Here is a 56,890-nt window from a genome sequence, read left to right as displayed (position 1 = left end):
TGCCTCTGTCTTGTACTCAGCCAATGCTATCTACGTCCTTACAAGTCATTATCAGTACATCTCATCAAGCTCTTCTTCAGTACATCCTAATTCATGTGGTCTAACCCCAAAACTTAGAGCATCCTTTAGCGCATTAGATAATAAGTAAGTATCAACTGGTTTCAAGGCATCATCTTCTTTCTCCAAAAGAATAAGCAACCTAGAAAGGTTGCTCAATGTTTTATTCTTCTTTGACCTTATTTCTAATTGTATCAGTAATATTTGCCAATAAATCTAAACTATTATCTATATTTATCATAAACTCTTTTGAAGTTGTATAATTACCGACAGACATCTTCATCACTTGTGTTCCATCAGGTTTAGTCTCTTTTGAGAAACCCGAATCGATTTGGTTTGGCCTATAATTATGGATAAGATTATTTCGAAACTCATTTACTTTTATATATACCTCATTGTTAGGTAAATCATTCAAAAAGTCATAAAGAACTCTATCCTCAACTTTAAGTTTTGTTAGAACTTTTTTTATAAAACCTAATTTATGTTCAATCTCGAATTTATATTTTGTATTTATTAAATGATATACAGAATCTATTAAGCCTGAAAATCGAGAATAATAACCATCCATATAAAAACCGAACCAGTATAAATTTGCATGATGTTCTTCCTCAAAATGTGGGAAGTATTGAACCATATATCCATTTTCACCAGGAGATTTATACCATTCATCATCAGGGATGCCTGCCAAATAATATGACTTTAACATAGTGTAATTTACTATCAAGTCAAAAGATCTATTATTAAATTCTTGTAACCAATAATTGAGCTTCATCCCGTGATATGCCTCATTAAACTTAAGAATATTAAACTTTTTCTTATCTATATTGAGGTGAAGCTTATCTAATGCATCTGCCTTATCCTTACAAATTTCAAGCCAATCTTCTTTTGCTGGGTATTTAGCATAATCATATATATCCATAAGAATACTCCTTACTCAACCAATATTTATATAAACAATTTCAACAAAGACATTTTCCTCTTTTAAATTCAGAGGGTTTTCTTTATATATTTTCTTTAAAGATTTTCTTTAGGAATTTCGCTCTAATGAAGGAAAAAATTTCAGCGTACTGCAATTGGAGTACTCTAGCCCGTACTGTAATTGGAGTACGGAACATTCATTTGGATATTTGAGGACATTAAAAAGCACTCAATGAGCGAGTGCCTCCAAATTCTTATTCAGTATCCAACTGTACCTGGATCTAAGTGTTTACTTGTAACTACTCCTGGATCTAACATATCATATCTCCTTTTTCAATAAAGTTATCAACCACTAATCAATTCTGCTATAGTCTTAGCTATTATATTTTCAATCCTGTCAAAGCCACTATCCTTAAATCGTTTAAGAATATTCCTTGATTTTTCTTCTGGATTACTAACACTTTCCAATTCTAAATCCAATTTTTCTTCAAGGTACTTAACTGTCTGTGCTGTCAATAAAGCATTCTCCAGCCGTACAGCTTGGATACCATACGCCTTACGTCCCCCGCGTATAAAATGTACACTATGAATGAATCCTTCGTTTTCTAGCTTCAATATCGCTATATTAAAAGTATCAATATCCATTCCTTCTTCTAAAAACTTAACTTTAACTTTATTCAAATCAGGAATATCTTTTTGATATTCTAAAAATAAAGCAGTCAGTATCTCTCTTTTAGCATCAATAATCATTTTTTACCTCCTTTTGTCCTATACATTCTACAAAAGGATATGATTACCTTCTTTATTCACAAAAAGACGACACCATTTTGAGTGCCGTCTTGCTTTATTCTCGATGATATAAATTTATCACATATAAACCCAAATGCTCTGCCGTCTTTCTGTCAATAATCTGCATGCTTTCTGACATTAGTACTACTTCACTTCATAGCTGCAATTTTTTCTTCCTGACCATATTCAATTTCAATTATTTCTCTTAATAATCCCGTGTGGTTAAAGAAAACACCTTTTTTTGCTCGCTCTATATCCCCTTCTTCGTGTTCCCAATAAGGCTCTTCTAAAAAACCTCGGACAATAACTTTGTCATTTTTTAATGCTTTACTTTTGTGTTTATCAATTAAATTCTCAAGTTCGGCAACATCATTTATACTAAAATAAGACAGTTCACTAATTAGAGAAGAATAGTTTTCATTTTTATGTTTATTAGCTACAGGTAATTTCTCATCTAAAATTTTCTCTAAAATATCTGTATTTAAGTTATCATCAATTTTAATAGGTTGTTTGTTGAACTCCATTCTTTCTTCAAGAACTCTACCAAATTCTAAATCTACTACTTCTAATAGAGCTGCCACTCTATTTATTGATCTTATAATAGACTTCGGGACATCGGATTCTTTCTTATAATTTAATACATGGGATGCAGCAGCCCATGTATGCTGTGAGATTGTTCTTAATTGAACTTCAACTTTAAGTCCTTCTAATTCTCTCAACGAAGGTAATTTTGTCCAATCATCTGGTATATATATTTCATAATGAATTGAACCATACCCAAATTGGTTATCAGATAACCTTGAGGCAGTATCTTCTTCTCTAGTTATAGAAAATATTGAATTTATTATTTCTTGAACTTTTTTAATATCTTTCTCGAATAATGTAATTATCCTTATACCTGCTAAATCATTTATTTCGGTAATATCATTTGGTTCCATAGAATATCGTTTGCATTTATCTAAAAGAGAAGACCACTCTTTAACTCTATAGTTAATTGGAACCGCAAGCTTAACATCATTTTCTTTTAATAAAATTTCTAATTGCTTAATAATTTCTTTACATAATGTTCGATATTTTGGTATTTCAAAATCGTATTGTGTCTTTAAATGATTAGTTTCCATTGCATATTCCTTCCAGACTTAATAAAACCATTTAATTAATAATTCGACAAAAAATAAGTGGTTCCTTCTATATTTTTTAATATTTTTCTTTATATACTTCAATTTTTAAAAGAAATGCTAGTTTATAAAATAGCCTAGCTTTCAACCTATAATATTTCCTTTCTCCATAACCAATTTCATTATAAATTTCATAATCAAATACTTCATCATCACCATCTAAGTATCTTTTAATGATTATTTCTCTTTCCTTGAAGTTCAACCGATTTACTGCTTTTCTTATTCTCTCTATATATTCATCACGCTCACGTTCATAATCAACTTTATAAATGACTGCTGTTTCTGTAGAGGAATGAAATTGATTAGATGGAGCCGAAGCAGCAAGAGAATAAGAAGCAGTAACCTTAGGTAATCTTTCTTCAGGAATAGTTAATAGGTAAAAGCGATATTTCTCCAATGCAGATCCAACAGCATCCCTTGTTTTTTCCCTGTCGATTTCAGGTAGCATGAATAACTGGCCCACCTTACATTCCCCCTATGATATAATATTTCAACCAAAAACATACACCCAGGAGAAATCCTGGTTTTTTTATTTCCAATTATGTTAATTATTAAAACGGTGCATCATCTTTCACTAATTCAAGCTGACCTGGCGCCACACTGGCCGAACCATCTTTATCAATCGTGTACTCAACCCCCTCATGTGGTTCTTCATAATCGTCTGTGCTCATATGTCCTTCTGGTGCATTATCATTTTGTGGGTGACTCTCCATTACTTCTTTAGGAATTTGATAAGCATAAGTTAAATCAATTAAGAAATACTGACCGTACTTGTTATATTTCTCTGTGATTTTGTGCATTTGAAGGTTGTCATTTTCTTTAGCAGCTGAAACAATTTCCTCCGCCTGTTCACGTGTATCTGCATAATGTTGTTCCTTTTGATTAAGTTGTACTTTTGCCATTGATTAATCCTCCTATTAATAACCGTTGTTTTTATTTAAATGTATAAGTAGACTAATTGCTCCTATAAAGAGAGTTAATAAAAGTTTTCCTTTATTTATAAAGCGTTTCTAGCCTTAGAAAGCCTTTCAGCAGCTCTTTCCCTTTGTTCATCTGTATAGACCCGTTCCTTTTTCATACTGACTTGTTTTTCTGTCAAAGTTCCCCTAACAGCTATCGGTCTATCATCCTCGGATTCTAAGACGAATAACTCTGTTAAATTAGAGAGTTTTCGAATATGTTTGGGCACAGTAGAGTAAACGGTCCACTCGCCAGTACTATTGTCAAAAACCAATGAAGTTTCTTGTTCATCTCGGGAATAACCCATATCGATGATTCCTCCTTTATCTAGCATTGTTATTGTATTTAAATTGGTGAAGCTCTTTCATGGCTTCTTTATGTTTAGCCTTTAACTCCGAATGGGCCTTTTTAAGTTCCTCATGAGTCTGGACATGTACCGATAACCTAGCCGCCTTTGAATTTGCCACACTGTAATTTGAATTGATTTTCTTTATCGTTTCTTTCTGACTTTTAACCTTATTAGCCGTTTGAATGTATGACTTTTGTATTTCATCCAGCAATGGCTTTATCCGTTTAGTCGTCACTGTCTTTTGGCTGTCCACAATTCTTCTAAGCTCGGCTAGTTCTTTCATGCCTCGGCCCCTAACATCCCTTTTTTCCTCATATGAAATACCTTGCATCTAACCTGATTAATGTTGCGCCCCAGCAGATTTGTTAAGTCTTTATAGTAACCTGGTTTAGTTCCATGCTCATCCAGATAATCACGAATGGTTTGCTCTTCTTTAATGGTCCAAGCGCCTTCATATATACGGGACTCATTGTTCTTTATACGTTGTATTTGACGTTTAACGGACTTGGAAGACCTGCCTATTTTGTGCGCAACTGCATAAATCTGAAATTCGCCTTTTATGCAGCGATCCAACAATTCCATTTCCTCTTGCGACCATCCTCGCCGGATTGCGCCTTTTAAAGGTGTAGTGTAATTTACCGTAGCCACATTATCTCCACAGTTAGGACAATGAGCTATTTTACGCGGTGCCAGCTTCCCATGAGTTTCAAAAACTAACACGCAATCATTGCAAATGTATTTCAATTAAGCACCCTCCTTAACTGCCTAGTGCATGGTTTAGTCGAACTGTTCATCAACTTCTTAATTTTTCGAAACTTTACATAACTAAAAAACGTAAATGAAAGATATAATAAGGAGGTTATTGTTTTGTACGAACATAAATTCGTGAAAATTCAATTATCAGCATTCAAACTAACTCCCGAGGAAGATTACCATCAAGTTGTTTATAATCATGAAAAAGAAGGGTGGGAGTTAGTACAAATCTTTGCACCAGGATTAAAAGGTTACGGTGCTCCTAGTTTTTTTGAATTAATATTTAAACGTAAGAAAGATTAGGGGGAATGAGATTTCATTCCCTTTTTCCTTTGTCTACTCAACGATTCTTCTTAACTTAGCAATCCAAGGAGAAGAAAAATCTTCTACAGGGAATCGCCTTTGCTCGAATGTAAGATTATGAAGCACTTCAGATTGAGGTTTTTCTTGTTTAAGAGGGGAAACAATCTCAAATCCCCTCGCTAATAAATCCTTGATAGCTTGTTCAGCTTCATGCTTCCTTTGGCGGCGGATAATAACCGGCTGTATTTGCTTGGCCATTACTCATTTCCCTCTTTAACCTGCTCTGCAATAGCAACAGCAACTGCAGCAACATGTATTAGTTCAGTGTACAAATTAGAGGCATCAGAATCTTTTCCCCATCCCTGATCCTTTTGCATGGCTTGGGCAACTTCTCCGACTTCTTCAATAAGGATTTTTAACCAATCACCATATGAATGGCGTTGTCTTCCCCACATTGAATTTTGTCTAAACCGTTCCATCTCCACTGCAAGTAATACTTCATTTTTCAATTGATCATCAACTGTATTCATTTAACACGACTCCCATCCTTAAATCCTTTTTCATAAGCACCGGCAGAAAACAATGACATGAAGAACATTCCGACCCAAGCTCCAATGATGAAAGCCGCGATAATGAACATCTGTCCACCCCTTATCATTTTCTTTCTTCAAGATAACCGGACTTAACAAAGATGTTTCTAAATGCACGATTTAAGCGATCCTTTCTTCTTTTGGCCAGAGACTTCCTCAACCTACGTTTGCCTTTATCCGTCATGTCTTCCCCTCGCTTTTTCAGCTTTGTAGATATCCTCCAATTCGCTCAACGTTAATTCATACAGCTGTAATCCCTCTGGCGTTTTGAAATATCCCATATTTAGTAGTTCATTTTTATAAAAATCTTTTTCAAGTTCGACTCTTTGACGTAAGAACATAGTTCAATCCTTTCACCGTTTAGATAAATCCTTTTTTCAATAATTCACGAGTCATATAGTAAAAGTGATGGTAAATGTAGTTGCCTGTTGCTCCAGGAGCTAAGAAAACAGTAGAGAAGTTATATCGGACCTCGAATGTTTTCAAGCTTCCTAACAGCGACTTAGGTTTATATTTACTTCTGTACATTCCGTTTAAAATTTTTGTATATCCTTCTAGGTCCTCACAAATCAGGACAAAAGGATTTTTTGAAGCACGAATCAACTCATTTTCAAACCGGTTACGGTCCTTAATAGATTCCACCAGCTCATCTACTCCGTTTTTCCGTTCAATACCTGCAGTAAGGTAAATATCTCGAGTAATCCCCATTTCCAAATTCTTTGGAATCATGGCCGAGTAATCAGCGGTCTTCATGGTCCTTAATTTGAAATGAACATTTTTATTTCTAAAATAATCAAGTACATGTTGGTTTTTCTGCTCTCTGGTGTCCACAATAATTTCAAGTGTGCCAAGGATCTGTTCTAATTCCTTGTCGGAATATCTATAATGAATGACCGACATTTATTTCCTCCTAAAGTAAGTCATCGCTCTATCAAATATTTCTTTTGATAATTTATCTGTCCTATCATTTTCAAAATTGGATATAGACTCTTTTAGATTCATCCAACCGTTCTCTCTTAACTCCACAAATAGAGTTAAAATCAATTCCACAGAACCAGGATCATCGCCAATCCAATTCTCGATTTTTTGGTTTACCTCTTCGTCTGTTCTTAAAAAACAATTAATGATTTTATCTATGGTTTGCTTTACGGCATGATCCTGGTCTGAATAATTACCTTTCATGAAAGCAACGATTCTAGCTTTATATGATTTGGCTAACTCCTCTAGTTCTGGATAGATATTTTCTGGGTTGTCTATGTACAATTCGTCATTATCCAGTACGAAGGTGGCTCCCATCGTTTTGAAATCACTTATTATCTGCTTTGGATGCATAAAACACCTCTTTTTAATAAAGGGTTACTAAAGGGTTACCGAACTAAAATTTCAGTAACCCATCAAAAGTCAGTCATATCAAGGGTTTAACCCCTTTTGGGGTTACTGGGTTATCGAGGGTTACCCATTTTCGTAAAAGAGCCCTATATATATATTATTTTTTTATTTATTTATTTTTCGTGGGAATGGAACAGGGAAATTCAGTAACCCTCAGTAACCCTACTAAAAAATAATAGAATATAGCAATCTCAGAAACCCATATATACCAACGGTTTATAGCCTCTTCCGATTGATAGGAGTTACCTTTTCCGGGTTACTTTTTGAAGAAAGTTCAGTAACCCTTTTAGCATTTTCAGTAACCCCTGTTGGGTCATCTTGGAAAAATCCTGCTCCTGCATATTGATTTAATGTCATTCCAAGAAGAAAGGTTTTATTTTTGGCTCCTTTTTCTTTTTTAAATCCTCGAATCTCCATTTGCCGATAAAATGCACGATTCTTTAATTCCATTTCATTGTTTGAGTAACACCATTTTGTATAATTCTCATATAGAGTTTTTGCTTCAATCTTGGCATTTGGATGTACAGTACAATTTTCGTCAATAAATGGCCCTAATATATCCATGTCTTGCCTATAGTCCTCAGTTGCTTCCTTCACGGCTTTCGGCTCGCCCAATCCATCAGCCTGCCATTTCAGGCAGCCTTCCACAGCCCAACGAAGAATGCCGGGCATTTCCTTGGCTAACTTATCCGGAAGATCGTAATCGATTTTGTCTTTTGGTATCGTTACAGTGAAAGGAATTAACTTTATCCGTCTCCAGATACCTTCATCCGACCCTTTGATAATTGGCTTATGGTTTGTGGTAAAGAAAACTTTAAACTCAGGTGTAAACTCAAAATATTCTTGTCTAAGGAAACGGGCGGACATTTTCTCTCCACCGGTGATTTGTTTAACCAATGATTCGGACAGCTGCTGCCCTTCCTCACTCTCTACGGCTGATACAAACCTGGCCCCGTCTAGCCTGGCCACATCATTATTGATTCCACTGTCATTTTTCTTTTTTAAAAAGGTGTCACTGTTTGTCTGCCGGCCGTAATCCCCAAGAAGATCCTGGATAGTGTTTATGAATGTTGATTTACCATTCCGGCCATTACCGAAAAGGAAAAACATGATCTGTTCTTTTGTTACACCAGTAAATGAATAACCAATGGCTTTCTGCAAAAATTCTATAAGCTCATGATCCGGTTTTCCCTCTGGTGTAAGAAAAATACTTTCTAGGAACGCAATCCAGTTGGGACATTTAGCATTCTTTTTATACTCAATTGGAGAAATCTTAGTAAAGAGCAGATCCCTATCATGCGGGCTTAATTCTCCTGTCTTCAGGTCAATCACACCGTTATCACAATTAAAAAGAAATTTATGAGCGTCCAGGTCTTTCTTTTTGATAGAAACCATTGGCCTTACATCCAATATGCTATTTATTCTAATTGCACGCTTTTCACATTTCTTCGCCCAATCATTAAGCTGTTTTGCACGATATCGATCTTCTTCCGTCTTTGACTCCTGGTAGAGTCCTCTAAGCGTTTTTGCAGCAAGGGCCTCGATATTTCGTTTGCTATCCTCCTGCCATTGCTTTCCGTTCCATATAAGCCATTCCAGTTCGTTACAGTACCGGATATTATCTCCGTGGTAATACACAATTCGTTCTGCATTCCCTAGCTCGGTTAAATGAAAATTAGGGACTTTATCAATGATTTCCTCAGTATCTTCAATTTCATTTGGTTCATCTGAAATGTATATTTCATATTTCTTTTCTTCTGGTGGTTCAAAATCAGATATGGTTGAGGGAGTCGCAAGAATGGCCGTTTCAATTGTCATTTGCCCATATGTACGACCATCCCCTGAATGCTGCTTATCCCACTTTTCACGAAGTAGACTCGATTCCCGGAACATGGAATCCATTTTCGATGCACCCTTATCTGTCCAGAAGGCCAAGTGATTGCACAAAGCCATATCTGTGGAAGAATGATCCCCATTTATCAAAAGCCCTTGAAATAGGTCCTTTATATTCCCACCGTTCTTGCTGCTGAACATCCTTTCCCATAACTCAGAGTTTGGGAGGCTTTGTATATCCTCACTTTCAGAAAAATTATTACTGACCTTCGCTTCAGGCTTTGGCTTTTCTTCTAAATACTTTTTAAAAAGAACTTTAAATTGTTCTGTACCGTCCTGGACTGGCGTTTCACCTAAGCTGTTTCCTGTGAAAGTGAAGTACCGTCCATGCCTGTATATTTCTAATCCAAGCTTAGGATTCTTCCTCCCTGTACCTGGTCCTTTGAGTGGTAAAGTACCCTTTGCAATGATGTGGATGCCTTCGCCACTTGGAGAATATTCTGTATAGCTTTGGACTATCTCAATAACATCCTCAGCCAGTTCAGTAAGGGCTCCTTCATTCACACAATGGTCAATGTCGATACCTATAAAAGGATCATCTTTGGAGAACATAAAGCCAATTCCGTCATATCCGCCCTTTTCAAAAAACTTGATTGCCGTTGGGAAGGTTGACCAGCTGCGTTTATTATTTGATTGAGCCATCTCTCCATTAATCTGATATGGAACCTTCGTTTTTTTTCCTTCACGTAGTTCAGAACGCCATAGGATCCAATGAGGAGTGTTTTTAAGCTCTACAGGTATATTGTTAAATTGATGTGTCATTTGATTACTCCCTTTTGAAAAGGGAGCCTATCAAGCTCCCCTCTATTCATTGAATCTATTAATCTGTTGCTTAAAATGGAACATCATCATCAGAAATCGTAATTGTTGTATTTGGTGCGCTTACTTCAGAAACTTTAAGCGCCTTTACTTCAGCGTATTTTTTACCGTTATATTCTCTTTCTCCGACTACTAAACGGACAGGTTTATTTAAGAAAGCATCCGCCCATTCTTTGTAGTTCGCGAACTCCATACCATTAGGGAACTGTGCTGCTACCGAAGCCTGTTGGAATCTCCACAAAGTTGTATCAGAAACGATGAAGTTATCGAAAAGAATTTTTTGTCCTTGGCACAGTTGTTCTACATCTGAACGAATTTCATAATCTACAACCACCATGTTCTTCTTAGTGGATGATTCCTTTTGTTCGTAATTAATAACGATTGCTTCATACTCACCTGGCTTGATTTGTTCGAATGTTGATTCACCTTTTGTATGGTCTACTTTAAACATTTATAATTCCTCCTATTATTTAAATTCTGCTAATCTATCGAGTGCTGTACTTGCAAGTTTGATAGAAAAATCATCAAGCTTTGTATTTGCCTTAAACTCAAATTCTTCTACTTTCTTTTGAGCTTCAGCATTACTGGATGCAATAGCTTTCACCTGTTCAATCAGGCTAATCCTTTGGCCTTCTTCCTCGGCTTTTACATCAATGCCAAGCTCGAGCCATTTGTATAGTTTTCGACCAACATCAACAGTTATTTTCTGCGGCTTGCCTTCAAACATCTGTGTATTATCCTTGGATATATCAGCAACATGATCAATATCAATTACAAAGTTGAGCATGAACTCATATTCCATTTCTTCCTTTTGAACAGGCTTGGTGCCAACTTTTCTTGGTGCCATCTTACCTTCACTGTTCGGCTCCACGACATATTCTGTTTTGGTCCGGAAGGTTGCCAAGATATGAACATTATTCTGAGTAAGAGTTTTAATTAACTTTGTTGTTTCCGGTGTAAGCTTGCCCCAGTTTTGAAATGAGTTTCCGGACATTTGTCCATGGGTTTCTACAATGCCGCCTTCACCCATCCAATTATGAGAAATGGAGTCTACTATAACTACCTCAGCCCCGGCTGCCTTTATTGTTTGAACAGCCATTTGATATCGTTCCGTTGTGAAAGGTGGTGTAAAATCTATGTGCCTGAACTTGCCGATGCTAATATCTCCAATTTGCAAATTGGCATATAATTTTGATCTTCTGTGCTCGGTATCAACTACGCCAATCTTCAACCATATTTCTGACTCACTGGCATCCGGATATGCTTCTTTCATCATTCCGTATGCAACGACAAGTGCACTTACTGTTTTGCCAGATCCACTGCAGCCGATAAATCCAACAACTGCCTTTTCCTTTTCGCGTTCAGCTTCTGTGACTTGAAACATGGAATCATTCCCCTCCTTCCACAATCTTAATGATTTCGTTATATTCCTTCACCAATTTCTCATGACGATCAATCGCCTGTGAAAGGGATTCATTGGACTGAGTATTAACTTCGATTTTTATCTTGGCTTCCGATATCTCCCGGAGAAGATGGTCGCGGTCTTTCTTGATTCGCTTCAATGCATCCATTTGGTTTTTCACCTTCCTTTAACATCGAATCAAGGAATTCATAGTTTTCTATTAAATCTTCAAATAAGTGGCTACCACCTATCGAAGGTTCATATTGTTCTAGTAATTTATAAAGAGGTTTCAATAGGTCGGTTTCTGGACTGAAAACTGTACGTCCTTTAGAATCGAAATACATTTTTCCATCCTCCTGTTGCAAATTTGATAAAAACATGTATAGAATATTTATAAGTTGTACATTTTTCAGGACTCCTGTCTGCAAACAGGGGTCTTTTCTATTCATTGCCATTTCTACAAAGTGATCTATCAGCAACATATTGGAGACAGCATTCTGAGCTTGAATGGATGAAAACCGTTTCTTCCTGGTCCTGCATATCGTAAAAATCTTCGAAAGAGTAAATACTTTGACCACATCCTCCACATTCTCCAACTACTTTCGGCTCTTTCCTCCAAAGTGAATCTATTACCTTAGGATTCTCTACATCCACAATTTTTGAACCTCCTTGGTATCGTCAGCCTGCAGCTAAGGCATACTCATATTTCACACATACAACAGGTAGATTAATTTCTGTGATAAGCTCGTCCTTACGATTAAACAATTTGAATACCCCATCACGTTCGATAATGTCATACACAACTGACCCACCAAATTCCTTACCAATCTCAAAGGTATAGATAAAAGGATTAGTTGCTTCAGCAATTACCTCAAAAGACTTAATCGTTTTTTCCAATTATTTCACCTCCTTTCAATCGCCCTTCAGTCAATGAGCTACCGCACATACAGCCACCTAGAAACACTAACAGAGTAAATAATCCGTATACCATTAATTCGCCCAATTAAATAGCCTCCTTTTAAGATGATTTACGCTCAATCCATTCTAATAAGAACACTCTTGTTTCCTTAGCTGGAAAATACCATTTGCCCCCAACCTTCCTTTTAGGAAAGTCAGGGTCGAAGAAGAACTCTTTCTGAATTGTGTTCCATGACATACAAGTTCTTCTTTCAAGTTCCCTTGCGTCCCAAAAAACCAGTTCAACATCAATCTCTTTCATTTTTTCTTTAATTTCGTCGAGATAGATTTTTTTGAATTTAACTTCATCGATTTGAACATTAAAAATGTGATTACCTCATCCCATTCGTTCCTTTATAGGAACGATTACTTCAAAAAAAAATGCACTTGGAATGCCTAATTTTTCAGACATTATTCTTGCTTCCTGTAAAGAAAAATCTCCTCCCGTCCCATTTAGCTTTTGATTAACTGCACTTTGGCTCTTTTCAAGTAAGACACCAAGATCTTTTTGAGAAATATCGTTTTCTACCAAGTAAGCTTTAATTTTCCTGTAAGGTTGATGTCTACGAGAGGTGCTTTGATTGATGTTTGCCATTTTTTCACCTCACTCTCATTTCGTTCCTTTTTAGGAACATTTTTAGTATAGGTTAATAAATTTTATATGTCAACGAATAATATTCCTTTTAAGGAACGTTTTTTATACAATGCATTGCATTATAGGAACGAACAAGTTAGAATATTAGATATGAATAATATAGAAGAAGGAGAATCTAGTTTATGTACTCATTTGGATCCATTCTTAAAAATTTGCGAACTTCAAAAAGAATTAGTATTGAACAATTAGCAAAACAGATTAATGAGAAATATGAAACAAAAATTAGTAAAAGTATGATTTCAAGATATGAAAATAATTTAGCAGAACCAAAAATGGATATAATTAGAATTTTCGCTGACTTTTTCGATGCATCACCAGAATATATAATGGGCATAACCGAAGATGAATCTTCTATAGAAAACAAAAAAAATAGCAAAGCAATTGAAACTATAGCAGCTCACTTGAATGGAAAAGAAGTTACTGAAGAAAAGATGAAAGATGTTTTAAAATACATTGATTTTATCTTCCAAGACGATAACAAATAAGGGCGTGTACTCCCAGATGCATTATAATAAATTGCTTTTCGAATATGAAGAAATACCTGTGAGAGAAAAAGAACTTAAATATGGTTTTAAAGGATTATACAGGAACGGACACATCATAATAGAAAGACGGCAAACAAAAGTAGAAAAAGAATGCATTTTAGCAGAAGAATTGGGTCACCACTTCAAAACTGTAGGAAATATTATTGATCAAACTAATCTAAATAACGTTAAACAAGAAAAAATTGCAAGGCGCTGGGCATACAACGAGATATTACCATTATCTTGCTTTGTGGATGCCTTCGAATATGGATGCACAAATCGATTTGAAGTTGCTGATTTTTTAAACGTTACTGAGGAGTTCTTACAAGAAGCATTAGACAGGTATATAGAAATATACGGAGACTCTATCTATCATCACGATTTAACCATTAGACTTAATCCACTCGATATTATTGGGAAGGAGAGAAAATATGGCTAAATATTATAAATACAAAAAGAAGGGCTTAAACAAGGATTTTTGGGAGTATCGAATCTATTATCAGGATCCAATAACACGAAAGACTAGAGAAAAATCTAAAAAAGGATTTGAAAGTAAAAAAGAAGCCCAATTAGCAGCTGAGGAAGTAGAAAAAATGATTCGCGAAGGATTCGAAATAACTGCTGAATCATTAAATACGTACCTGAACATGTGGTTAAATGAACATAAAAAGGGTGCAGTAGCTAAAAATACATTTGAATTACACAAGCGTAATATCGAGAATCACATCATTCCATATTTCAAAAATATATTACTTAAAGATGTAAAACCCTTAATGTATCAGAAATTCATTAACCAACTAACTGAAAAAAAATATAGCAGAAGAACAATAGAAATCATACACGGTACAATGTACAATGCCTTTGAAAAGGCCTTGATCTTGGGTAAAACCAATATGAATCCATGTACTGGAGTTACTATAAAAGGTGAACATAATAACAAAGGAATAAAGTTCATCGAATCAGAACAGATTGGTAATTTTTTAAAATCAGCCTATGAGTATGGATATATTTACTGGATATTTTATAAAATGCTTATTGAAACCGGTATGCGTAAGGGTGAAGCAGCTGCCTTGCAATGGACAGACATTGATTTAAAAGAAAAGACAATTACTATTAATAAATCCCTTGATTTTCAAGAAGCTAGTAAAGATAAAAGTAAAATGTTCGGTGATGTAAAAACCTATAATTCAAAACGTGTTATCACAATAAGCCAAACCCTTACAAACGATTTACTTTTTCACAAGAAGTTTCAAAACCAAAACAAGTTGGCTTTACAAGATGATTTCCACCATGACCTAAATTTAGTTCTTTGCCGAAATGACGGAAACTATATGCCTAAAACAAGCCTTTTTAATTCATTTGCTCGTATCTTAAAAAAAGCTGGAATTCCACCTTTACCAATTCACTCTACACGTCATACTCATGCAGTATTGCAGTTAGAAGCAGGAGCAAGCATGAAATATATACAAGAGCGTTTAGGACATGGCAGTATGCAAATTACAGCGGACGTATACTCTCATATTAGTAAAAAAATAGATAAGGACACTATGGGTAAATTTGAGGAGCATATGAAAAATGTCCTTGAATAATTTTTTCGGATTTTTTTCGGGCAAATATCGGGCAGTTGGTAAATCCATTAGAATTAATGAAAAGATGCCCGAAAAACAAAGAACCCTCAACACCAATGGCATCAAGGGTTTCAAAGCTTATTTTGATATTAATAAGTAGACATATATTGTTCGCGTTCCCAAGGGTGAACTTGTGTGCGGAACATATCCCATTCAATTTCTTTTGCTTCGATAAAGTGTTCAAGCAGGTGATCACCAAGAGCTTCTTTAATGATTTCATTGGATTTTAATGTTTCCAATGCAGCATATAAAGTAGCTGGTAAATCTACGATTCCTACTTCTTCACGTTCTTCTTTATTCATTACATAAATGTTACGGTCAACTGGTGCAGGAGGAGTTAGGTCGTTTTGGATACCGTCAAGACCCGCTTTCAATATTACAGCAAGTGCCAAGTATGGATTGGCTGCTGGATCGACACTACGTACCTCAACACGAGTACTAACACCGCGTGAAGCTGGGATACGAATTAATGGGCTACGGTTTTTCGCAGACCAAGCAACATAACAAGGAGCTTCGTAACCAGGCACTAGACGTTTGTATGAGTTAACAGTTGGGTTTGTTACCGCTGTGAAGCTAGGAGCATGCTTAATGATACCTGCGATAAATTGCTCTGCTGTTTTACTTAGTTCTAATTTTCCTTCTGTATCGTAAAAAGCATTTTGGCTTCCTTTGAATAAAGAAACGTTACAGTGCATACCTGATCCATTAACACCGAACAATGGTTTAGGCATAAATGTTGCGTGTAAACCATGCTTGCGGGCAATCGTTTTAACAACCAATTTGAAAGTTTGGATGTTATCACATGCTGAAATTGCATCTGCATACTTAAAGTCAATTTCATGTTGTCCTGGAGCTACTTCATGGTGAGATGCTTCAATTTCAAATCCCATTTCTTCAAGTTCAAGAACGATATCGCGACGGCAGTTTTCTCCTAGGTCAGTAGGTGCAAGGTCAAAGTATCCGCCTTTATCATTCAATTCCAAAGTCGGCTCTCCAGCTGCATCTAGTTTGAATAAGAAGAATTCTGGTTCAGGTCCAAGATTAAAATCAGTGAAGCCCATTTCTCTTGCTTCTGCAAGGACACGTTTTAAGTTAGTACGAGGGTCTCCATCAAAAGGAACTCCATCTGTATTATAAATATCACAAATCAGACGAGCAACTTTACCTTTTTCAGAAGTCCAAGGGAAGATAACCCATGTATTTAAATCAGGATATAGGTACATATCAGATTCTTCGATACGTACGAACCCTTCAATGGAAGATCCGTCAAACATCATTTTGTTATCAAGAGCTTTTTCTAATTGACTAACTGGGATTTCAACGTTTTTAATCGTCCCTAAAATGTCAGTAAACTGTAAACGGATGTACTTAACATTTTCTTCTTTTGCTAAACGAGTGATGTCTTCACGTGTGAACTTTGCCAATTTTAATTCCCCCTAAATAATAATTCATAAATCATATTTTTATTGAAAAAAACGGGACATATCCCCTTGTCGAAGAGATGTTCGATGCTTACTGGCTTGTAAAAGCTCAGCACGCAGAAGCTTACGAAGCTCCTCGTCACTAAGGTCCTGTCTTATCTTTTCCGCTTGTTCTATATCTTGAGTCTTAGGTAAGTTCTGTTCCTTTACAGTGAAAATTTTTTTTATGCCGGCCAGATTGACTCCTTGTTCGATTAAGTCTTTAATCTCAAGTAGTCGATCAATATCGTTTAAAGAAAAAACCCGACGATTTCCATCTGTTCTCATAGGAGTAATTAGTTGATGCTCTTCGTAATATCGAATTTGGCGCGCAGATAATTCAGTTAGCTGCATTACAATTCCGATGGAAAAAAGAGGCATCGAACGCCGAATGTTGTTGCCACTCATTCTTAGCATCCTCCTTTTTTTATCTGATATAATCATATAATATGTTATTAAACTTGTCAATTCGATGTTACATTTTATGACATGATTTTTTTAGAAAAGTTAAGTGATTTGTAACTTATCAAATATTATGACTATTATTTCTTCTGTGAATCCAGTTGAACTGGATTCTGAAACGAAAACTGGTAAAATTCCAGCTAGCATTCCTATTACAATTGGATCAGTTTTTTATCCATTAAAGCATTCACAGCAGTCAACACGGCGATTTTAACATGAGCATATGTTAATCCACCTTGAACATAGGCAACATACGGAGCTCTTGTCGGACCATCTGCTGTCAGTTCAATGCTTGCCCCCTGAATAAAGGTGCCTGCTGCCATGATTACATCGTCTTCATAACCAGGCATATATGCAGGATATGGTGTCACATGCGAATTGATTGGTGACGCATATTGAATGGCCTGACAAAAGGCAACCATTTTATCCCGGTCATCAAATTGGACAGATTGAATTAAATCGGTGCGTTTCGCATCCCATCTAGGATACGTATTCATACCGATTTTTTCCAAAAAGGCTGCAGTGAACATGGCGCCTTTAACCGCTTGTCCAACGACGTGGGGCGCAAGAAAGAATCCTTGATACATTTCCTGTAAACTATAAAGAGAAGCACCAGCTTCCGCACCAATTCCTGGTGAAGTTAATCGATAAGAGCAAGCTTCGACCAATTCTTTTTTACCGACAATGTATCCACCTGTTTTTACAATTCCACCACCGGGGTTTTTAATGAGAGAACCAGCCATTAAATCTGCCCCTACATGACACGGCTCTTGAGTTTCAACAAACTCCCCATAACAATTGTCCACGAACACGACGATTTCTGGGTTTATCTCTTTAACGAAAGAAATCATCTCTTTAATTTCATCAATCGTAAAGGAAGGACGTGTAGCATACCCTTTTGAGCGTTGGATTCCAACCATTTTCGTATTCGGTTGAATTGCCTGTTTTACGGCTTCAAAATCAACGGTTCCGTATTCCGATAACGGAACAGCCTTATAACTAATTTGAAAATCACGCAAAGATCCGATACCCGAGCCTCGGATACCGACAATCTCTTCCAATGTATCATATGGCTTTCCAGTTATGTACAGCAATTCATCCCCTGGACGTAATATACCGAACAGAGCCGTTGAAATCGCATGTGTACCCGAAATTATTTGAGAACGCACCAATCCCGCTTCCGCGCCAAAGACATCGGCATAAATCAATTCTAGAGTGTCGCGTCCGATATCATCATATCCGTACCCTGTCGTAGGGATGAAATGAGAATCACTCACTCTATGTGCTTGATAACTTTGTAACACACGAAATTGATTTTCTTCAATTCGTTCATCGACTTGCTTATGTAACGGAGAAATCATTGCTTCTACTTCCTGGGCAATGTTTTTTAACACTTCTCCATGTGTTAAATGCTGATACATCTAAATTCCCCTTTATAATGAATATTTCTCTAGCTGGCCGGTTAATGGATGATCAGCTAGACAAAAACCTTTGCATTCATATCTTTCCGATTCTTCATTAAAGGAGAGAGTGCGCAATATGGTTTCATTTTTCAGCTGTGATAATAGTTTACCCTCACTTGAAGGCAGGAAAACATAATACGGGATCATTTCATCAATCACGTACTTTTCAATTTCTTCCATGATTTGATTCAGGTCTGAATGATCATAGGCACTGATTAATAAAGAATCACTACTAGATGACCTTACAAAGTCAGTGTGAACCCTATCTTTCTTATTATACAACGTTAGTTGTGGAATGGAAGGGACTTCTAAGTCATTTAGCAAATCGTGAACCGTTTTCTCGTGATTAAAGTAATCCGAACTTGAGGAATCGACAACGTGGAGCAATAAATCAGCTTCCTTCACTTCTTCAAGAGTCGAGCGAAATGCTGCGATTAAAGATGTCGGCAAATCTTGTATAAAGCCAACAGTATCCGTCAGTAGCACTGTAAATCCGCTAGGAAGAATAGCTTTTCGAGTCATCGGATCAAGTGTAGCAAATAACTGGTTCTCCTCGAAAGAATCTGCCTCAGTCAAACGGTTGAACAGCGTTGATTTACCCGCATTCGTGTATCCGACCAGGGCAATTTGAAAGGTTTTATTTCGTTTCCTTCTATCGCGATACCGTTCACGATGCTTAACTATCCCGCTTAGTTGTTGCTTGATTTCATCAATTTTCCCACGAATGTGGCGGCGATCGCTTTCCAACTTCGTTTCTCCAGGTCCTCTGGTGCCGATTCCGCCTCCAAGCCTAGACATTGCCGTACCCTGCCCGACCAATCGCGGCAATAAATATTGAAGCTGAGCCAGTTCAACCTGCAGCTTCCCTTCTCTTGAGCGCGCACGCTGAGCAAAAATATCTAAAATAAGCTGTGTCCGATCTATAATCCTTGCTTGCAAATGTTTAGAAAGATTACGAATCTGACTCGGAGATAATTCATCATTAAAGATAAATAGATCCGGCTCCAACTCTTCTTCTAAATTCTGAAGTTCCTCCACTTTACCTTTACCTATATATGTAGACGGATCAACCCTTTCCCTTTTCTGAGTAATTGTCATTAGCACCTCGCCATTCGCTGTCTTCGCTAACGAAGCCAGCTCATCCAACGAATATTCAAAACGCTCGTCAGCTTCTGTTGTTTGGCATCCTATTAATACAGCCGTTTCCTTTATTGATTCATCCAAATCGTGCACCACCTTTTATGAAAGATTTCATTTAATCATAACAAAAAAAATTAAACATATAAAACTTTAATAAAAACAAAGATTTTAACGATTTTAACCATTTTAAATTATTCGATAACATGCTAAAATCAAATTTGACTTTAACATCAAATTGAAAAGACATAGAGGGAAAAACATATGACATGGGAAGTTTTAAGCTTCATAGGTACAATTGCATTTGCCATAAGCGGGACCATTATTGCCATGGAAGAAGAGTATGATATTTTAGGAGTTTATATTTTAGGAATCGTAACCGCTTTTGGTGGAGGAGCAATCCGAAATTTATTGATTGGTGTACCTGTATCAACATTGTGGGATCAAAGTTTCTATTTTATCATTGCATTAATATCTATCACCATCGTTTTTGTTTTTCCTACCAATCTATCAAAGCATTGGGACAGATGGGGTAACTTAAGTGATGCGATTGGTCTTTCTGCCTTTGCTATACAAGGGGCCATGTATGCGGTGGATCTGAATCATCCCATAAGCGCCATTATTGTTTCAGCTGCGTTAACCGGATGCGGCGGCGGAATAGTCCGTGACGTTCTGGCCGGTAGAAAACCATTAGTCTTTAGAAAAGAAATCTACGCAGTCTGGGCCATCATTGCAGGCTTAGCGTTAGGCAGCGGAGTCTTATCTCAGTCATGGCAGCTGTATACCCTCTTTACCGCCATCACTTTATTACGCGTCCTTTCCTACACATATAATTGGCACCTTCCTAATAAAAAATGGGTACCTAAAACATAAATCTGAAAGCCCGCCATTTTTGGCGGGCTTTCGTTTTTCATTCTTTCTCATCATCCTCAAAAATTAAATCTTGGCTGGTCAGAGTGAGTAAATCGATTTTTTCAAATGAATCTTCTATTAATAGCCGCATTGCCTGCGCCCTAATCGACTTTTCAAGAACATTTCGGATATAGCGACCGTTTGAAAACGATATAGGTCCACGAAATGAACGTAATATGATTAAATGATCTTTTAATTTCCTCTCAGCATCCCGGTTCATTATATATTCCCGTTCCTGTAACATTCGATCGGCTATTTCCATCAACTGATCGATCGTATAATCTGGAAAATCAACAACAAGCGGGAACCTGGAATGAAGGCCAGGATTTAAGCTGAGGAAATAATCCATTTCTCGTGAGTAGCCAGCAAGAATTAAGATGAACTCGTGTTGTCGATCCTCCATATGTTTCACGAGCGTATCTATGGCTTCTTTGCCAAAGTCCTTTTCGCCGCCTCTCCCCAAGGAATAGGCTTCATCAATAAATAATATCCCACCAATGGCCTTTTTAATTAAATCACGCGTTTTTTGGGCCGTATGACCAATATATTCTCCGACCAAATCTGCCCTCTCCGCTTCAATTAAATGCCCTTTCGTGAGTACATTCATTTTTTGAAACAACTTTCCGATTAAACGTGCAACCGTGGTCTTCCCTGTTCCAGGATTTCCTTTAAACATCATATGAAGCGCTTGCCGGCCAGTCTTCAACCCTCTTGACTCACGCTGCTTGTTGATATAGATCCAAGCATATATTTCTTTTATCATCCGTTTCATTTCTTCCATTCCGACTAGCGATTTTAATTCATCTTCAATTTCCTTTAATGCTACATGCTGTTGGGGAATTTCTTGCACCAAAATTTCTTTTTCTTTTATCGGCAGATCCTTTTGCAGCGCTTTTCTATTTTCCGCATTAAACACAATGTTGATTTGCCCGTTATTTTTCATACGGATCGGTTGTTCCAATGCATTCACCTCTCCATCTTGGACCCCTAACGCCACGATTTTCATTCGATTTATGATGGCCATAGGCCGTTATTAGCACAGCCTTTAAACTAAATCAATCGGGAAATTCCCATATAACTTTTTATGATTTCCTAAGATTTCAGTATAATTAGCCACTTTTCCCTTCAAACTGCGACTTAATTAGACAGGATTCTTGCCTCTAGAAAATAATTACGACAAGTTTATCTCCATTTCATCAATTCTTCTTTTGAAAATGTCATTTCCTGCGCTTTCCCGAGAAATAATCCGTCCCTTAATATATATTCAAAACGGGTGCGTAAAATAATCGAATCCTTGAAAAAGTTACAAGAGTAGGCACAAAAAAAACAGGTCGCTATAAGCGAAGCCTGTCTTTTTCTATCCATTTATATGATTATTCCTTCACTTCGTAATCAATCTGGACATTACGTTGTGGAGCGAATGTAGAAATCGCATGTTTATAGACTAATTGCTGCTTGCCCTCTGATTCAAATAAAACAGTAAAATTATCAAACCCTTTAACCTGTCCTCTAATTTGGAAACCGTTTAATAAAAATACTGTCACATACGTACCATCTTTTCGTAATTGATTAAGAAACTGATCTTGAATATTTACTGATTGTTTCATGTATTAGTCCTCCTCTTTTCTCTCTAAATTTATGTATTCGCCTTTATTGAAAAGCTTTCCTGCTATAAACCCAGATATTTCATGTATTTTTTTTGAAAAACCTTCTAGATTGGTCATATCAAACCAAATTACATCCATTTTATTCCGGAACCAAGTCAATTGCCTTTTTGCATATCGACGAGAATTTTGCTTTAAAGCTCCTATCGCTTCCTCTAATGATGCTCTTTCATCAAAAAAGTCATAGATCTCTTTATAGCCAATAGCCTGTATTGATTGGCAATCCCTCAAGCCTTGGTCATAAAATGACTGAACCTCTTGAATCAGCCCTTCTTCTACCATCACGTCGACACGGTGATCAATACGTTGGTATAATTTTTCCCGATCCATTGTCAAACCAATGATGCACGTATCGTATTTCATTTCAGTCGGCTGTTCATCCAACTGCTCACTCATCGTTTTTCCAGTACAATGAAAAATCTCAAGTGCTCTGATTACCCTTCTTACATTATTAGGATGAATACGTTTTGCACTTACCGGGTCAACACTTCGTAATTGTTCAAAAACAGGATCAATTCCTAATTCCTTTACCTGCTTTTCTAACGTATCCCTATAAGCGGGATCAGATGGTGCTTCAGAAAATTGATAATCATAAATGACCGATTGTATGTATAAACCTGTTCCACCGACAATAATAGGGAGTTTTCCTCTGTTTTGGATATCCTCGATACATGCATTAGCGCGCTCCTGGAACTCAGCCGCGCTAAATGGTTCATCCGGTTCCTTAATATCAAGCAAATAATGAGGAATTCCCTCTGTTTCTTCTCTCTTGATTTTCGCAGTCCCAATATCCATCCCTTTATAAACCTGCATGGAATCTCCGCTGATAATTTCACCATTAAATTGTTTAGCCATCTCAATGCTCATTTTCGTCTTACCAACAGCAGTCGGTCCGATGATAACGAGAAGTTTTCCTTTTAGTTGTTTCAACATTCTCACTGCCTTATATGATTTTTCCCTATCTTATCATAATCTCGGCGAAAGCAGCCAAACATCTATCCATTATGTCCAAAAGCTATTAGTTTATTCACATCCCCTTTAGGAACACCCTGAATAATATTCATTAAAACAAGGCGATCAATAATTATTTTTTAAGTGGTGCTACTTTTTTCGTAAAAAAAAGTATATATAGACGGTGAAGGTGTTTTTTCTCTCTAGAGAAAAGATGACTACGCACTCCTAAAAGAAGTAGAGAAAGAAAGAAACAAACCATTCTCTATTACGTAATGTATCCTCTACTGAATTCGATACTTACTTATATTCGCTATTACATATCGACTGGTAGGAAGTTGTTCAGCGTTCTTTATGGCTCAACAAGAAAAAAATTTATAGCAAACACTTAAAAAACTTTCAATCAAACAACATAAGATTTTCATTCCCGTTGAAAGTCATGCTGTAATGAAATATTAATTCAAACTTGGCTTGCCCGGCCACCTTGGCTTCAATAGTAAAACGACCGCTATTGTATAAAAATATAGTTTCTTCTATAGTAAAGCGTTTCGAAATTTACCAATCCATTCGAAAAGGTTATTGTTGATGTCCGCTTATCGAATGTCTGTATTAAAAACGGAAGAATTCAGTTTTCAAGGGTACTAGTAAAAAAGTAGTTATTAAAGGTACTTAAAGAAGGTTCTGAATGAATGAACTGAAAAAGAAACTGATAATTAATTATGAATAAGGGGGAGATTTCATAAACGTTAAACCATATTATTAACCACCTAAATCCGTAAGTAATGCATTCAATTATTAAAAAAGAAAAATAGCACCTCCGTTTGTTAGATGTTTTCTAACAATCGGGGTGCAGTTCACAATCGGTTTATCTGCTTTCCTATCATTAAATTTTCTAATATAAAAGGAACTAGCTTGTTCTTCCATTTACAGGTATCATCATCGTAACGGTGGTCCCTTTTTCATTAGACTTTATGAAAATATCCCCATCATACCTGTTAACTAAGTCTTTAACGATAAACAAGCCTTGTCCTCTTACCTTTCCCTTTTGTGCCTTTTTGGTAGAAAAGCCGCTAGCAAAAATATTTTCCATATCTATAGTAGAAATCATTGGTCCGGTATTGGTAACCTCAAACGTATACTTTTCTTCGTTGGCTTTACAGATTATATTCATCCGGCGTTCTTGCTCAGGTAATTCAGTCGTTGCCTCAATAGCATTGTCGATTACATTCGATAACAATTTAATTAAATCAATTGTTTTAACCCTGTTGAAAGAGTTGGGAGAAACATCAAGCGCAATATCGATGTTATAATTCTGGGCTGAGAGCCTTTTCGTCTCTAAAAGAACGGATAAGCCAGGATGATTCACATCCAATTTCATCGATTCTATCGAATGCACTTCTTTAGAGAGACCAGTTAAATAATCTAATGCTTTAGCATTTTCCCCAAGCTTAAGAAGTCCATGTATAACTTGAATATGATTGGAAAAATCATGCCTTAAAGAGCGTACAGAAGCTATTAGTGATTGAAATTCCGATTGATACGTATCCTCCGTATCACCCACTTCGCGTGTCAATTCTTTTTGATACCATTTTTGAATCACAAAAAAGGTAACTAACAGCATAATAACAAAGCCCCCATTATAAACGATGATGGCAATACTGCTTTTCATTACTTTTCCGTTAATGGTATTAATATCCTCTGCACTTACATCAATACCTAAAAAACCAATAATGGCACCTTCTTGATCTTTTATTGGCACTCCTACAGTCAAATATTCGCCATACACTGGATCCTCCAGGATTCCAGTAATAAAGCTTTTTCCGTCATAGGCTTGTTTGACCTGCTCTTTTGGAACCGTACACACACCACCAATAGGAAATTCCCCTCTAAAATCTTTAGAAAATCCTGTAATCATAGCTCTGGATTCTCTCGGATTGTCCACCATCAAGGTATATACATACAAAGCCCCAACTTTTTCCCGTGCATCTTCTAAGTAGGCTTCTATATCCCTATATTCCTGGTTATTTACTTGGTTATTGAGGAAACGTTTATATGCCTCTATATCCATTGAGTCGGCAATAGACTTAGCAGCTACCAAGCTTTGGTTTGCAACCGATTTCTGAACAGAATTTTTAATACTTAAATATGTAGAAAACATGTTTAGAAGAATAAATACAATTAATAAAATAATGGTTAAATAAAGTAATGCCCTTAACTTTTTATTTTTCATAGCATTAAATTTACCTCATCCCTAGCAGCTAAAAGTTAACGAACCCATTCTGAGTTTACTATATAAAAAGGGACAAAGAAATAGATAAAAATCAAATCACCTCTATAATAGTAGGTTTATAAGACTATATTTAATCAAAAAAATACCAGATAACCCACTTCATCCTTTGGAATTTTCCTCTTCTTGCTATAATCCTGAAACTCTTAAAATTTCAAACCACTCTACATCCAATTTTTATAAATTTTAAAAAACATTTCACTTCCTTATATTTTACAGAAAATCCAAAAAGCCACTATACTTTCCCCCACCTAAACTGCTAACATTTAAAAAGCCAATAATTACTATTGCCTCTTGAAATAAATAATTTTACCCTTTATATGAAAATATTTCAAGAACGAATAGGTTTTGCATGTACAAACACACCAATTTTTACATTATTTTATTCACATTTTTTTTATTAACATATTATCCAGCTCAAAAAAAAGACTGTTTCACTTTTTCTGGCACTATTGAACTACTTATAAATTTTCATAGGGGAATTATTCCCCATTCAAAATCGTAAACACACACCAGAAAAAACATCTGGATTCAATATCTTAATATCAAACAAGAAGGAATCAGAGAATAAGCGTCTGATTCCTTCTTGATTGGCACTTTATTCTACTTAATCGTACTAATAACTGCCCGCTCATACATTATCTTTGTTACTTGGTAATATAGTAGCTGAAGAAGAAAATAGGTTCCGATAACTATAGCCGAATAGCCGAGCAAATTAGAGCCCAATAAATTACTTAATGCGACGAAAGCAACGATCGCATGAATCATCCCAATTACAAAAGGTACAAAAAATAGAGTGCGTATCTCAGCGCTTAGGATTTTGCGAATTTCTTTTCGTGTTAACCCCATTCGATTAAGAGCGTTAATTTGGATTTTTTTATCTTCCAAATTCGTAAATACACGAAGATACATCATGCTTCCTTGGACGATAAAGAATAATAAACTGACAAACAGGCCGATAAAGAGTGTTAACATACTTCCTTGCCTCACTTTCTCATAAATCGGTGCTCTTGTTTGCACTTTATTCTGTTCAGGGTTAATAGCTATTTTTTCGATTTTCTTAGATGATTCTATTGCATCCTCCCAATCTTTAACTTCGTACCCGCGCACCCTTACCTTTTGTTTAAGAGGCACATCATCAGTAATATTAGTATACATCTTATCATCGACAACCATCAGAGTAGTTGCTAATCCGATAGGTGCTATTACGGTTTGATTCCGCTGCCCTAACATAGTTACCTGTATGATATTTTTGCCATAATGAAGTTCCTTTTGTTCACCTCGTTGTACGAATTGAGAATCTAGTGTTGCATAAGGAAAAATAAATAACGCTTCATCTCCCGACAACTCGACAGGGTCTAGCTTTCGAAATGCTGCGACTTTGTTATAGTCTCTTTCCGAGATTAATAATGACTGATTTTCACTAGGTTCTCCCGTACCTATTTGGGGAATCATAGTTGTAACTGGCACACCTGTCACATTGACTTTGTAGGAGACCTTAAATCCATCTTTCTTTAAGGTTTTCTCTACTTCTGAAGGCTCAATCACGGAATTAACAGAAGCATCATTTTCTATCCAGCCGATTGCTTGTGGAATGTTATCCATCCCCTGCTTCTTTAAATCTGCAGTGAACATAAAAAGCGTTCCAGCTGCTGTCAAAATGACAGCAGTAATAATCGAAGTCAAAAAGAATAATCTCGAATAATTCTTAATATCAAAAATAAGGTTAGTTTGAGTAATTAAATTCGTCCCATTATATAAGCTTTTCTTCTTCCTATACAGCCTTCTGCACATAGCAACAATACTTTGGCTGAATAAAAAATAAGTACCAATCAGCACGAAAAATAAAATCGGCAATACTCGTAGTAATGAATTGTTTAGTGTCATAGTAGCTGCCAAATAATAAGAAATACATAAACAAATTACGGATAATGCAATTAACCACTTGGATACGAATGGCATCTTTTTTGGTTTTTGTTTATCTTTTAGTAAATCGACTACCTCTAAATTTTCGATTTGTAACAAAGATAGGAGTGATAATAACTGAAATAATAAAAAGAAACCAACAATCGTATAAACAAAAGCTTTAGGGACCAAGACAAATGCTAATGGTTCATCGACCGCTAATAAAGACGAAACAATCATTAGGAACAACTTTGAGAATAAAAATCCCAAACCTACCCCAATCGCAATCGATACAAGAGACACAATCGTTTGCTCCATATAAATTAGTTTTCTAAGTTGAGATTTAGACATTCCAAATAGTGTGAGTAAACCAAACTCTTTTTTTCGCGGCTGTATAAAAGCAGCATTAGAATAAGAGATAAAGAAAACGGAAAAAACAATGATTACTATTTCAGCCGCAATAAGCGCAACACGCACAATCTGCCCACCACTAATATTTGCATTGACTATGTCAGGATGAAAGATAAAGGATGCATAGATAAAAAAGATTGAAACGGAAAAGACAATGCTGAAAAAATAAGCAAGATAACGTTGGGTATTTCCTTGGATATTTCTCTTAGCGAGATGTCGAAGGTTCATGGTAGCCACCTCCCAGCACACTCAACGTATCTAAAATTCGTTGATAGAAGCTCTGTCTTTCGCCTCCATTGTGAACCTCTGAAAAGAACTTACCATCTTTAATAAATAGAATCCGATCACAAAAACTAGCCGCAGTTGGGTCATGGGTGACCATTAGAATGGATGCTCCTTTTTCCTTTTGAAGTGTTGTGAAGGTATCCATTACCTGCTTGGCGGATTTGGAATCTAAATTACCTGTCGGTTCGTCGGCTAAAACAATGGATGGCTCGTGAATCATCGCTCTTGCACAAGAGGTTCGTTGCTGTTGACCCCCAGAAATTTCAAAAGTCCGTTTATCTAAAATCCCCTCTATACTAAGAAGACGTGCCAACTGATTTACTCGATCTTCCATTTCATGCTGTTTAAAATGATCTAACGCTAAAGGAAGAAGAATATTTTCACGAACTGTAAGTGTATCCAGAAGATTAAAATCTTGAAAAACAAAACCAATTTCCCTCCTGCGAAACAAAGCAAGATCTCGGTTTTTCAATTCATTAGGGTTCTTGTCATTTAGAATGACTTTCCCAGAAGTGGGCCTATCAATCGTTGCCATTAAGTTCAGCAAAGTTGTTTTTCCGCTCCCGGATGGTCCCATTACCCCAACAAACTCCCCTTTTTGAACATCCATGGTAAAATTATCTAACGCTTTATGAAATAAATTTCCTTGCTTTTGAAAATAGGTTTTGGATAATTGCTCCGTTTTTAATATCGCCATCTATATGACCTCCTCGTTTCTAAAGTAAAGTATAAAGAATAAAGCAGGAGGCTCCCATCGATGTTTATTACATAACCGCCTAACAACCTTACAATTTTGTCATCTTTCATGTAAGGTATTTGTTTTAAAAAGAAATTGCACCGAAGATCCCTCAGAAACAGTCGATTGAATACTAACCCTATGTCCAAGCCTGTTAACAATTTCCCTTACTAAGTATAGTCCCATTCCAGTAGACTCTTGTTGTGTTCGTCCATTTTCTCCTGTGAAAAATGGATCAAACACTCGCTTTAAGTCATGAGGGACAATTCCTTTGCCCTGATCCGTAATGCAAAGGACAATATCACGATCTTTTTCAGTAATGCTGAACGTAATAGTATCCCCCTCCCCCTGCCTTGAATACTTCAATGCATTAAAAACAACTTGACTAATGGCAAAGTGGAGCCATTTGCGATCTGAATGCACTTGAAAGTTCTCGTTCTCAGTTTCAAGCTTCGGATAAATTGTCCGTTGAATGAACTGTTTTTTTTCCTCGTTTATTACTTGCTTGACTAGATTAATTAAATCAATCGGCTCGGCCTTTACATCCTCAGAAAAACGCTGCAGCCTTGCTCCGTGTAAAATAATTTCCAGCCCTCTGCGAAAACGGTCATTTTCCTCTTCAAGCTCTTTAAGAAAATCCTTCATCGACTCATTTGAAAATGTCCTTTTTCCTTCTTGAATTAGTAAAGAAATGACCGAAACAGGCGTCTTCATTTGATGAACCCATTGGTGAATCAAAAGCTCATATTGTTCCTTCATTTTTATTTGTTCTTGTAATTGCGTAATAGTAGCATGGTTCATTTGCTGAAAAAGCTCAATCCATGCTTTTTGTTCCTTTGTTACTGGATTCATAAAGATTTCGACAAATTCAAATGTCAAACCCGGTTCTTGCTTCATCCTTACTAACTGATTAAGAAAACGGTAATTCCTTATGTAATCAATCGCTAAAAAAAGTAACAGCATAAAAATGGAGAGAACAATCATATAGAAGATATTAGATATCGATATCTGATTTCCCGCTTCTAGAATGGCTAATACAAATGTAAGAATAAGCAAGCATCCTAATAGAATGGTATAAAATATAAAATAAAGACGGTCTTTTATGAAGGAGAGTAGATTCACTTATCTTCACCCTGCATTACCTTGAGCCGATACCCTTTTCCTCTGCTAGTTGTTATGGCATGGTTTACGCCAATGTCTTCGAGTTTTCTCCGTACTCTTGTGACATTAACTGTCAAAGTATTATCATCAACAAATGAATCTTCGTTCCATAAGGCTTCAAGTAAATCTTCACGAGAAACAATGGTGTCGTACTGTCGAAGTAAACAATTCAATAAACGAAACTCATTTTGGGTTAATGTCGCCTGATTTTGCTGGTATTCAATCATCGCCTTTTCCGTATAAAGGGTTAATCCATCCATTTCTTTTACATGCTGATGGAGTGATGATGCTCCCGCATATTCTCCATATACCCGTCGAAGAGCACTCTTTATTTTCGCTAGTACGACTTCCAAGTGGAATGGTTTTGTAATATAATCATCACCGCCATGTTCAATGGCCATGACTTGGTTCATTTCATCAGTCCTTGCTGAGATAAATAAAATGGGAACTTTTGAAATCGTCCTCATTTGGCGGCACCAATGAAAGCCATCAAAAAAAGGTAGATTAATATCCATTAAAACCAAATCGGGCCTTATCTTTTTAAACTCGACAAAGATATCATCCAATTCCTTAGCTTCAGAAACTTCATACCCGTATCTTTTAAAATAATTGATTAATATCGCAGCTATTTTGACATCGTCTTCTACAATAAAGATTTTATACATCTTTTCCTCCTCTAACGAACAGTGTGCAAAGCTAAATTTTTCAAGTTGGAATAAAACACTTTAACCAACAGACCTAATCTAATATTCACTTTTTACGTATGTAATAATTTTCTCCTACTCTGAAATCATCTCAATCTGTGCTGTCGTTGTAAATTCACAATAAAAAACCTTGAAAGGTCAGAGCCAATCAAGGGGATTCAAATGAAATTAGATTTCCTCTGGGATCTTAAGTCCCTCAATGAAAGATTTAAAACTTTCTGCAACCTTATATATATTTTCATCCTGGCTTGATGGATCCGAATACCAACCCTGATCCCAGAAATAAACTCCTTTTTCCTCTTCATTAAATATTATCAATATTTTACCAGCATACGTATCATTACCTATGATTATACAATTCTTATGTAAATCTTTTTTATTCTCCTCATGCCATTTCTGCAAATCAAACTCTTTTTCCTCATGATCCAATCCATATAATACATTTAAACAAACGAGGGTGTCTAATGCATCCACATAAAACTTACAGTTTTGCACAGTAGTGGTACCACCATTATATTCAAGGAGAAATTGTTTATAATCGGCAGGGATTTCAAAACCCACATATTTTTCAAAGTTATTTACTGCTTCTTGCGTAGCTTTTCCGTATCCAGTAATATTTACCATTCTATCAACTCCATTTCAATTTTATGTGTAGCAACATACTATTGATATATTACTCTTCACTACATGCTAATCCTGATTCTTCAAAAAATATTCACTTCGAAATTTCAAATAGGGGCTATATTTGAGTTTTTTTAATATGGTAGCTATCTTACCTATTACCGTTCAGCCAAAATTCAGTCTATTTTTAAAAAATAAATAGCCAAGTTGATTATTCTTTACGATGTTAATTTACGGTAGAAGTCCTAGCAGCCCATTAAAACTTTGAAAACGTCCCTTATCTCTATCTCTCGATGAGACCCTTGAAAAATACTTTTTTTAAATATATTAACATAATTTTACTAATTTTTTCGTATTTTCTGATATTTTTTTATTACAATTCTATGTCAATAAAGATCAAGCGTTGTTAAAATAGGATTTCTCACCGCTTAGAGCGAATAAAACTTCAGAAATAAGTAGAAGAAGGTCTTAAAGCTAAAACGTAATACAAAAGATTTAGTCTATATACCAAGAATAAAAGTAGAAAAGACTGGTATTGGTTTTTCAACATTCAATTGCAGTATCCTATTCAAAATATAATTAACTATCACAGTCGATTAAAAGGTTGGATGCGACGATTTTATGGTATGGCGACAAATATCTTGACTATTAGAGATTTAGATTAGATATTGTGAACATATGAGAATAAAAGGAAGGCACTTAAAGCATGTGCTTTCAGACTGTAGACAAACTCGATAGTAATGGAGATTGTCTACAGTTTTTTTGAGGGGTTGTAAAATTTGAACGTTACTTTCCACTTTGTTTTAACAATTAGATATAAGCTTTTGCCAACAGTCTTTTTTGTTTTAAAATAGAAGTATTAAAACTTGAGGTGATAAGGATGCTTTCTAAACATGATTCTATTCAGCGAGATCAACTTGAAATGATTACTTTAGATCAACTGGTGCCATCGAACCATTTGGTTCGTAAAATTGAAGCCACCATTGATTTCTCTTTCATTTATGACTTGGTGAAAGATATGTATTCAGAGGTCGGTCGCCCAAGTATTGATCCAATTGAGCGTGTATTCGCAGATGCAAAAGAAAAGCATGGTATGCGTTGGACTACTTTAAGGGGACTTAAAAAATTGTCGATGCAAGAGATGCTTACTTTCGCACCCATGAATTTAAAGAAGATGGCCAATTGGACATGGCAAGGTCCAAAAATGGCCTAACGTTGTGAGCTCGGAGACAAATGTTTAAATTTCCTTTCTAGTCAATATAACTCATCACAATACTTCACACCTTGGCCATTCTTACTGTCCGCTTTCAACCAATAACGACGAACATGCGCCAATCAATTCGCGAAGGTAATGCCGCCAATATTATCATAGGCAGAGTAGCCATCATAAATAATCGTACCAGAATAACCTTTCGTGAAACTTTCAAGGACAGACCGAGCTCGTGATAAGGAGCTTTGAAACAGGATCATCATGGGTCCTTGGCTTGGCACACTGCGATATACCCAGTTATAGGCGTTGGATTGACCTGATTTCCCATCAGAACGATGGATAATTTGTGGATATGTTTCATCGACATGTAAAACAGATTTAGACATCATCAAATCTTTCATTCGTTCGTAAATAGGCAACAGCCAATCATGTGCTGCACGAATGACCCAATTAGAAAGGTTTTTATCACTTGTATCTAGCCCATAACGTGCTCATCTACGCCGTCATAGAAAGATATTTCAACGTTTGCCGTTTTGATCGTGCAAATGCTTATGGAAGGATCTTTTGATGAAGTGGATGTAAAAGAACTCTTGCTATCTGGATGGAGCGTAACGGGGACAATGGTTAATTTTTGTTGTGGCATAAGAAAAGCACCTCCTTAAATTGATACCTTGATCGTACCAGGAGATGCTGCACGTTTGTATGCGTTGTTTGAATGGGGGCTTACAAATAACCAGCCAGAAAGTAAGACTCCGGCTGGTTATTTAGATTTTCGATTAGCCTATTTTTCCAGTACTTCATTAAGCTAAAGCTGAACATCGCTTTGGAGGAGTTCAGGATTTGTATCGACAGGATTTTGGTAATTGTCACCAAGTAACTGGCGGACGATTGCGGATTGCTGTACGAGCTGTTCATAATACATGTTAATCATACATTCTTGCCCCAGTGCATAGATTCATTACGAATGATAGGTTTAAGAAAGGAGATAGCCTATGATCAGTATAAAGTTCAATCAGCTGCTGGACTTTGCAATACTGCCTGCTAAAGAAAAAATAGTAGATCCAAGGTGGCCTGATGACAGCTCTAGATGGATCAAAACGAAGCGCGTCAAAGGCGTTTGTTGGCCATACCGGATGGCGAAGGAATTGGGCTGGACCATTCACTGCCCTGTCGACATTGATATCCAGCCCGTAAAGGAAATTCAAACTTCCACTGAGAATCTAACAGAGTTTGCCCGTCTCAAGCATATGGTTCCAATGGAGGATTGGGTACAAAAACAAGAAGTCATTATCGGCCTTTCCCCCGCTGGTTGGTATAAAATCCACGAGTACGAGTACGACGGATTATATTATCCGATGCTGCTTCCGAATGGAGAAGGAACATTTGAATGGAGGCAAGGCTGGAGCATAGAGATTCCAAAAAATCATTTCATCCTAATACAACCAATCGAAATGCAAGACGGGCGATTTATCGTATACCCCGGCATGCTGCACGGGCCTACGTTAGCAAGAGTTCAGGAGAGATTAGGATTGCCGCTGGCTTTTGAACCCTTGAAGGAATGTCGAATCCGAAGAGGGGAGCCGCTAGCGAAGCTTCTAGTGCTCCCCATGTCGGTTCTTTCTATCAAGAGCGAAATATCTATACCAAGTGCAGATGAAAATCCAGGTTAAGTGATCGCTACTATTGTGAACGTTACTCCTAGGTTATTTATTGGGAACGTAGAAGTATTAACCAGATTCAGCACGCTATCCGGTCCCGGCGGGGTGATAACAATCATCGTCCCTGACGTATGGATACCAACCGGCGAATTCGGAGCGGCTGAAACAAAGCTGAATTGGATTTCGGTGCCGTTCAATGTCAATATGAATTGTATTGATGCAGATTGTGGTAATGTTATTGTTATTTCCGATGCTTCCCAATTGACCAGATAGCTATGTCCACCTGCGAGAAAGATGTCTGTCGAAGGCGGCGTTTGATGGATCAATGTCCCGCTAATAACTGGCTCCATGTTAAATGGCACACTTCCTCCTGGAGGAATCGGAGCCGGTTCAAATCCCCCGTCGATTATGGCAAAATTTGAAGTGATCAGCGATTCAGGTCCTTGAGGTCCTTGAGGTCCTTGGAATCCTTGAGCTCCTTGGAACCCTTGCGGTCCTTGAGGTCCTTGAGGTCCTTGGAATCCTTGCGGCCCTTGGAATCCTTGAGGTCCTTGTGCACCTTGAGGTCCTTGGAATCCTTGAGCTCCTTGTGCACCTTGAGGTCCTTGGAATCCTTGCGGCCCTTGGAATCCTTGAGCTCCTTGTGCACCTTGAGGTCCTTGGAATCCTTGCGGCCCTTGGAATCCTTGAGGTCCTTGGAACCCTTGAGGTCCTTGGAACCCTTGAGACCCTTGATTGCCTTGAGGTCCTTGTGCACCTTGAGCTCCTTGAGCTCCTTGTGCACCTTGAGGTCCTTGGAATCCTTGAGCTCCTTGTGCACCTTGAGGTCCTTGGAATCCTTGAGGTCCTTGAACTCCTTGAGACCCTTGATTGCCTTGAGGTCCTTGGAATCCTTGAGCTCCTTGAGGTCCTTGGAATCCTTGAGGTCCTTGAACTCCTTGAGACCCTTGATTGCCTTGAGGTCCTTGTGCACCTTGAGGTCCTTGGAATCCTTGAGCTCCTTGTGCACCTTGTGGTCCTTGATTGCCTTGAGGCCCTTGATTGCCTTGAGGCCCCTGAGGTCCTTGAGGCCCCTGAGGTCCTTGAGGCCCTTGATTGCCTTGAGGTCCTTTTTTGCCTTGAGGCCCTTGAGGCCCTTGAGGTCCTTGAGGCCCTTGAGGTCCTTGAGGCCCTTGAGTACCTTGAGTACCTTGAGGTCCTTGTGCGCCTTGTGCGCCTTGATTAGCATTTACATTCACTTTCACTTTTTGCTCTACCTTTTGTACTTGTTTAGATGAGCATTTACATTGTCTATGTCCACAATCCGGACATTTTTTTTTGTCACATTTACATTCTCTATGTCCGCACTCCTTGCATTTTTTATCTTTACCCAATTTTTTACACTCCTTTTCATAAAACATTACTTTATCTTATGAATCTAAGATTTATTGGATTGGGTAAAAACAAATAAAAAACACCTGATTATTAAACACAGAACATTTTTTAAATACCTATTCTTTGTTTAATAACGGAAAGAAGAGATTGAGGTGACATCTGAGGAAAAGCAAGCGATCACATTGTGGATTAAGGAGTCAGAAATTTACCGGGGAGAGGTAAAGGAAGTAAATTGGACGTTGAAGGATTTAGGGAAAAAAATCGTAAAATTAATATGCAGATACATCAAGTTAGGAGCCAAAATAAAAGTACTCATAAAATTGTAATATATTGGAATCATTTTTCTAATTAAAGCATAATATGTAATACCCAATTTAGTATTCCTTTAGAACAAAAATAAAGTGGTGTTTCTATATGTCTTGTCTTGTTATGCCGACCTGTATTGGTCGGTTTTTTTTAATTTGATTCCTATTTCAAGGGAACCGCTCCATTATTATACTTAACTCGGTTACATTTTTCACTATGAGGTACCAAAGTAATACTGAATGATCTCTTGATTCTGCAGATCATGGGTTTAGCCTATGAATCAAAAAAAACCATTAACAGTGGACCTTTTTCTGCTGATGATTCGTTGAAAAAAGTAGAAAAACCCTGGGGTCCACCGGAAGATCTAAGTACCGTTTCAGCCAATTATTGGAGCCGTAATGTTCGATTCCTCTATGACGATTCAACAGGTAGAAAAACGATTACCGCCATTGATGATTTAGATCCGCAGCTGCAAACCATTCATTTATCTGAGTTGAAGGGATTGATTGGTGAACCTGTAAGTGCAGAGGAGCAAGAAGGAATAGCGACGGTAGCGCCCTGAGGCCCTTGAACCTCTCTTACTTTCACATTTACTTAACAAGAAAATCGAATCGCTATACGGATCAAGCTCAAAAGAATCTTGAATCAGTGTGGCAAGCCCATCAATGCCTTTTCGCATATCGGTTTTTCCGCAAATGATGTAGATACTTTTCACACTTGTATAATCGTATTTCAAAGATTTTTCAACTCCCTCATGACCGTTTGTATAACGTGCTCATCTACGCCGTCATAGAAAGATATTTCAGCGTTTGCCGTTTTGATCGTGCAAATGCTTGTGGAAGGATCTTTTGATGAAGTGGATGTAAAAGAATTCTTGCTATCTGGATGGAGCGTAACGGGGACAATGGTTAATTTTTGTTGTGGCATAAGAAAAGCACCTCCTTAAATTTATACCTTGATCGTACCAGGAGATGCTGCACGTTTGTATGCGTTGTTTGAATGGGGGCTTACCTCCAATCTCTTAATTTTGATCAAAATTCAAAGTGAATTTCAAAAGGGGTTCGGATTTAAACATTCCGAACCCCTTTTGTCTACAAACTGAAGGCACATAAAACGTGCCTTCTTTAATTTGTTTGTTATTTAGCAAAAACCACATGATTGTTTAAGAATCCCGATTACAGCAGCAACCCCCATTCTTAAACTCAAGCTCCCGATAACTGGATAAACACCTTTTCAAATACGGAATTAATTATATATTAGTTCTAATATATATTTATTAAAATTGTTAATAGAATATATACCTTACAATAGCCATAAAGACTATTCCTGCTATTACTGTAACTGATAAACTCTTCGTCCATAAGGCTATAATTAGGGTTGGTATAATAACTGTAAGTACACTCCAATCAATTGATATTAGAGATTCATCTTCAATGATAATACTGTCTACGACAAGTGCTGTAAGAATGCAAATAGGGATAAATGAAAGCCATTTGGTTATAGGTACAGGAAGAGTAATATTTCTTACAACCAAAAATGGAATAATTCTTGGAATAAGAGTTACAATTGCACATCCCAAAATTACAAGAATAATGGTTAAGTTAAAACTCATTTGTCTCTCACCACCCCAATTGTTGCAACAATAATAGTCGCTAAAATAATAGCTATATGAGAAGGAACAAACATACATAGAAGGAACATTGCTATTACAACATACAGGACTAGAGATAAGTAAAGCTTAAGTTTGCCTTCTCTAATGCTTTGTAATTGTAAAACAAGTAATGTCAAAAACATTGCTGTTAAAGCAAAGTCTAATCCATATATTTCTGGATTAGAAATCCATTTACCAAAGATCGCTCCTAATACACAGGATATGATCCAGGTTATATAAGCTGTTATGTTTAATCCATTCATCCATTGATCATTTATCTTTTCACCTTTAATAATTTTGTTAATGGCAACACCAAACGATTCATCCGTAACAAGTACCCCAATACCAATATTTTTCATTAAAGAATATTTTGTAAAGTGAGGAGCTAAGCTCATACTTAATAAAAAATTACGTAAATTCACAATAAAAGTTGTTAATATAATGACTGAAATTGGACTTCCTGACACTAATAATGCACAAATGATAAACTGAGATGCACCCGCATAAACTAATGCTGATAATAAAGCTATTTCTAATATACTCAGATTTGAAGATACTCCAACAATTCCTGCTGCAATTCCAATACTGATATATCCTATTAAGGTTGGAATGCAATCCTTTACACCTTGATAAAATGTAAGGATCTTTTCTTCCATTTCCATTACTTTTGACATTTCATTCATAGCCCCCTCCTCGTTTGTTATATTGTATATTTGTATGTTATAATAAACAACAATAAGTTTAATGGAGGATTATTTATGGAACCTATTGAAGAGATTATAGCCAATAATCTTGTCAAGTTAAGAAAAAAACGAGGATTGAGTTTAGATAAAGTAGCTGATCTTACGGGAGTTAGCAAAGCGATGTTAGCTCAAATTGAAAAAGGGAAGTCTAGCCCAACCGTCACTACTCTATGGAAAATTGCAAATGGATTACAAGTATCTTTTTCTGTATTTATGAAGGAAGCTGTAAAGCCACAAATTGAAAAAATAAACATCAATCAACTACCTCCAGTAATAGATAATGATGGAAATTACCTTGTCTATTCTATCTTCCCATTTCATCCAGAAAGAAAATTCGAAATTTTTACAGTAGACTTAAAGCCTGGATATAGTCATATATCAGAAAAGCATCTTGGTGAAGAATACATACTGATAAGAAATGGTAAACTTACAATTGATATAAATGGTAAGGAGTTTGTATTAACTACTAATGAAGCAATTAACTTTAGTTCTGGTGCTGAACATAGCTATATAAACTCTTCAGAAGAACTAGTTAGTTTTTACATTATTATCTATTATCCTGACGACATTCATTAAATAAGTTCTAAAATGGACGAACGTATATGATGTCTTTCTTAGTTAGTGCTTATGGAATGAAGCATAAGACTTTACTTTCAAAAAAAGAATTATCTATTGCGTTAAATTGCAAAGATCCGTATGAAGAACTAAGACCTCAGAGGGCTTTTATGAAAAGGGTTCGTGATTGAAAGCTTTTATACGTTTATGAAACTCAAAATTAAGCAAAAATGCACAAAACAGTCAGTAGTCTGTCTAGGAGGAGGGATTATTAAGATAAGGCGTTAAGGTTTCAATCTCTTCTATAATCTGGAGAAATCTACATACAAAATTTAATTCCCTTGAAAATGGGGGAAATGTAAATGATAATCAAAAAAACATTTAAATGAAGTAATAATTATACTACCTCACTCCTCTCACTTACGGTACTCGGATACCCTCAAAATATTTTTTTTATATTACGGCTATTAATTAAGTGCCTTCTTCTATTTATTACATTTCATTTAAACAATCTTATAACCTCCATAAAATAAGAAAAGAAAAAACTTTAGTTAGTACAATCTTTGCCTCATTTACTTATCTTTTTGTCTTGAACACATGGTCAGTAAGTGTAGCAAAAAGGTTAGGGTACCTCTTTGACTTTTTTTCATTTGAACAAAATAATAAGTTTCCTAAAAATCCTGAATAACAACTATAAGTTCTAGTAATCCTAGTGACATGGAGTACACGTGAAAACACCCTATTATTATTTGTTTGGTACTAAAATTATTGTAAGGAAGTATAAATTGTCCCCTTCTTTTGGTGTTAATTCACAAAAATTCATGCAATCCGAAGAGGAAGAAGTCTATTTAAATCCTCGTGGGTATAAGTGTTATAAATAGAATACTTCTAATGTTTTCTTGAAATATTAAGATGAATGATAAATCCCAAATACTAACTAAAATTAATAACTTTAAAGTTATATTCATATCATAAAAAATATATTTGAAATTAAGTGTCTAGAGTCGTATGATAAGTAGTGAAGATTTAAATTTAATACAAAGCAAATTAAGTTTAACGTAAAGGGGAAATAGATATGGTAGATGTAGCTTCAAAAACAAAGCCTGAACAAGAATCATTTAATTTCACTGCAAACCAAGAACAACTGGATATTCTGGATCAGCTTTTAAAGCCTGAGGTTCAGGAATCATTGAATACTTTAGTTGAGCAATTGCCAAAATTGACTGAACTAGTAAGTATCTTGACAAAGTCTTATGATTTTGCTCAATCAGTAGCAACTGATGAAGTATTAAAAAAGGATACTGTTAGTGCGATTACAGAAATCGCTGTACCTGTAGTTGATTCAGTGAAAGGGCTTGCAGCTAATGCAATCGAAGCTAAAGATCGTGCAGAAGAAAACAATGATGTAATCGGTCTTTTCGGTTTGTTAAGAATGATGAAAGACCCACAAGCACAAAAGCTTTTCCGTTTCGCGAGTGCTTTTCTTGAAATCTCAGCAGAACGAAATAGTCTAAAAAAATAAATCTTTAAACTTTCAATTAGTAAGGACGGGGGATTAATATGTCAAAACAAATCGTCATTTTAGGTGCAGGCTATGCTGGATTGCTATCTGCATTAACTGTTCGTGAATATTTTAATAAAGATGAAGTCCAAGTAACAGTGGTGAACCAATACCCAACACACCAAATCATCACAGAACTTCACCGTCTTGCAGGCGGATCAATTTCTGAACCAGCTGTTTCTATACCTTTAGAGAAACTTTTCAAAGGAAAAGATATCGATCTTACCATTTCGAAAGTGGAATCTTTCTCAGTAGATAAAAAAGAAGTAAAACTTTCTAATGGTTCTACTTTATCATACGATGCTCTTGTCGTAGCTTTAGGTAGCCAAACTGGATTCTTTGGTATTCCAGGACTTGAAGAAAATAGCATGGTGCTAAAATCTGTAAATGACGCTAACAAAATTTACAAACATATCGAAGATCGTATTCGTGAATATGCACAAACAAAAAATGAAGCAGATGCAACGATTGTAATCGGCGGTGGCGGATTAACAGGCGTTGAGCTAGTTGGTGAAATCGTTGATCATTTCCCTAAAATCGCTAAACAATTTGGCGTAGACTTCAAAGACTTGAAAATCAAGCTTGTAGAAGCTGGTCCAAAAATCCTTCCAGTATTACCTGATCCTTTAATTGAACGTGCAGTGGTAAGCTTAGAAGCACGTGGCGTTGAATTCTTAACAGGTCTGCCTGTAACAGGTGTTAAAGGAAATGAAATTGCTTTGAAAGATGGACAAACTATCGTTGCTAATACGCTTGTTTGGACAGGTGGCGTTGCTGCTCTTCCTATCGTTGGTGAATCAGGTCTTGAAGTAGATCGTGGTAAAGCAACTGTTAATGAGTATCTACAATCTAAATCTCATAATGACGTATTTGTTGTAGGAGATAGTGCTTTAGCTTTCCCTCAAGAAGGTGGCCGCCCATACGCACCAACTGCACAAAACGCTTGGCAAATGGGAGAACTTGTTGGTTACAACCTATATGCAGCATTAGAAGGCAAAAAACTAGAAGAATTTTCACCTGTAAACTCAGGAACACTTGCTAGCCTTGGTCGTAAGGATGCTGTTGCTACAGTTGGAGCTAATAACACTCCACTTAAAGGTCTACCAGCTTCATTAATGAAAGAAGCAAGTAATGTTCGTTACCTGTCTCATATTAAGGCAATGTTCAGCCTTGCTTATTAAGTGAAATGTTGAACTAAAGAAATGTAATATTGCACTATGATTGAAAGCTTCCATTTTAAATGATAAATTTTAAATGGAAGCTTTGAAATCGAGTATTCCATGAACTGGAACAAGGAGAACGTGAAATAAAATAAGTGCCTGCTTGATCAGGGTCATACTCACTTTAGCTATTCTAGATATTTTTTCTCAGTCCCGTGGTCCAGTTCATATAGACTATTAAGGTTTTTTCATTGGCACGTTTGCAACTGCACCAAAAACTTCATTAACCCAAGTCTTTTGTCTTTCCTCCCCTACTTCACAAATCCTGAACCATTTATTTAAAGAAGATACCTACATAAAATAACCCCAAATTTAGAGAAATGCCACACATTATAAGGATAGAAAGGGACCATTCGTCTCAAGGATGAATGGTCCCTTTTTGAAAATCGATAAAATATAGAAATAATCTTTGCCCCTAAAAGAACCTACTAAATAACTTGGTTTATGCCAAATCTAAGGATAAAACCCTCTGGCAATCTTGCGTTTGTCAAAATTCTGGTTTCCTTTAAGCGATTAGTATTATAGGAAGATGCTTGCATCAAATCTTCATCCATATAAGCAGGATGAGTCATTATTTCCACACTTTGCCCATTGATTACCCGACCCTTGAGATTTTGAAAATAATCTTCAACCACCGTTTCTCCATAAAAATCATCAAGAAAAACATCTGTAACGGTTTGAACGCCAGCAAAATGTTTTCCAGCAATACGCACAGGAAGTTGATATTTCTCTGTCAGATTTTTTACAACCGGCAGAAAATTTTCAATCCCGTGTACATGATGATGGCTGTCTAAATGAGAGGGAAAAAGACCAAATTCTAAAAATCTTTCAATCTGTGCTGACCATTCTCTTTCCAATTCAAGCAAAGAAATGTCGGCTGGTTCACCATATACCTCACCTTGTTTCTTGAAGTATCCAGAATCGTCAATTAAACTCGGCACGTCGCTCAACAAAGGTTTTCCCCATGTCAATACCAAGTGTATACCGACTTTCAACGATGGCGTCCTCTTTGCGATTTCAATCGCATGCTCCGTTGCTTTTGCATTCATCATGATCGTTGTTGAATTGACAATTCCATATTTGTGGCTATCCAAAATTCCATAATTTACCGATTTAGTCAACCCGAAATCATCTGCATTTACAAGAACTTCAATCATGATAGGTTATCCTGCAATTCCTTTTTTTCAAAAAACTGTGGCAAGAAATCTTTATGCGCCTCAAGCATTTCGTCTAAAATTAGTTTCGCAACCCGGTCACTTGGAACGAGAGGATTAATCGTCATCGCAAGCAATGCAGTGTCATAGTTACCTGAGATGGCAGCTTCGATGGACACTCTTTCAAATGACTTGATTTGCTGGATTAGACCACGAATCGCCACTGGAAGCTCACCTACGTTGATTGGTTTCGGACCATCCTTAGTAATCACACAGCTAATTTCAATAGCCGAACCATAAGGAATTCCCTCAATTGCCCCATGGTTGATAGTATTTACCGCTTGAATGTCACACTTATCCGAATGCATCGAGCAAATTAAACGCACTGCTGCATCGCTGTAGTACGCGCCTCCTCGCTCTTCAAGCTGTGGTGGCTTGATAGCCAGCCCCTTGTCTTTGTATAGCTCGAATAATCCTTCTTCAAGCTTTTGAACCACCTCAGCGCGTGTTTCTCCTTTTTCAGCATCCTTCAACTCTTGAGCAAGTACATCTCCTGTTTTGTAATAGTAGTTGTGGTATGGACAAGGGAACAAATTTAAAGCTCTAAGGAATTCTGGCTCCCAGCCCATTGCGTGAATATTCTTCATTGTAACGGCTTTAGCTGGATCTGTTATCAAATTAATGATTTGATCTTTCACACTCTTCCCATCAACGAATACATCGAGGCCGTAAACCATATGGTTCAAACCAGCAAAGTCGATCCGCACTCTTGAGGGCTCCACGTTCATTAAATCCGCTACTCCACGCTCCATACCAATCGGTACATTGCAAAGTCCGATGACTTTGGTAATATTACTGTGACGTAACACAGCTTCCGTTACCATACCAGCAGGGTTTGTGAAGTTAATCAACCATGCATCCGGACAAACTTCCTCCATCTCACGAGCTATATCAAGAATAATAGGAATTGTTCTAAATGCCTTGAAAAGTCCACCTGGTCCGTTCGTCTCCTGTCCAATAACTCCGTGTTTCAGTGGAATCTTTTCATCAAGAGCCCTGGCAGCGAGCTGACCAACACGTAGCTGAGTTGTTACATAGTCAGCTCCTTTAAGCGCTTTCTTTCTGTCTAATGTTAGATGAACATCAATCTTTACACCAGCCTTTTCAACCATCCTTCTTGCTAAGTCCCCAACAATTTCAAGCTTTTCCTTTCCCGCTTCGATATCCACAAGCCAAATCTCGCTTACAGGAAGCTCTTCATGGTATTTAATGAAACCTTCTATCAGTTCCGGGGTGTAGCTCGAGCCGCCGCCAATTGTGACAATTTTTAACCCCTTACTCATTCTGCTGTCCCCTCCTTCACAGCATCTGCATTTAAAAACTCTTCACGCAGATCAATCATTTCTATCGCAAGATCCTTTAACGTCATGGCTGTCATTAAATGATCCTGAGCATGTACGAGGAGAATTGGAAGGTCAAATTGGTCTCCCCCTGCTTCTGCATGGATTAATTGAGTTTGAAATTTATGGGCTTGTAATAATTCTGTTTCTGCCTCGGTGATTTTCAGTCTGGCAGAATTAAATTCTTTTTTCTTCGCTTCTTGCATAGCTTCCATTGCAAAGCTTCTCGCATTTCCACTATATAAAATCAGTTGAAATGATAATTGGTATAATTCTTCTTTTTCCACTTTTATCACTACTTTCTTAAACGTTTAGCGTTTCTGAGTCTTTTGTAAGCTCTGTTTTATTTTTTGTGCCTATCTTCACTTGGGCATAAACGAATGGTAAATAAATCACTGTTGAAATGACTAAATTGATCGCAGCTAATACCGCTCCTGACATATGCCCCCCTGTAGCAAGAAATCCTCCAATAATCGGCGGTGTAACCCAAGGTATCTTAGCGACAATTGGAAAAACCATTCCGCTACTTACGGCTATATAAGAAATAACTGTTGTAATTACTGGACCGAGGACAAATGGTATGAACCACATCGGGTTGAGAACAATTGGCAATCCGAATAGAATGGGTTCGTTAATCTGGAACACCCCTGGTGCCCCTCCAAGTGCAATCATCTGTTTATAACGTTTTCGGCCGGCAATGATCATTGCAATGATAAGACCCAATGTTGCTCCAGATCCACCTAAATAAACAAATGCATCTAGGAAAGAACCTGCCAGTACTCCGTATTGGTCCATATCTTTGACACCTTTTGCGTATAAATCAATATTTTTCACTCCCGAACTTTCAAAAAGCGGTGTTGTAATCCCACCAAGGATATTTGGTCCGTGCAAACCAATCATCCATAATAAGTGAACAAGAAAAACTAATAAAATGGCAAATGGCAGTGAATCTACAGCACTTTGTAAGGGAGAGACAATCACTTTACTCAGCCAGTCATTTAATACCTGTCCATCTGTAACTTTACGGAAAAGCAGTCCGAACACACCAGCAAAAAAGATTGTTGCCATACCCGGCACTAACTTTGCAAATGAACGCGCTACTGCAGGAGGTACTCCATCAGGCAATTTAATGACTAAATATTTTACTCTTGAAAGTCTAACAAATATTTCTGTTGCTAAAAGGGCAACGACTATTCCTGTAAATAGGGCCGTTGCATTAAAATAATTTACGCTGACGAATCCCCATGCTCCGCCTGTAACATCCTTATCATCGATGGTTAAAGTGACATTGCCGCTTTGAGGCAATAATAAGAAAAAACAGGCTGCAGAAACCAACATTGCTTCAAAACCGTCATCCCCGTACGATCTTGCTAGTTTATAAGAAATACCGAACACAGCGAATACCGTCATAAACATAAAGGTTCCAAACCAAATATCACCGCCAAGCGTATTCCATGCAGGGCCGAAAATGGCCTCCATCATTCTTCCGTAAGGCTTGATGACTTGCCCAAGGTTATTAAACAGGACAGCAAACGACCCGATCATTGTAATCGCTATCATTCCAATCAACGCATCACGAATTGCAAGTAAATGACGGTTATTCCCTACCCTTACAGCTCCAGGCATAATATACTTATCAATAAAAGTCATCATATCCTTATTCTCCTTTTATTAAAGTAGTGGCTTGTTTTAGTACTTCTTCACCATTACATAGTCCATAGAACATTGGATTGATGGTTGCGACTGGAATTCCCTTTTCTTTTCCTGCTTCCTGTAACTTAGAAAGTAGATATCGAACCTGTGGACCTAATAAAATGACATCAGCCTTCTCCATTTCGCTGTTCACTTCTGCAGAACCAACAGCCCATATTTTACAATCTACTCCTTGTTTCTTTGCACTGTCTTCCATCTTGGTAACTAGCAAACTTGTAGACATTCCGGCTGAACAACATAATAAGATATTCATTGAAATTACCCCCTTTTTAAATAATTGATTATTCTGTATTTTTAAAATAAATGAAATCACACATTTTTTGCTCAACCAATGATTTGTTTTTTCATATCACTCCCCTAAAAAAGATAATTACTAAAATGGGTATTATTGCCTCTTTATTTATATTGTAGTTACAAATAAAGAAAATATCAACACAAATTTTTATTTGTTACTACAAATTTATTATTTAAAGTTGATTATTGAACTTATCCGAGATAATCTAAATGTATATATTGGAAAGAGTATAGGAGGTATCACATTGGAAACCATAAATAAAGAAGCGGCATTGCATTCCATAGTTAAGGAATCAATTATCGATCTAATAAAAAATGGCGAATATCAAACGAATACAAAATTACCAACTGAAGCGGAATTTTGTAAAATATACGGAGTAAGCAGGACAACAGTTCGTACTGCATTACAGCAATTGACTGTCGAGGGCTATATCTATCGTGTTCAAGGCAAAGGGACTTTCGTTTCGGAAAATAAAGTGAAGCAATTTCTTTCAAGCACGGTTGAAAAGTTCTCTGAGCAAGTTACGATGCAAGGGAAAAACCCCTCTACCAAGGTCATAAGCTTAAAGGTTATTGAAGCAAACGCTACCCTAGCCAATCTTTTCAAGCAAAACGTAGGGGACCCTGTCAACAAACTAGAGCGTGTGCGTTACGTAAACGATATCCCACTTCAATATGAAATTGCCTATCTCCCTTGGTACAAAACACCTGGACTGAATATTGAGGCCTGTAAAAAATCACTCTTTAATGTGCTTGAAACACAGTTTAGTTTAAAAGTAAAAAAAACAGTCGAACACTTGGAATTTTCCCTAGCCGATGACTCGATTTCAGATAAGTTAGAAGTGCCCAATGGTTCACCCTGTTTTTCGTTAGAAACATACACATATGAGAATGATGGATCGGTCATTGAATTCTCCAAGACTCTCTTTAGAGGCGACCGTGCACACTTTGTTATTGAACGAAACTATTAAAAAATTTAAACACTAAAAAAAGACGGATGCTTGCTTCATTGAGGCAATTCGTTTTTTTATATGTAATTGCCTTAATCTAAGGGATTATAATCTTCCCTTTATTTAGGCATAATGATGGTTTTCATTTTTAATTCATTTAAAAAGGGCAATTCAATATTTTATTAAATCATGGTTTTTCAAATACAAAAACCACAGCAATCCTTATAAAGATTGCTGTGGCAATAATAATATAAGCTATTCTACAAAGCTCTAATATAAAAAGGTATTTATTACTGAACTCCTATTCACCTTATTTATGATTTCTCAATCCTTCGGAGATGTTTACATTCAGTTAATAGACTCGTCAGGATATTATCAAACACCGAATTGTTTAATTTCGTTAGTCTGGATATTTTTCAAGCGCTTTATATCCAAACGAATCAATAAAGAGATGGTTAAAGCAAGCACGAAAAACCCTGTGAAAACGATTAAGCTTTGGGAATAGCTACCTGTTGTTTCTCTAATCCACGATGCGAACATCGGTCCAACAAGACCTGCTGCTGCCCATGCCGTTAAAATATACCCATGAATGGCACCTAACTGTTTTGTTCCGAACAAATCACCGATATACGCTGGAATCGAAGCAAATCCTCCCCCATAGCAGGTATAAATAATCGCTAATAAAATTTGAAAAATAACTGGATTATTCGTAAATGTCAAGAGTGGGAATGCGATGACTTGTATGGCAAAAAATACGGTATACGTATTCGGACGGCCAATGAAATCTGACACAGATGCCCAACCAATCCTTCCAAGGCCATTAAAAGCACCAAGAACCCCTACTAGGGCAGCTGCCGCAACAGCACTCAATCCAATACTTTCCTGAGCAAGTGGAGATGCTGCTGATATGATGGCAATCCCACAGGTTATATTAATAAACAGCATGAGCCAGAGATAATAAAAACGTTTTGTCTTTACTGCCTCGTTTGCAGTTAGCTGCGAAAGATCCTGCAACGGCTTCACTTTTCCCGTTTTAATTTTTTCTTTATACCCATCAGGAAGCCAGCCTTTCTCCGGAGGCTCCAAGTAAAGAGATGAAGCTATCATAATAATAAAGTAAGCGGTTCCAAGAGTAAAAAAGGTATTAGCAATTCCAATAGAACCAATCAAACTTTGAATGATTGGTGAGTTAATCAGAGCCGCAAATCCAAAGCCCATAATGGCTAGACCAGTCGCTAGGCCCCTACGATCTGGAAACCACTTCACTAAGGTCGATACCGGAGCGATATACCCTACGCCAAGTCCGATTCCACCGAAAACTCCATATGCAATATAAAGTAAAGGTAATGATTCCATGTTTATCGCTACACCAGCACCAGAAATACCTAAGCCAAAAAAAACTGCTGAGAGTATGCCGGCTTTTCTAGGACCATACTTTTCAACAAAATGTCCAAGAAATGCCGCAGATAGGCCAAGAAACAAAATTGCAATACTAAATGTTAAGCTAATATCAGTCAAATCCCATCCGAATTCACTTGCGAGTGGTTTCGTGAATACGCTCCAAGCATATACAGAACCAATCGACAGGTGAATCCCAACTGCCGAGGCAGCAATCAGCCACCTATTCTTTGTTTTTCCCATTTCTCCATCATCCCCTTTTACAAAATAAACCGCAAATGATTATCCACCAGTAACAGAATTTGCGTTTAGCTCCCAGCAGAATCACCGCTGTTTACATGCTCTTATCAATGAAGTGCACTTCTACTGAGATTCTGTCCTAGATATAAAATATCACAATTAAGTGAACTTTCTACAAAAATAGTAATATATAGATAAATTTCACAGGTTTTTTTAGAGTTGGACAGTTAAGGAGAAACTACCTTTCCTTCATTAAAAAAAGCTTCCCATTTAAAACTTTTTTTAATGAATAGTTCACTTTGCAAAAAGAGTTTTGTTTAATATAACAATTGATATATTACAAATTTCTCATATGGATTATGTTCAGATAAATCTGGTAACATTACTTCTTCTTTCATTTCAAAAGCGGTTTGATTTTCTAAGAAAAAGATATAATCTTTTGATCCATAAAATAAAACCAATTCGATTTCACGTGGTTCCTTTTCGAATGAAAGCAATATATTGTTAATGATTTTCATGAAAATTTGTACAGAAAACGGATTAAAGAAATAAAAACGATTGTCTCGCAAATCAATCTCGTATTCCTCTGCCAAACAACATTGAAATTCTATATTATCTTTGTTTTTATTCGTTTTTTTCAAATAGCTATTTCGGTTTTCAATAGCTTCTATATAGAAAGTTCTATTCATTTCTATTCCAACAACAGATGCATGAAATAAGTAATGGATAAAGAAATTCAATCGCCCTTTGCCACAACCAAAATCCACAATGCGATCACTACTTTTTAATTCATACTGCTTGAATAATTGTTCTAGTGCGCTATATGGCGTTGGCTCATAACGATGATAATGCAAAGACTTATTAAATTCCTTTTGTTCTCCTCCTGTTTTGATGTTTAGCAACTCATCATAATATGTTTCTTTCATTAATAACACCTGCTTAAATGGTTGGAATTTTTATGAATTATTATTTCAAAAAATGAAATTATAATCCTTGGTTTATGTCCGATTGTATTTTTTCATAAGATGCCTTCTAGCTACTATTTAAACCCCGAATAATGTAAAGTACTTATTTGGGGTCAAGTAAATTATATGAATATCTACTATAGCGTTATTTCTGTGCTTTTGCTACAAAATCATTGAATTCTGAGATAATTGGGTTGGCCTTATAGTGGCCGTCTTCCACCCTGGAATTGTCTGCCCTGTAATGAATTTTGACTAATTAGATGCAAAGAATTCCGACATCATCCGCTTCACCGTGGTATGGCTATGCATTAAAATTAGCAAATATATCGAGTACAGCTGGAGGCATATTATTTTAGCTGCAGGAGTTAAAATATGACCTGGTGCCATTCCATTGCTACTGTAATAGTTCCGTATTGTTCTAAAGTAAAGTCAACAGCTGCCTTAATCAAATCTGGCTTTCCACATCTAAGAATACTCCGGCTGCTTCTACACCATGTTTTTTATTGCTTTCTACTGCTTCTTTAGCCATTAATGTGGATATGGATAATCCATGCTCCACCTTTCACTAACGCAACTATACCTTGTTCTCCACCCATAATTATCTACCTGCTTTTCATAAAAATATATTTTTTACTCTTTTATAAACAACATTTCTAGAATACATCTATAAGAAACAGATTATAAATAATTATACTTAATATTCATTTTCATAATCGAATAGGTTTTAAACTTAAAAAATAAAATTAAACTCCTACCTCCCTTGATATTTCGAATTTTTATTCCATTTGTTTCTCTATACTGGCTTTCCAAAACAGCAAAAAAACAAGCTGAAGCATCAAAATATGCTTCAGCTTGTTTTCATTTTTCTTCATCTACATCCCATATGATCCAATCATGAACCTCAAGAATTTCCAAAAATTTCATTAATCGTGGTAGGGCTGGTTCTGCTTCCTCACCAAAATGTTCACTCATAGCTTCAGAAATCTGATTAACATTTCTTTGGAATTCCATTTGTTGAATAGCAAATGCCCCAAATTTATCAAGCTTGATTCGGCGAACTGAAGGCTGTTTAAAAAAACGAATCGTTATTCTTTCCACAAAATTGGTCCGTTGAATGACCAAAAAGGTTGTTTCCGAAGAATCATGTTCTAAAGAGACGCGTCTTTCCAAAAGAGGAACCATTGTTAACAGGTTCCTCTTTTTTGATTGGCGCTTACGAAGCATCTTCTTTTTTCCCTTTGCTAGATATGAACCAGAGCAATCCAGCTAAAGCAAGGAATAGTAGGAATGGAATCAGATTGCTGGCTAATTTCGCAGCAGCTGGAACTTGAACTCCTGCTGCAATCAATATTGCAATAAGCACACCAATTAATGATTCTCCTGCTATTAATCCAGATGCAAATAATGTACCTCTATCTACTCGTGCTTTTAGGGCTTCTTTTGTTTTCGCGAAGTATTCAACGAAGAAACGGACAAATCCACCAATCATAATTGGGACACTAGTATGAACAGGCAAGTAAATACCGACTGCAACAACTAGTGAATTTAGACCGAAAAACTCTAAAGTGATGGCAATGGCCGCCCCAATAAAGATAAGAGTCCAAGGTAAGTCTCCTCCAAGAACACCTTCAGCAAGTATTTTCATAAGTGCCGCTTTAGGTGCAGGAAGTTCTGCAGATCCCATTGTATAGGCATTATCCATTAGAACTAGGATAAACCCGATGACTAAAGCAGAAGCGACAACACCAATCATCATGGCAACTTGTTGTTTCCATGGAGTTCCACCTACGATATAACCTGTTTTTAAATCTTGAGAAACGTCACCTGAAACAGCAAGTGCTGTACAAATGATTGCAGCCACGGTTAAAGCGGCCACCATTCCAGTTGTACCTGTAAAACCAGTAGCTTTATAAATAATCGCTACAATTAATAGTGTAGCTATAGTCATTCCAGAAACAGGGGAAGAAGAACTTCCGACAATTCCTACGACCCTAGAAGCAACGGTTACGAATAAAAATCCAAAAATCGCAATCGCAATCGCACCGATGATTCCTACATCAGTTATAGGTGCGAAAGCAATAATTAATATAAGAATAATAGTTCCCAACCAAACGTATTTAGCTGGTATGTCTCTTTCTGTACGTATAGATCCTGATTTAAGTTGCCCTTTATTTGCTTTTACGCCTTTAAGAGTAGCAAAAACAGAGCTGAAAAGAATAGGTAATGTTTTAACTAATGTAATTAATCCACCAGTTGCAACTGCACCAGCTCCAATATAACGGATATAGTTATCCCATATTCCCCATGCATCCAATTCACCGATTGGTACATCAGAAGGGAAAATTGCTGTTGTATTGGCGCTTCCAAAGAAGCTAATTGCTGGAATTAGAACGACCCAGGCTAATAAACCGCCACCTAGCATTTGTCCAGCAACACGAGGTCCAATGATATAACCTACTCCCAAAAGGGAAGGAAAAGCATCAAGACCAACTACTGCATTTTTAAAATTCGAAATTCCTGTTTCTACTTCTGATTTGAAAAGCTTAAATCCATCACCAAGTGCTTTAACAACTCCACCGATTACTAATCCGGCTCCGATTAATTTGGCACTTGTTCCACCTTTTTCACCTGACTTCAGTACTTCAGCACATGCCGTACCTTCAGGATAAGGTAATGTTTCATGTTCTCTCACAATTAAAAGCTGACGAAGGGGAACCATCATAAAGACTCCTAGGAATCCCCCCGTTAATACAACGAAAATGATAAATGCTTGACTCACTTCTATATCCCACATGAATAATGCTGGAATAGTAAATACAGCACCGGCACCAATGGCCTCACCTGCTGTAGTCATCGTTTGCACAATATTGTTCTCTAAAATTGAATCCCTACGAAAAATCCCTCTTAAAATAGCCATAGAGATTACCGCTGCGGGTATTGATGCAGATACTGTTAACCCAATGAGTAGCCCTAAGTATGCATTTGCTGCCCCAAAAACGATAGCAAGAATAATCCCTAGAATTATTGCTGTTACAGTTAATTCTGGAAGAGATTTAGATGCAGATACGTACGGGACAAATTTACTTTCTTTTGAATTGTTCGACAATTTAGCCACTTCCTATGTTAAACTTTTAAAATCATAGGAAACATTATATCACTGTAATTTAATATCACGCAATGGGAAAATTCTGCTTATTTAAAATTTGACTATAGTGAAAATTCAAATAAGTGTATTTCGTTTTAATAGTATAGAAGAATAATACTCAATTAATACCTTCTGCCTTCTAGCGTTAAATTCGAAACTAATATTGGTACCCCAAGGGGTACCAATATCGTCAAACATTAGCAAATCACTGCAAAAAAATTCTAATCGTTAAACAGAATTGCATTTTCTTTTTACGATTGATATTTTTTAAACGTGTCATGCAAAAAAGTCAACAGCTGCTTAGGTTTATAGCTCTATTTCTCAGGGGCAAACAAAAGTAACTAGGCTTTTGCACATAAAAATGGATATATACATATCCTGCATAAAACTAAGGTTTTTTAAGAAAGGATATAATTATGGTTTCATATATGGACTACACTTCACCATCAACACAGTTCACTTTTGATATAAATAAAAGTCTCCTCGTAAAAAAAGATAATCAAAACTATATAAATATATTAGGTGTTGAACACACTTGAAAATACGTCTTTACTAGATATTTACCTTAGCGTCAACAATGTCGTAGAGCCGCATTATCACCAAAATGCAGCAGAACTAGTTTACTGCATTTCGGGAGCTGCAACTGTTTCATTACTGAATCCATTTACAAAACAAATACAGAATTATCCTATAACACCTGGTCAAGTAGCCAACGTTCCACAAGGTTGGTGGCATTATGAAGTGGCGACTGTTGATAACACACATCTACTAGCTATTTTTAATGCACCAACGCCTGAAGTAATTCTGGGTTCGGATATTTTGAAATTGACACCTTCGGATATATGGCGCATACCTATTGCATGGATGAAAACCAATGGAAAAATGCAATTGCACCAGTCAAACCAACAACATATATTGGTCCACCTTCTAACTGTAACAGAGCTAGTGAAGGGGTTACACATCAATATCCGCAATATATAAATTACTATGATAACCAAATGTACACAACTCCGGCATATAACTATCAAATTCCACCTAATCCCCAGTATTATTTTTACTAAAAGGTTAACTCATATTCAGTAAATTTTAAAAAAATCGGAAAAATAGGTTTAGAAAAAAATAGGTGTCATTTTGTGATTTATTACGCAAAAAAACAATGGAGAACCCTATTTAAAAAGGATTCTACATTGCTTTTTAAATTACATGACCCGTTTAAAGTTACGTTTACTTATTTACTTAAATTTATCAATTCTATGAATGCGTGACATTTCATTTCCGAATAGAAAATTTGTGTCATTTTTGTGGTCATTCAAATTATGGTGGTCACCCAATGTCGTTTATGAGTATTATAAAACCTAGCACACACTTGGATACAATTAATAAATACTAGGATTTATCTTTTTCAAACTTCATATTCCTCCTAGTTTCTTCTATAATATATAGGAATCTCAAATTGATTCCTCTCTATAATTTTATCACTAGTTTTTATATTACGCTTCAAATCTCCTTGAATACATTCAAAGAAGTCGCATGCTCTGTATTAAAATATACCCATAGTATATTATCGAATAACGATATATGGTCTCATCATCTCATAATCCTCGTGCTCCAAAATATGACAGTGCCAAACATACAATCCTGTATAGGGACCAAACTTCATGATAATTCGAGTTACTTGCTTAGGATTAGCTCTTACTGTATCCTTCCCTCCTCGTTCTTGTGGTTCGGGTGGCAACGCGGGACCCGTATAATGGATAATTCTCTCCTTGTTATACTTTTCTACATCGAAATCTCTCCTGTCTAATATTTGAAAATCAATTAAGTGAAGATGAATAGGGTGAGTATCAGTAGTTAAGTTTATTAGATACCATATTTCGATTGATCCCAATTTTGGATTTTCTGTAATAGGAGCATCCCACGGTTTATTATCTAATAACATGAAATTCCGTCCGTACTGATCCATATTATCATTTAAAGTTAAGTATCTTTCCTTTGAAGCCGACTGTTCAATTATCTTTGGAAAAGGCTCCATATACGACTGAATAACACTGGTATCAATACTTGTAAGAGGAAGAGAGACTCTAAATTCCATCACTATACCTACTGCATTTGCAGGATCCCCATCTGGAAAAGGTGCGGGGGCGTCATTTTTCACGATAATATTCTTTTCCTCAAGATTGGTAAAATCAATGATGACATCTGCTCTTTCTGCAGGTGCCAATATGATTTCTTTGACTCCTATCGGATATTCCATTAATCCTCCATCTGTTCCGATTTGATAAATAAGTTGTCCCGAATCAAGCTTTAACCTATAGAAACGGGTGTTAGATGCATTAAGCAGCCTAAATCGATATTTACGAGGTTCCACTTTTAAAAAGGGCCATACTTTACCATTCACTAGGATGGTATTCCCAAAAAATTCAGGAACTATCGATGTTTCTAATTCCACAACTGGTTTTTCTGGTTTTTCTGGCTTTCTTGGGTAATAAAGAGAGCCATCATTATTAAAGGTTTTGTCTTGTATCATAAGAGGGATTTCGTATTGACCAGCTGGTAAATTTAACAAACTTTCTTGTTTTTCTCTTACAAAGTAAAATCCTGCTAATCCAGAATATACATTGAGTCTTGTGATACCAAGTGAATGATCATGATACCAGAGGTTGCAAGCCCGCATGTTATTATCATATTGATATATTTGCTTTCTAAAATATGGTCCCACTTGTTTGAATCCTTTTGTAAACCAAGCCTCCGGGTAGCCATCGCTTTCCGGTTCAACACTAGCGCCATGAACATGTACTACCGTTCGTACTTCCGGTACATCCACATGGGCACCATGCACCGTATAGTCTACCGGCAAAAGATGTTTTTCTGGAAGATTGTTGATCCATTTAATAAACACTTTTTCTCCGCTCTCTACTTCAATTGTAGGTCCTGGATATCTGCCTTCATAGCCCCATACAGTTGTATCATTTAACTCACTATGGAGTGATTGTTTAAATTCTGTCATATTCACTTCATAATAAGTATGAAATTGATCTTTCCATCGGGCTTTTAAAATAGGTGGGATAGGAAGTTCATCTACAAATTTAGAGAGAAGCATATTTCCGCTCCTTTCTGATCTAATTAACTTCTTTCTATGGTTATAAAAATTACAAGCTTTGTATGACAAATTTAAATTGATTCAATGACTCACAACAGGATGAAATTTACTTTATACAGTAGGGGCTTTAGTAAGTTATTTAGTTTTTCATCAAGGAACTAAAATAATTGAGAAAAAATTTAACATTTTCTTATCCATCACATTAACGCTGGTGGAGGTACAGGTTACGAAGATTATGTTTACACTTTAGCAAGTGCTAAGGAAAAAGAATGTGAATCCACTATCCACTCTGAAATAATGAAGCTAATTGATATGAAAGATAGGGGGAAAAAATCAGCAACTTTCAAGTGCTTCGAACTAGCACTATGCCTGCAGTTTTAACTGAAAGCGGGTTTATTGATAAGCCGGGGATTCAAAAACAAGTGTTTTCATTGAAAACTTGGCAAAAGGTCATGTGAACGGTTTGGTGAAAGCTTTTAATTTGAAGAAAAAGGCTGTTACTGAAACTGTAGTGACAAGTACTTCTTATACAATTGTTAAGGGTGAAACTTTTATTCAATTGCTAAAAAGTATAGAACAACAGTGGATAATCTAAAATCATTGAATCCAAAGTGGATCCTAATTCTCTTCAGATTAGACTGATGCTTGTTGTAAGTGGATTTAAAAGCTACTTATCACACAGGTGTGAAAGGCGAATATCTGCTCTTGCTATAAAATACGCGAGCACGATTAAACAAATATAGGACTGGAATAAGCTTGATAGCAAGTATATAATCGGAATCGGAAATAAACTCCGCGTGAAATAAGGTAAAGCCCTTCTCTTAATTGAGAGGGGCTCAGACTGTAGACAAACTCGATGAAAATCGAGTTTGCCTACAGTTTTTTTATGGCTTGTACAATTTGAACGTTGATTGGAACGTAGGGCACTCG

General features: G+C 36.6%; 66 protein-coding genes and 4 pseudogenes (1 of these 70 cut by a window edge). 15 read left to right on the top strand and 55 right to left on the bottom strand.

Translation table 11 applies throughout. From position 1 onward, the window contains the following. The 10 genes from ACQKMR_RS16180 to ACQKMR_RS16135 form a co-directional block, all read right to left on the bottom strand. Positions 1–24, bottom strand: the beginning of a protein-coding gene (locus ACQKMR_RS16180; protein ID WP_427698210.1) for an HNH endonuclease. The gene continues 306 nt to the left of window position 1, outside the view; 24 of the gene's 330 nt are visible here — the first part of the coding sequence; the start codon lies at positions 22–24; its stop codon lies off the left edge, out of view. 27 nt (positions 25–51) lie between these two features. Next, positions 52–216, bottom strand: coding sequence for a hypothetical protein (locus ACQKMR_RS16175; protein WP_427698209.1), 165 nt, complete (start codon positions 214–216; stop codon positions 52–54). Positions 217–220: 4 nt separating this feature from the next. After that, on the bottom strand, positions 221–976 hold the full coding sequence (locus tag ACQKMR_RS16170) for a Cthe_2314 family HEPN domain-containing protein (protein WP_427698208.1): 756 nt from the start codon (positions 974–976) through the stop codon (positions 221–223). Between the two features lie 344 nt (positions 977–1,320). Then, positions 1,321–1,725 (bottom strand): hypothetical protein, encoded by a 405-nt coding sequence (locus tag ACQKMR_RS16165; RefSeq protein WP_427698207.1) that lies wholly within the window; start codon positions 1,723–1,725, stop codon positions 1,321–1,323. 188 nt (positions 1,726–1,913) lie between these two features. Beyond that, a complete protein-coding gene (locus ACQKMR_RS16160) occupies positions 1,914–2,885 on the bottom strand; it encodes a GTP pyrophosphokinase (RefSeq protein ID WP_427698206.1) in 972 nt (323 codons plus the stop codon). 76 nt (positions 2,886–2,961) lie between these two features. Continuing rightward, complete coding sequence (locus tag ACQKMR_RS16155; protein WP_427698256.1) at positions 2,962–3,390, bottom strand: ArpU family phage packaging/lysis transcriptional regulator; 429 nt, start codon at positions 3,388–3,390, stop codon at positions 2,962–2,964. A 103-nt stretch (positions 3,391–3,493) separates the two neighbouring features. After that, a complete protein-coding gene (locus tag ACQKMR_RS16150; protein ID WP_427698205.1) occupies positions 3,494–3,844 on the bottom strand; it encodes an organic solvent tolerance protein OstA in 351 nt (116 codons plus the stop codon). A 95-nt stretch (positions 3,845–3,939) separates the two neighbouring features. Next, complete coding sequence (locus ACQKMR_RS16145) at positions 3,940–4,209, bottom strand: hypothetical protein (protein WP_427698204.1); 270 nt, start codon at positions 4,207–4,209, stop codon at positions 3,940–3,942. 16 nt (positions 4,210–4,225) lie between these two features. After that, positions 4,226–4,534 (bottom strand): hypothetical protein, encoded by a 309-nt coding sequence (locus ACQKMR_RS16140; RefSeq protein WP_427698203.1) that lies wholly within the window; start codon positions 4,532–4,534, stop codon positions 4,226–4,228. After that, positions 4,531–4,995: a zinc ribbon domain-containing protein gene (locus ACQKMR_RS16135; protein WP_427698202.1), complete on the bottom strand. Its 465-nt coding sequence runs from the start codon at positions 4,993–4,995 to the stop codon at positions 4,531–4,533. Before ACQKMR_RS16135 ends, ACQKMR_RS16140 begins: the two co-directional genes overlap by 4 nt. A gap of 123 nt (positions 4,996–5,118) precedes the next feature. Here ACQKMR_RS16135 and ACQKMR_RS16130 point away from each other — a divergent pair, with 123 nt between their 5' ends. Beyond that, entirely contained in the window at positions 5,119–5,307 is a 189-nt protein-coding gene (locus ACQKMR_RS16130) for a DUF4177 domain-containing protein (protein ID WP_427698201.1), read from the top strand. Between the two features lie 33 nt (positions 5,308–5,340). Here ACQKMR_RS16130 and ACQKMR_RS16125 read toward each other — a convergent pair whose 3' ends face one another. The 14 genes from ACQKMR_RS16125 to ACQKMR_RS16060 form a co-directional block, all read right to left on the bottom strand. Continuing rightward, on the bottom strand, positions 5,341–5,565 hold the full coding sequence (locus ACQKMR_RS16125; protein WP_427698200.1) for a hypothetical protein: 225 nt from the start codon (positions 5,563–5,565) through the stop codon (positions 5,341–5,343). Continuing rightward, on the bottom strand, positions 5,565–5,837 hold the full coding sequence (locus ACQKMR_RS16120; RefSeq protein ID WP_427698199.1) for a hypothetical protein: 273 nt from the start codon (positions 5,835–5,837) through the stop codon (positions 5,565–5,567). The genes ACQKMR_RS16125 and ACQKMR_RS16120 overlap by 1 nt, the downstream gene beginning before the upstream one ends. A gap of 233 nt (positions 5,838–6,070) precedes the next feature. Beyond that, positions 6,071–6,238 (bottom strand): Fur-regulated basic protein FbpA, encoded by a 168-nt coding sequence (locus ACQKMR_RS16115; RefSeq protein ID WP_427698198.1) that lies wholly within the window; start codon positions 6,236–6,238, stop codon positions 6,071–6,073. A gap of 19 nt (positions 6,239–6,257) precedes the next feature. Continuing rightward, positions 6,258–6,797, bottom strand: a complete 540-nt coding sequence (locus tag ACQKMR_RS16110) for an ERCC4 domain-containing protein (RefSeq protein ID WP_427698197.1) — start codon at positions 6,795–6,797, stop codon at positions 6,258–6,260. Continuing rightward, entirely contained in the window at positions 6,798–7,229 is a 432-nt protein-coding gene (locus tag ACQKMR_RS16105; RefSeq protein WP_427698196.1) for a hypothetical protein, read from the bottom strand. A gap of 273 nt (positions 7,230–7,502) precedes the next feature. Beyond that, on the bottom strand, positions 7,503–9,941 hold the full coding sequence (locus tag ACQKMR_RS16100; protein ID WP_427698195.1) for a phage/plasmid primase, P4 family: 2,439 nt from the start codon (positions 9,939–9,941) through the stop codon (positions 7,503–7,505). 70 nt (positions 9,942–10,011) lie between these two features. Then, positions 10,012–10,449: a DUF669 domain-containing protein gene (locus ACQKMR_RS16095; protein WP_427698194.1), complete on the bottom strand. Its 438-nt coding sequence runs from the start codon at positions 10,447–10,449 to the stop codon at positions 10,012–10,014. A gap of 15 nt (positions 10,450–10,464) precedes the next feature. Beyond that, positions 10,465–11,382, bottom strand: coding sequence for an AAA family ATPase (locus ACQKMR_RS16090; RefSeq protein ID WP_427698193.1), 918 nt, complete (start codon positions 11,380–11,382; stop codon positions 10,465–10,467). A gap of 104 nt (positions 11,383–11,486) precedes the next feature. Further along, positions 11,487–11,744: a hypothetical protein gene (locus tag ACQKMR_RS16085; protein WP_427698192.1), complete on the bottom strand. Its 258-nt coding sequence runs from the start codon at positions 11,742–11,744 to the stop codon at positions 11,487–11,489. A gap of 97 nt (positions 11,745–11,841) precedes the next feature. Continuing rightward, the gene (locus ACQKMR_RS16080; protein ID WP_427698191.1) at positions 11,842–12,054 is read right to left on the bottom strand and encodes a hypothetical protein; all 213 of its coding nucleotides are present in this window, start codon (positions 12,052–12,054) and stop codon (positions 11,842–11,844) included. Positions 12,055–12,078: 24 nt separating this feature from the next. After that, complete coding sequence (locus ACQKMR_RS16075; protein ID WP_427698190.1) at positions 12,079–12,297, bottom strand: hypothetical protein; 219 nt, start codon at positions 12,295–12,297, stop codon at positions 12,079–12,081. Further along, a complete protein-coding gene (locus ACQKMR_RS16070; RefSeq protein WP_427698189.1) occupies positions 12,281–12,403 on the bottom strand; it encodes a hypothetical protein in 123 nt (40 codons plus the stop codon). Before ACQKMR_RS16070 ends, ACQKMR_RS16075 begins: the two co-directional genes overlap by 17 nt. A 15-nt stretch (positions 12,404–12,418) precedes the next feature. Then, positions 12,419–12,685 (bottom strand): group-specific protein, encoded by a 267-nt coding sequence (locus ACQKMR_RS16065; protein WP_309559251.1) that lies wholly within the window; start codon positions 12,683–12,685, stop codon positions 12,419–12,421. A gap of 9 nt (positions 12,686–12,694) precedes the next feature. Then, complete coding sequence (locus ACQKMR_RS16060; RefSeq protein ID WP_427698188.1) at positions 12,695–12,952, bottom strand: helix-turn-helix domain-containing protein; 258 nt, start codon at positions 12,950–12,952, stop codon at positions 12,695–12,697. Positions 12,953–13,134: 182 nt separating this feature from the next. On the opposite strand from ACQKMR_RS16060, the gene ACQKMR_RS16055 reads away from it, so the two are divergent. The 3 genes from ACQKMR_RS16055 to ACQKMR_RS16045 are packed head-to-tail and all read left to right on the top strand — an operon-like array spanning position 13,135 to position 15,125. Further along, entirely contained in the window at positions 13,135–13,497 is a 363-nt protein-coding gene (locus ACQKMR_RS16055) for a helix-turn-helix domain-containing protein (protein WP_427698187.1), read from the top strand. A 16-nt stretch (positions 13,498–13,513) separates the two neighbouring features. Beyond that, positions 13,514–13,975 (top strand): ImmA/IrrE family metallo-endopeptidase, encoded by a 462-nt coding sequence (locus ACQKMR_RS16050; protein WP_427698186.1) that lies wholly within the window; start codon positions 13,514–13,516, stop codon positions 13,973–13,975. Next, positions 13,968–15,125 (top strand): tyrosine-type recombinase/integrase, encoded by a 1,158-nt coding sequence (locus ACQKMR_RS16045; RefSeq protein ID WP_427698185.1) that lies wholly within the window; start codon positions 13,968–13,970, stop codon positions 15,123–15,125. The genes ACQKMR_RS16050 and ACQKMR_RS16045 overlap by 8 nt, the downstream gene beginning before the upstream one ends. A 128-nt stretch (positions 15,126–15,253) precedes the next feature. On the opposite strand, the gene glnA is transcribed toward ACQKMR_RS16045, so the two are convergent. The 4 genes from glnA to hflX all read right to left on the bottom strand — a co-directional run bounded on the left by glnA (position 15,254) and on the right by hflX (position 19,773). Further along, positions 15,254–16,588, bottom strand: a complete 1,335-nt coding sequence (gene glnA, locus ACQKMR_RS16040; protein WP_427698184.1) for a type I glutamate--ammonia ligase — start codon at positions 16,586–16,588, stop codon at positions 15,254–15,256. A gap of 39 nt (positions 16,589–16,627) precedes the next feature. Then, positions 16,628–17,032 carry a MerR family transcriptional regulator gene (locus ACQKMR_RS16035; protein ID WP_427698183.1) on the bottom strand — a complete coding sequence of 135 codons (405 nt, stop codon included), beginning with the start codon at positions 17,030–17,032 and terminating at the stop codon, positions 16,628–16,630. Positions 17,033–17,238: 206 nt separating this feature from the next. After that, positions 17,239–18,507, bottom strand: a complete 1,269-nt coding sequence (locus ACQKMR_RS16030) for an aminotransferase class I/II-fold pyridoxal phosphate-dependent enzyme (protein ID WP_427698182.1) — start codon at positions 18,505–18,507, stop codon at positions 17,239–17,241. A 12-nt stretch (positions 18,508–18,519) separates the two neighbouring features. Then, entirely contained in the window at positions 18,520–19,773 is a 1,254-nt protein-coding gene (hflX, locus tag ACQKMR_RS16025) for a GTPase HflX (protein WP_427698181.1), read from the bottom strand. Between the two features lie 177 nt (positions 19,774–19,950). On the opposite strand from hflX, the gene ACQKMR_RS16020 reads away from it, so the two are divergent. Then, on the top strand, positions 19,951–20,559 hold the full coding sequence (locus tag ACQKMR_RS16020; RefSeq protein ID WP_427698180.1) for a trimeric intracellular cation channel family protein: 609 nt from the start codon (positions 19,951–19,953) through the stop codon (positions 20,557–20,559). A 37-nt stretch (positions 20,560–20,596) separates the two neighbouring features. Here ACQKMR_RS16020 and spoVK read toward each other — a convergent pair whose 3' ends face one another. The 9 genes from spoVK to ACQKMR_RS15975 all read right to left on the bottom strand — a co-directional run bounded on the left by spoVK (position 20,597) and on the right by ACQKMR_RS15975 (position 31,326). Further along, complete coding sequence (spoVK, locus tag ACQKMR_RS16015; RefSeq protein WP_427698179.1) at positions 20,597–21,559, bottom strand: stage V sporulation protein K; 963 nt, start codon at positions 21,557–21,559, stop codon at positions 20,597–20,599. A 412-nt stretch (positions 21,560–21,971) separates the two neighbouring features. Continuing rightward, complete coding sequence (gene hfq / locus ACQKMR_RS16010; RefSeq protein WP_034313436.1) at positions 21,972–22,205, bottom strand: RNA chaperone Hfq; 234 nt, start codon at positions 22,203–22,205, stop codon at positions 21,972–21,974. Between the two features lie 3 nt (positions 22,206–22,208). Further along, on the bottom strand, positions 22,209–23,195 hold the full coding sequence (miaA, locus tag ACQKMR_RS16005) for a tRNA (adenosine(37)-N6)-dimethylallyltransferase MiaA (RefSeq protein ID WP_427698178.1): 987 nt from the start codon (positions 23,193–23,195) through the stop codon (positions 22,209–22,211). A 925-nt stretch (positions 23,196–24,120) separates the two neighbouring features. Continuing rightward, on the bottom strand, positions 24,121–25,443 hold the full coding sequence (locus ACQKMR_RS16000; protein ID WP_427698177.1) for an ATP-binding protein: 1,323 nt from the start codon (positions 25,441–25,443) through the stop codon (positions 24,121–24,123). A 660-nt stretch (positions 25,444–26,103) separates the two neighbouring features. Next, the gene (locus tag ACQKMR_RS15995; RefSeq protein ID WP_427698176.1) at positions 26,104–28,044 is read right to left on the bottom strand and encodes an FtsX-like permease family protein; all 1,941 of its coding nucleotides are present in this window, start codon (positions 28,042–28,044) and stop codon (positions 26,104–26,106) included. Then, the gene (locus ACQKMR_RS15990; RefSeq protein WP_427698175.1) at positions 28,022–28,798 is read right to left on the bottom strand and encodes an ABC transporter ATP-binding protein; all 777 of its coding nucleotides are present in this window, start codon (positions 28,796–28,798) and stop codon (positions 28,022–28,024) included. Before ACQKMR_RS15990 ends, ACQKMR_RS15995 begins: the two co-directional genes overlap by 23 nt. A gap of 99 nt (positions 28,799–28,897) precedes the next feature. After that, entirely contained in the window at positions 28,898–29,959 is a 1,062-nt protein-coding gene (locus ACQKMR_RS15985; RefSeq protein WP_427698174.1) for a sensor histidine kinase, read from the bottom strand. Then, on the bottom strand, positions 29,956–30,663 hold the full coding sequence (locus tag ACQKMR_RS15980; RefSeq protein WP_427698173.1) for a response regulator transcription factor: 708 nt from the start codon (positions 30,661–30,663) through the stop codon (positions 29,956–29,958). Before ACQKMR_RS15980 ends, ACQKMR_RS15985 begins: the two co-directional genes overlap by 4 nt. A 207-nt stretch (positions 30,664–30,870) precedes the next feature. Then, a complete protein-coding gene (locus ACQKMR_RS15975; RefSeq protein ID WP_427698172.1) occupies positions 30,871–31,326 on the bottom strand; it encodes an SMI1/KNR4 family protein in 456 nt (151 codons plus the stop codon). An 877-nt stretch (positions 31,327–32,203) separates the two neighbouring features. On the opposite strand from ACQKMR_RS15975, the pseudogene ACQKMR_RS15970 reads away from it, so the two are divergent. Together ACQKMR_RS15970 and ACQKMR_RS15965 are read left to right on the top strand one after the other, a co-directional pair. Beyond that, positions 32,204–32,380: pseudogene (locus ACQKMR_RS15970) on the top strand (IS5/IS1182 family transposase); the annotation flags it as partial. Further along, a pseudogene (locus ACQKMR_RS15965) lies at positions 32,372–32,536 on the top strand (transposase); the annotation flags it as partial. The pseudogenes ACQKMR_RS15970 and ACQKMR_RS15965, both read left to right, overlap by 9 nt. Before the next feature lie 44 nt (positions 32,537–32,580). Here the strand turns inward: ACQKMR_RS15965 and ACQKMR_RS15960 are convergent. From ACQKMR_RS15960 to ACQKMR_RS15950, 3 genes and pseudogenes are all read right to left on the bottom strand, one after another. Beyond that, positions 32,581–33,021: pseudogene (locus ACQKMR_RS15960) on the bottom strand (IS66 family transposase); the annotation flags it as partial. Continuing rightward, positions 33,009–33,176 (bottom strand): hypothetical protein, encoded by a 168-nt coding sequence (locus ACQKMR_RS15955; protein ID WP_427698171.1) that lies wholly within the window; start codon positions 33,174–33,176, stop codon positions 33,009–33,011. The gene ACQKMR_RS15955 and the pseudogene ACQKMR_RS15960, both read right to left, overlap by 13 nt. 162 nt (positions 33,177–33,338) lie before the next feature. Then, entirely contained in the window at positions 33,339–33,464 is a 126-nt protein-coding gene (locus ACQKMR_RS15950) for a hypothetical protein (RefSeq protein ID WP_427698170.1), read from the bottom strand. Between the two features lie 61 nt (positions 33,465–33,525). On the opposite strand from ACQKMR_RS15950, the gene ACQKMR_RS15945 reads away from it, so the two are divergent. Together ACQKMR_RS15945 and ACQKMR_RS15940 are read left to right on the top strand one after the other, a co-directional pair. After that, positions 33,526–34,203, top strand: a complete 678-nt coding sequence (locus ACQKMR_RS15945; protein WP_427698169.1) for a hypothetical protein — start codon at positions 33,526–33,528, stop codon at positions 34,201–34,203. A gap of 15 nt (positions 34,204–34,218) precedes the next feature. After that, complete coding sequence (locus tag ACQKMR_RS15940) at positions 34,219–34,464, top strand: hypothetical protein (protein ID WP_427698168.1); 246 nt, start codon at positions 34,219–34,221, stop codon at positions 34,462–34,464. 154 nt (positions 34,465–34,618) lie between these two features. On the opposite strand, the gene ACQKMR_RS15935 is transcribed toward ACQKMR_RS15940, so the two are convergent. Next, the gene (locus ACQKMR_RS15935) at positions 34,619–35,419 is read right to left on the bottom strand and encodes a hypothetical protein (protein ID WP_427698167.1); all 801 of its coding nucleotides are present in this window, start codon (positions 35,417–35,419) and stop codon (positions 34,619–34,621) included. 699 nt (positions 35,420–36,118) lie between these two features. Between ACQKMR_RS15935 and ACQKMR_RS15930 the strand changes: the two genes are divergently transcribed. Continuing rightward, a complete protein-coding gene (locus ACQKMR_RS15930) occupies positions 36,119–36,433 on the top strand; it encodes a DUF4309 domain-containing protein (RefSeq protein WP_427698166.1) in 315 nt (104 codons plus the stop codon). On the opposite strand, the gene tnpB is transcribed toward ACQKMR_RS15930, so the two are convergent. From tnpB to ACQKMR_RS15910, 4 genes are all read right to left on the bottom strand, one after another. Continuing rightward, positions 36,356–36,586 carry an IS66 family insertion sequence element accessory protein TnpB gene (tnpB, locus tag ACQKMR_RS15925; RefSeq protein WP_427698255.1) on the bottom strand — a complete coding sequence of 77 codons (231 nt, stop codon included), beginning with the start codon at positions 36,584–36,586 and terminating at the stop codon, positions 36,356–36,358. The two genes, ACQKMR_RS15930 and tnpB, sit on opposite strands and share 78 nt — an antisense overlap. A 17-nt stretch (positions 36,587–36,603) precedes the next feature. Further along, a complete protein-coding gene (locus ACQKMR_RS15920) occupies positions 36,604–36,798 on the bottom strand; it encodes a hypothetical protein (protein ID WP_427698165.1) in 195 nt (64 codons plus the stop codon). Between the two features lie 358 nt (positions 36,799–37,156). Continuing rightward, the gene (locus tag ACQKMR_RS15915; RefSeq protein WP_427698164.1) at positions 37,157–37,483 is read right to left on the bottom strand and encodes an AzlD domain-containing protein; all 327 of its coding nucleotides are present in this window, start codon (positions 37,481–37,483) and stop codon (positions 37,157–37,159) included. Next, positions 37,480–38,205 carry an AzlC family ABC transporter permease gene (locus ACQKMR_RS15910; protein ID WP_427698163.1) on the bottom strand — a complete coding sequence of 242 codons (726 nt, stop codon included), beginning with the start codon at positions 38,203–38,205 and terminating at the stop codon, positions 37,480–37,482. Before ACQKMR_RS15910 ends, ACQKMR_RS15915 begins: the two co-directional genes overlap by 4 nt. A 75-nt stretch (positions 38,206–38,280) precedes the next feature. Here ACQKMR_RS15910 and ACQKMR_RS15905 point away from each other — a divergent pair, with 75 nt between their 5' ends. From ACQKMR_RS15905 to ACQKMR_RS15895, 3 genes are all read left to right on the top strand, one after another. Next, positions 38,281–38,841 carry a helix-turn-helix domain-containing protein gene (locus ACQKMR_RS15905; RefSeq protein WP_427698162.1) on the top strand — a complete coding sequence of 187 codons (561 nt, stop codon included), beginning with the start codon at positions 38,281–38,283 and terminating at the stop codon, positions 38,839–38,841. Positions 38,842–39,895: 1,054 nt separating this feature from the next. Then, a complete protein-coding gene (locus ACQKMR_RS15900) occupies positions 39,896–40,342 on the top strand; it encodes a DUF1641 domain-containing protein (protein WP_053345419.1) in 447 nt (148 codons plus the stop codon). Positions 40,343–40,380: 38 nt separating this feature from the next. Further along, positions 40,381–41,562, top strand: coding sequence for an NAD(P)/FAD-dependent oxidoreductase (locus tag ACQKMR_RS15895; protein WP_427698161.1), 1,182 nt, complete (start codon positions 40,381–40,383; stop codon positions 41,560–41,562). A gap of 467 nt (positions 41,563–42,029) precedes the next feature. Here the strand turns inward: ACQKMR_RS15895 and chbG are convergent, their stop codons facing one another. Genes chbG through ACQKMR_RS15870 form a run of 5 tightly spaced genes read right to left on the bottom strand, consistent with a single transcriptional unit; the run spans position 42,030 to position 46,121 of the window. Next, positions 42,030–42,758 carry a chitin disaccharide deacetylase gene (gene chbG, locus ACQKMR_RS15890; RefSeq protein WP_427698160.1) on the bottom strand — a complete coding sequence of 243 codons (729 nt, stop codon included), beginning with the start codon at positions 42,756–42,758 and terminating at the stop codon, positions 42,030–42,032. After that, a complete protein-coding gene (locus tag ACQKMR_RS15885; protein WP_053345416.1) occupies positions 42,755–44,098 on the bottom strand; it encodes a 6-phospho-beta-glucosidase in 1,344 nt (447 codons plus the stop codon). The genes chbG and ACQKMR_RS15885 overlap by 4 nt, the downstream gene beginning before the upstream one ends. Next, positions 44,095–44,442, bottom strand: coding sequence for a PTS lactose/cellobiose transporter subunit IIA (locus tag ACQKMR_RS15880; RefSeq protein ID WP_427698159.1), 348 nt, complete (start codon positions 44,440–44,442; stop codon positions 44,095–44,097). The genes ACQKMR_RS15885 and ACQKMR_RS15880 overlap by 4 nt, the downstream gene beginning before the upstream one ends. Before the next feature lie 16 nt (positions 44,443–44,458). Continuing rightward, positions 44,459–45,808 carry a PTS sugar transporter subunit IIC gene (locus ACQKMR_RS15875; RefSeq protein WP_427698158.1) on the bottom strand — a complete coding sequence of 450 codons (1,350 nt, stop codon included), beginning with the start codon at positions 45,806–45,808 and terminating at the stop codon, positions 44,459–44,461. 4 nt (positions 45,809–45,812) lie between these two features. Further along, the gene (locus ACQKMR_RS15870) at positions 45,813–46,121 is read right to left on the bottom strand and encodes a PTS sugar transporter subunit IIB (protein ID WP_427698157.1); all 309 of its coding nucleotides are present in this window, start codon (positions 46,119–46,121) and stop codon (positions 45,813–45,815) included. A gap of 286 nt (positions 46,122–46,407) precedes the next feature. Here ACQKMR_RS15870 and ACQKMR_RS15865 point away from each other — a divergent pair, with 286 nt between their 5' ends. Next, positions 46,408–47,133 carry a GntR family transcriptional regulator gene (locus tag ACQKMR_RS15865; RefSeq protein WP_427698156.1) on the top strand — a complete coding sequence of 242 codons (726 nt, stop codon included), beginning with the start codon at positions 46,408–46,410 and terminating at the stop codon, positions 47,131–47,133. 354 nt (positions 47,134–47,487) lie between these two features. On the opposite strand, the gene ACQKMR_RS15860 is transcribed toward ACQKMR_RS15865, so the two are convergent. The 4 genes from ACQKMR_RS15860 to ACQKMR_RS15845 form a co-directional block, all read right to left on the bottom strand. Further along, the gene (locus ACQKMR_RS15860; RefSeq protein WP_427698155.1) at positions 47,488–48,753 is read right to left on the bottom strand and encodes an L-lactate MFS transporter; all 1,266 of its coding nucleotides are present in this window, start codon (positions 48,751–48,753) and stop codon (positions 47,488–47,490) included. A 314-nt stretch (positions 48,754–49,067) separates the two neighbouring features. Beyond that, positions 49,068–49,676 carry a methyltransferase gene (locus ACQKMR_RS15855; RefSeq protein WP_427698154.1) on the bottom strand — a complete coding sequence of 203 codons (609 nt, stop codon included), beginning with the start codon at positions 49,674–49,676 and terminating at the stop codon, positions 49,068–49,070. 897 nt (positions 49,677–50,573) lie between these two features. Continuing rightward, on the bottom strand, positions 50,574–50,939 hold the full coding sequence (locus tag ACQKMR_RS15850; protein WP_427698153.1) for a PqqD family protein: 366 nt from the start codon (positions 50,937–50,939) through the stop codon (positions 50,574–50,576). Beyond that, positions 50,929–52,821, bottom strand: coding sequence for an OPT family oligopeptide transporter (locus ACQKMR_RS15845; RefSeq protein WP_427698152.1), 1,893 nt, complete (start codon positions 52,819–52,821; stop codon positions 50,929–50,931). Before ACQKMR_RS15845 ends, ACQKMR_RS15850 begins: the two co-directional genes overlap by 11 nt. A 455-nt stretch (positions 52,822–53,276) precedes the next feature. On the opposite strand from ACQKMR_RS15845, the pseudogene ACQKMR_RS15840 reads away from it, so the two are divergent. Next, positions 53,277–53,921: pseudogene (locus ACQKMR_RS15840) on the top strand (cupin domain-containing protein). A 500-nt stretch (positions 53,922–54,421) separates the two neighbouring features. Here ACQKMR_RS15840 and ACQKMR_RS15835 read toward each other — a convergent pair. After that, complete coding sequence (locus tag ACQKMR_RS15835) at positions 54,422–55,960, bottom strand: multicopper oxidase family protein (RefSeq protein WP_427698151.1); 1,539 nt, start codon at positions 55,958–55,960, stop codon at positions 54,422–54,424. Between the last annotated feature and the right edge of the window lie 930 nt (positions 55,961–56,890).

The organism is Peribacillus sp. NPDC096540 (assembly GCF_050278525.1).
Lineage (GTDB): Bacteria > Bacillota > Bacilli > Bacillales > DSM-1321 > Peribacillus.
This window is presented reverse-complemented; position numbering and strand designations above follow the sequence as displayed.

Bases quoted from the DNA above. Each gene is read 5' to 3' on its own strand.
- ACQKMR_RS16170 (WP_427698208.1), bottom strand. From the start codon at position 976: ATGGATATATATGATTATGCTAAATACCCAGCAAAAGAAGATTGGCTT.
- ACQKMR_RS16165 (WP_427698207.1), bottom strand. From the start codon at position 1,725: ATGATTATTGATGCTAAAAGAGAGATACTGACTGCTTTATTTTTAGAA.
- ACQKMR_RS16160 (WP_427698206.1), bottom strand. From the start codon at position 2,885: ATGGAAACTAATCATTTAAAGACACAATACGATTTTGAAATACCAAAA.
- ACQKMR_RS16155 (WP_427698256.1), bottom strand. From the start codon at position 3,390: ATGCTACCTGAAATCGACAGGGAAAAAACAAGGGATGCTGTTGGATCT.
- ACQKMR_RS16150 (WP_427698205.1), bottom strand. From the start codon at position 3,844: ATGGCAAAAGTACAACTTAATCAAAAGGAACAACATTATGCAGATACA.
- ACQKMR_RS16145 (WP_427698204.1), bottom strand. From the start codon at position 4,209: ATGGGTTATTCCCGAGATGAACAAGAAACTTCATTGGTTTTTGACAAT.
- ACQKMR_RS16140 (WP_427698203.1), bottom strand. From the start codon at position 4,534: ATGAAAGAACTAGCCGAGCTTAGAAGAATTGTGGACAGCCAAAAGACA.
- ACQKMR_RS16125 (WP_427698200.1), bottom strand. From the start codon at position 5,565: ATGGCCAAGCAAATACAGCCGGTTATTATCCGCCGCCAAAGGAAGCAT.
- ACQKMR_RS16120 (WP_427698199.1), bottom strand. From the start codon at position 5,837: ATGAATACAGTTGATGATCAATTGAAAAATGAAGTATTACTTGCAGTG.
- ACQKMR_RS16115 (WP_427698198.1), bottom strand. From the start codon at position 6,238: ATGTTCTTACGTCAAAGAGTCGAACTTGAAAAAGATTTTTATAAAAAT.
- ACQKMR_RS16110 (WP_427698197.1), bottom strand. From the start codon at position 6,797: ATGTCGGTCATTCATTATAGATATTCCGACAAGGAATTAGAACAGATC.
- ACQKMR_RS16105 (WP_427698196.1), bottom strand. From the start codon at position 7,229: ATGCATCCAAAGCAGATAATAAGTGATTTCAAAACGATGGGAGCCACC.
- ACQKMR_RS16100 (WP_427698195.1), bottom strand. From the start codon at position 9,941: ATGACACATCAATTTAACAATATACCTGTAGAGCTTAAAAACACTCCT.
- ACQKMR_RS16095 (WP_427698194.1), bottom strand. From the start codon at position 10,449: ATGTTTAAAGTAGACCATACAAAAGGTGAATCAACATTCGAACAAATC.
- ACQKMR_RS16090 (WP_427698193.1), bottom strand. From the start codon at position 11,382: ATGTTTCAAGTCACAGAAGCTGAACGCGAAAAGGAAAAGGCAGTTGTT.
- ACQKMR_RS16085 (WP_427698192.1), bottom strand. From the start codon at position 11,744: ATGTATTTCGATTCTAAAGGACGTACAGTTTTCAGTCCAGAAACCGAC.
- ACQKMR_RS16060 (WP_427698188.1), bottom strand. From the start codon at position 12,952: ATGGCAAACATCAATCAAAGCACCTCTCGTAGACATCAACCTTACAGG.
- ACQKMR_RS16055 (WP_427698187.1), top strand. From the start codon at position 13,135: ATGTACTCATTTGGATCCATTCTTAAAAATTTGCGAACTTCAAAAAGA.
- ACQKMR_RS16050 (WP_427698186.1), top strand. From the start codon at position 13,514: ATGCATTATAATAAATTGCTTTTCGAATATGAAGAAATACCTGTGAGA.
- ACQKMR_RS16045 (WP_427698185.1), top strand. From the start codon at position 13,968: ATGGCTAAATATTATAAATACAAAAAGAAGGGCTTAAACAAGGATTTT.
- ACQKMR_RS16035 (WP_427698183.1), bottom strand. From the start codon at position 17,032: ATGAGTGGCAACAACATTCGGCGTTCGATGCCTCTTTTTTCCATCGGA.
- ACQKMR_RS16030 (WP_427698182.1), bottom strand. From the start codon at position 18,507: ATGTATCAGCATTTAACACATGGAGAAGTGTTAAAAAACATTGCCCAG.
- ACQKMR_RS16020 (WP_427698180.1), top strand. From the start codon at position 19,951: ATGACATGGGAAGTTTTAAGCTTCATAGGTACAATTGCATTTGCCATA.
- hfq (WP_034313436.1), bottom strand. From the start codon at position 22,205: ATGAAACAATCAGTAAATATTCAAGATCAGTTTCTTAATCAATTACGA.
- miaA (WP_427698178.1), bottom strand. From the start codon at position 23,195: ATGTTGAAACAACTAAAAGGAAAACTTCTCGTTATCATCGGACCGACT.
- ACQKMR_RS16000 (WP_427698177.1), bottom strand. From the start codon at position 25,443: ATGAAAAATAAAAAGTTAAGGGCATTACTTTATTTAACCATTATTTTA.
- ACQKMR_RS15995 (WP_427698176.1), bottom strand. From the start codon at position 28,044: ATGAACCTTCGACATCTCGCTAAGAGAAATATCCAAGGAAATACCCAA.
- ACQKMR_RS15990 (WP_427698175.1), bottom strand. From the start codon at position 28,798: ATGGCGATATTAAAAACGGAGCAATTATCCAAAACCTATTTTCAAAAG.
- ACQKMR_RS15980 (WP_427698173.1), bottom strand. From the start codon at position 30,663: ATGTATAAAATCTTTATTGTAGAAGACGATGTCAAAATAGCTGCGATA.
- ACQKMR_RS15975 (WP_427698172.1), bottom strand. From the start codon at position 31,326: ATGGTAAATATTACTGGATACGGAAAAGCTACGCAAGAAGCAGTAAAT.
- ACQKMR_RS15955 (WP_427698171.1), bottom strand. From the start codon at position 33,176: ATGCCACAACAAAAATTAACCATTGTCCCCGTTACGCTCCATCCAGAT.
- ACQKMR_RS15950 (WP_427698170.1), bottom strand. From the start codon at position 33,464: ATGATTAACATGTATTATGAACAGCTCGTACAGCAATCCGCAATCGTC.
- ACQKMR_RS15945 (WP_427698169.1), top strand. From the start codon at position 33,526: ATGATCAGTATAAAGTTCAATCAGCTGCTGGACTTTGCAATACTGCCT.
- ACQKMR_RS15935 (WP_427698167.1), bottom strand. From the start codon at position 35,419: ATGCTAATCAAGGCGCACAAGGCGCACAAGGACCTCAAGGTACTCAAG.
- ACQKMR_RS15920 (WP_427698165.1), bottom strand. From the start codon at position 36,798: ATGCCACAACAAAAATTAACCATTGTCCCCGTTACGCTCCATCCAGAT.
- ACQKMR_RS15915 (WP_427698164.1), bottom strand. From the start codon at position 37,483: ATGAGTTTTAACTTAACCATTATTCTTGTAATTTTGGGATGTGCAATT.
- ACQKMR_RS15910 (WP_427698163.1), bottom strand. From the start codon at position 38,205: ATGAATGAAATGTCAAAAGTAATGGAAATGGAAGAAAAGATCCTTACA.
- ACQKMR_RS15905 (WP_427698162.1), top strand. From the start codon at position 38,281: ATGGAACCTATTGAAGAGATTATAGCCAATAATCTTGTCAAGTTAAGA.
- ACQKMR_RS15900 (WP_053345419.1), top strand. From the start codon at position 39,896: ATGGTAGATGTAGCTTCAAAAACAAAGCCTGAACAAGAATCATTTAAT.
- ACQKMR_RS15895 (WP_427698161.1), top strand. From the start codon at position 40,381: ATGTCAAAACAAATCGTCATTTTAGGTGCAGGCTATGCTGGATTGCTA.
- chbG (WP_427698160.1), bottom strand. From the start codon at position 42,758: ATGATTGAAGTTCTTGTAAATGCAGATGATTTCGGGTTGACTAAATCG.
- ACQKMR_RS15885 (WP_053345416.1), bottom strand. From the start codon at position 44,098: ATGAGTAAGGGGTTAAAAATTGTCACAATTGGCGGCGGCTCGAGCTAC.
- ACQKMR_RS15875 (WP_427698158.1), bottom strand. From the start codon at position 45,808: ATGATGACTTTTATTGATAAGTATATTATGCCTGGAGCTGTAAGGGTA.
- ACQKMR_RS15870 (WP_427698157.1), bottom strand. From the start codon at position 46,121: ATGAATATCTTATTATGTTGTTCAGCCGGAATGTCTACAAGTTTGCTA.
- ACQKMR_RS15860 (WP_427698155.1), bottom strand. From the start codon at position 48,753: ATGGGAAAAACAAAGAATAGGTGGCTGATTGCTGCCTCGGCAGTTGGG.
- ACQKMR_RS15855 (WP_427698154.1), bottom strand. From the start codon at position 49,676: ATGAAAGAAACATATTATGATGAGTTGCTAAACATCAAAACAGGAGGA.
- ACQKMR_RS15850 (WP_427698153.1), bottom strand. From the start codon at position 50,939: ATGCTTCGTAAGCGCCAATCAAAAAAGAGGAACCTGTTAACAATGGTT.
- ACQKMR_RS15835 (WP_427698151.1), bottom strand. From the start codon at position 55,960: ATGCTTCTCTCTAAATTTGTAGATGAACTTCCTATCCCACCTATTTTA.